The sequence below is a fragment of the Ruegeria sp. K3 genome, from assembly GCF_056531845.1.
In genome coordinates this window covers 1-55,420 of record NZ_JBQFMM010000003.1, presented here as the reverse complement: position 1 = coordinate 55,420, position 55,420 = coordinate 1, and the positions used below count along the sequence as shown (strand labels likewise).

The 55,420-nt window shown below is 57.2% G+C and carries 61 protein-coding genes (1 of these 61 cut by a window edge); 26 read left to right on the top strand and 35 right to left on the bottom strand.

Annotation, left to right across the window (positions count from 1 at the left end; translation table 11 throughout):
* Positions 1 to 135 carry the start of a ribonuclease D gene (locus ACR0MP_RS06765; RefSeq protein ID WP_170408673.1) on the bottom strand. It extends 480 nt beyond the left edge of the window, so the window shows 135 of its 615 coding nt (coding positions 1-135); its start codon is at positions 133 to 135; its stop codon lies beyond the left edge, outside the window.
* Between the two features lie 144 nt (positions 136 to 279).
* On the opposite strand from ACR0MP_RS06765, the gene ACR0MP_RS06760 reads away from it, so the two are divergent.
* From ACR0MP_RS06760 to ACR0MP_RS06730, 7 genes are all read left to right on the top strand, one after another.
* Entirely contained in the window at positions 280 to 1,599 is a 1,320-nt protein-coding gene (locus tag ACR0MP_RS06760) for an MFS transporter (RefSeq protein WP_170408674.1), read from the top strand.
* A 56-nt stretch (positions 1,600 to 1,655) separates the two neighbouring features.
* Positions 1,656 to 2,084, top strand: coding sequence for an Lrp/AsnC family transcriptional regulator (locus ACR0MP_RS06755; RefSeq protein WP_480763276.1), 429 nt, complete (start codon positions 1,656 to 1,658; stop codon positions 2,082 to 2,084).
* A 72-nt stretch (positions 2,085 to 2,156) separates the two neighbouring features.
* On the top strand, positions 2,157 to 2,834 hold the full coding sequence (locus ACR0MP_RS06750; protein ID WP_170408676.1) for a transglycosylase SLT domain-containing protein: 678 nt from the start codon (positions 2,157 to 2,159) through the stop codon (positions 2,832 to 2,834).
* Positions 2,835 to 2,843: 9 nt separating this feature from the next.
* Positions 2,844 to 4,931: a flagellar biosynthesis protein FlhA gene (gene flhA / locus ACR0MP_RS06745; RefSeq protein ID WP_480886198.1), complete on the top strand. Its 2,088-nt coding sequence runs from the start codon at positions 2,844 to 2,846 to the stop codon at positions 4,929 to 4,931.
* Positions 4,928 to 5,701: a flagellar biosynthetic protein FliR gene (locus ACR0MP_RS06740; RefSeq protein ID WP_480886196.1), complete on the top strand. Its 774-nt coding sequence runs from the start codon at positions 4,928 to 4,930 to the stop codon at positions 5,699 to 5,701. The genes flhA and ACR0MP_RS06740 overlap by 4 nt, the downstream gene beginning before the upstream one ends.
* On the top strand, positions 5,698 to 6,786 hold the full coding sequence (flhB, locus tag ACR0MP_RS06735) for a flagellar type III secretion system protein FlhB (RefSeq protein ID WP_170408679.1): 1,089 nt from the start codon (positions 5,698 to 5,700) through the stop codon (positions 6,784 to 6,786). The genes ACR0MP_RS06740 and flhB overlap by 4 nt, the downstream gene beginning before the upstream one ends.
* A gap of 23 nt (positions 6,787 to 6,809) precedes the next feature.
* Complete coding sequence (locus tag ACR0MP_RS06730) at positions 6,810 to 7,169, top strand: hypothetical protein (RefSeq protein ID WP_480437394.1); 360 nt, start codon at positions 6,810 to 6,812, stop codon at positions 7,167 to 7,169.
* A gap of 11 nt (positions 7,170 to 7,180) precedes the next feature.
* Here ACR0MP_RS06730 and ACR0MP_RS06725 read toward each other — a convergent pair whose 3' ends face one another.
* From ACR0MP_RS06725 to ACR0MP_RS06685, 9 genes are read right to left on the bottom strand one after another with little or no spacing between them, the layout of a single operon-like run.
* Positions 7,181 to 7,675, bottom strand: coding sequence for a flagellar basal body-associated FliL family protein (locus tag ACR0MP_RS06725; protein ID WP_480886194.1), 495 nt, complete (start codon positions 7,673 to 7,675; stop codon positions 7,181 to 7,183).
* Positions 7,676 to 7,686: 11 nt separating this feature from the next.
* Positions 7,687 to 8,418 carry a flagellar basal body L-ring protein FlgH gene (gene flgH / locus ACR0MP_RS06720; protein ID WP_170395282.1) on the bottom strand — a complete coding sequence of 244 codons (732 nt, stop codon included), beginning with the start codon at positions 8,416 to 8,418 and terminating at the stop codon, positions 7,687 to 7,689.
* Positions 8,418 to 8,831: a flagellar basal body P-ring formation chaperone FlgA gene (gene flgA / locus ACR0MP_RS06715; RefSeq protein WP_480886192.1), complete on the bottom strand. Its 414-nt coding sequence runs from the start codon at positions 8,829 to 8,831 to the stop codon at positions 8,418 to 8,420. Before flgA ends, flgH begins: the two co-directional genes overlap by 1 nt.
* On the bottom strand, positions 8,831 to 9,616 hold the full coding sequence (gene flgG, locus ACR0MP_RS06710; RefSeq protein ID WP_480886190.1) for a flagellar basal-body rod protein FlgG: 786 nt from the start codon (positions 9,614 to 9,616) through the stop codon (positions 8,831 to 8,833). Before flgG ends, flgA begins: the two co-directional genes overlap by 1 nt.
* A 21-nt stretch (positions 9,617 to 9,637) precedes the next feature.
* A complete protein-coding gene (locus ACR0MP_RS06705) occupies positions 9,638 to 10,348 on the bottom strand; it encodes a flagellar hook-basal body complex protein (protein WP_170408684.1) in 711 nt (236 codons plus the stop codon).
* On the bottom strand, positions 10,348 to 10,620 hold the full coding sequence (locus ACR0MP_RS06700) for a flagellar biosynthetic protein FliQ (RefSeq protein ID WP_170395271.1): 273 nt from the start codon (positions 10,618 to 10,620) through the stop codon (positions 10,348 to 10,350). The genes ACR0MP_RS06705 and ACR0MP_RS06700 overlap by 1 nt, the downstream gene beginning before the upstream one ends.
* Before the next feature lie 3 nt (positions 10,621 to 10,623).
* Complete coding sequence (gene fliE / locus ACR0MP_RS06695; RefSeq protein ID WP_170408685.1) at positions 10,624 to 10,914, bottom strand: flagellar hook-basal body complex protein FliE; 291 nt, start codon at positions 10,912 to 10,914, stop codon at positions 10,624 to 10,626.
* A 12-nt stretch (positions 10,915 to 10,926) separates the two neighbouring features.
* Positions 10,927 to 11,313, bottom strand: a complete 387-nt coding sequence (flgC, locus tag ACR0MP_RS06690) for a flagellar basal body rod protein FlgC (RefSeq protein ID WP_170408686.1) — start codon at positions 11,311 to 11,313, stop codon at positions 10,927 to 10,929.
* An 11-nt stretch (positions 11,314 to 11,324) separates the two neighbouring features.
* Positions 11,325 to 11,711: a FlgB family protein gene (locus tag ACR0MP_RS06685; RefSeq protein ID WP_170408687.1), complete on the bottom strand. Its 387-nt coding sequence runs from the start codon at positions 11,709 to 11,711 to the stop codon at positions 11,325 to 11,327.
* 89 nt (positions 11,712 to 11,800) lie between these two features.
* Here ACR0MP_RS06685 and ACR0MP_RS06680 point away from each other — a divergent pair, with 89 nt between their 5' ends.
* From ACR0MP_RS06680 to ACR0MP_RS06655, 6 genes are all read left to right on the top strand, one after another.
* Entirely contained in the window at positions 11,801 to 13,144 is a 1,344-nt protein-coding gene (locus ACR0MP_RS06680) for a FliI/YscN family ATPase (protein ID WP_480886188.1), read from the top strand.
* A gap of 83 nt (positions 13,145 to 13,227) precedes the next feature.
* The gene (locus tag ACR0MP_RS06675; protein WP_170408689.1) at positions 13,228 to 14,067 is read left to right on the top strand and encodes a flagellar motor protein MotB; all 840 of its coding nucleotides are present in this window, start codon (positions 13,228 to 13,230) and stop codon (positions 14,065 to 14,067) included.
* Between the two features lie 98 nt (positions 14,068 to 14,165).
* Positions 14,166 to 15,461, top strand: coding sequence for a flagellar hook protein FlgE (locus ACR0MP_RS06670; protein WP_480886186.1), 1,296 nt, complete (start codon positions 14,166 to 14,168; stop codon positions 15,459 to 15,461).
* 33 nt (positions 15,462 to 15,494) lie between these two features.
* Positions 15,495 to 16,946 (top strand): flagellar hook-associated protein FlgK, encoded by a 1,452-nt coding sequence (flgK, locus tag ACR0MP_RS06665; protein ID WP_170408691.1) that lies wholly within the window; start codon positions 15,495 to 15,497, stop codon positions 16,944 to 16,946.
* Positions 16,947 to 16,948: 2 nt separating this feature from the next.
* On the top strand, positions 16,949 to 17,956 hold the full coding sequence (locus ACR0MP_RS06660; RefSeq protein WP_480886184.1) for a flagellin: 1,008 nt from the start codon (positions 16,949 to 16,951) through the stop codon (positions 17,954 to 17,956).
* Positions 17,953 to 19,047 carry a flagellar basal body P-ring protein FlgI gene (locus ACR0MP_RS06655; protein WP_170408693.1) on the top strand — a complete coding sequence of 365 codons (1,095 nt, stop codon included), beginning with the start codon at positions 17,953 to 17,955 and terminating at the stop codon, positions 19,045 to 19,047. Before ACR0MP_RS06660 ends, ACR0MP_RS06655 begins: the two co-directional genes overlap by 4 nt.
* A 38-nt stretch (positions 19,048 to 19,085) precedes the next feature.
* Here ACR0MP_RS06655 and ACR0MP_RS06650 read toward each other — a convergent pair whose 3' ends face one another.
* The 14 genes from ACR0MP_RS06650 to ACR0MP_RS06585 form a co-directional block, all read right to left on the bottom strand.
* Entirely contained in the window at positions 19,086 to 19,730 is a 645-nt protein-coding gene (locus ACR0MP_RS06650) for a DUF1523 family protein (RefSeq protein ID WP_170395244.1), read from the bottom strand.
* Positions 19,731 to 19,740: 10 nt separating this feature from the next.
* Complete coding sequence (locus ACR0MP_RS06645; RefSeq protein WP_170736832.1) at positions 19,741 to 20,007, bottom strand: hypothetical protein; 267 nt, start codon at positions 20,005 to 20,007, stop codon at positions 19,741 to 19,743.
* 1 nt (position 20,008) lies between these two features.
* Positions 20,009 to 21,346, bottom strand: a complete 1,338-nt coding sequence (locus tag ACR0MP_RS06640) for a DUF6638 family protein (protein WP_170395239.1) — start codon at positions 21,344 to 21,346, stop codon at positions 20,009 to 20,011.
* Positions 21,347 to 21,494: 148 nt separating this feature from the next.
* Entirely contained in the window at positions 21,495 to 21,827 is a 333-nt protein-coding gene (locus ACR0MP_RS06635) for a hypothetical protein (RefSeq protein WP_170408696.1), read from the bottom strand.
* On the bottom strand, positions 21,824 to 23,755 hold the full coding sequence (locus ACR0MP_RS06630) for an AAA family ATPase (protein ID WP_480886182.1): 1,932 nt from the start codon (positions 23,753 to 23,755) through the stop codon (positions 21,824 to 21,826). The genes ACR0MP_RS06635 and ACR0MP_RS06630 overlap by 4 nt, the downstream gene beginning before the upstream one ends.
* 55 nt (positions 23,756 to 23,810) lie before the next feature.
* Positions 23,811 to 24,935 (bottom strand): hypothetical protein, encoded by a 1,125-nt coding sequence (locus ACR0MP_RS06625; protein ID WP_480886180.1) that lies wholly within the window; start codon positions 24,933 to 24,935, stop codon positions 23,811 to 23,813.
* A 317-nt stretch (positions 24,936 to 25,252) separates the two neighbouring features.
* The gene (locus tag ACR0MP_RS06620) at positions 25,253 to 26,332 is read right to left on the bottom strand and encodes a coiled-coil domain-containing protein (RefSeq protein ID WP_170736835.1); all 1,080 of its coding nucleotides are present in this window, start codon (positions 26,330 to 26,332) and stop codon (positions 25,253 to 25,255) included.
* A 210-nt stretch (positions 26,333 to 26,542) separates the two neighbouring features.
* On the bottom strand, positions 26,543 to 26,974 hold the full coding sequence (locus tag ACR0MP_RS06615) for a hypothetical protein (RefSeq protein ID WP_170395209.1): 432 nt from the start codon (positions 26,972 to 26,974) through the stop codon (positions 26,543 to 26,545).
* A gap of 223 nt (positions 26,975 to 27,197) precedes the next feature.
* On the bottom strand, positions 27,198 to 27,665 hold the full coding sequence (locus ACR0MP_RS06610) for an Hsp20 family protein (protein WP_480886178.1): 468 nt from the start codon (positions 27,663 to 27,665) through the stop codon (positions 27,198 to 27,200).
* Between the two features lie 122 nt (positions 27,666 to 27,787).
* Positions 27,788 to 28,606 carry a trypsin-like serine peptidase gene (locus ACR0MP_RS06605; protein ID WP_480886176.1) on the bottom strand — a complete coding sequence of 273 codons (819 nt, stop codon included), beginning with the start codon at positions 28,604 to 28,606 and terminating at the stop codon, positions 27,788 to 27,790.
* Positions 28,603 to 29,388 (bottom strand): trypsin-like serine protease, encoded by a 786-nt coding sequence (locus ACR0MP_RS06600; RefSeq protein WP_170395202.1) that lies wholly within the window; start codon positions 29,386 to 29,388, stop codon positions 28,603 to 28,605. Before ACR0MP_RS06600 ends, ACR0MP_RS06605 begins: the two co-directional genes overlap by 4 nt.
* A gap of 117 nt (positions 29,389 to 29,505) precedes the next feature.
* Entirely contained in the window at positions 29,506 to 30,819 is a 1,314-nt protein-coding gene (gene glcF / locus ACR0MP_RS06595) for a glycolate oxidase subunit GlcF (protein ID WP_480886175.1), read from the bottom strand.
* Between the two features lie 3 nt (positions 30,820 to 30,822).
* Entirely contained in the window at positions 30,823 to 31,917 is a 1,095-nt protein-coding gene (locus ACR0MP_RS06590) for an FAD-binding protein (protein ID WP_170736840.1), read from the bottom strand.
* Between the two features lie 50 nt (positions 31,918 to 31,967).
* Positions 31,968 to 33,407 (bottom strand): FAD-linked oxidase C-terminal domain-containing protein, encoded by a 1,440-nt coding sequence (locus ACR0MP_RS06585; RefSeq protein WP_170408703.1) that lies wholly within the window; start codon positions 33,405 to 33,407, stop codon positions 31,968 to 31,970.
* Between the two features lie 80 nt (positions 33,408 to 33,487).
* On the opposite strand from ACR0MP_RS06585, the gene ACR0MP_RS06580 reads away from it, so the two are divergent.
* Both ACR0MP_RS06580 and ACR0MP_RS06575 read left to right on the top strand, forming a co-directional pair.
* On the top strand, positions 33,488 to 34,198 hold the full coding sequence (locus tag ACR0MP_RS06580; RefSeq protein ID WP_170395190.1) for a DUF599 domain-containing protein: 711 nt from the start codon (positions 33,488 to 33,490) through the stop codon (positions 34,196 to 34,198).
* A gap of 35 nt (positions 34,199 to 34,233) precedes the next feature.
* Positions 34,234 to 34,581 (top strand): hypothetical protein, encoded by a 348-nt coding sequence (locus ACR0MP_RS06575; RefSeq protein WP_170408704.1) that lies wholly within the window; start codon positions 34,234 to 34,236, stop codon positions 34,579 to 34,581.
* A gap of 3 nt (positions 34,582 to 34,584) precedes the next feature.
* Here ACR0MP_RS06575 and ACR0MP_RS06570 read toward each other — a convergent pair whose 3' ends face one another.
* The 4 genes from ACR0MP_RS06570 to ACR0MP_RS06555 form a co-directional block, all read right to left on the bottom strand.
* Complete coding sequence (locus tag ACR0MP_RS06570; protein ID WP_170408705.1) at positions 34,585 to 35,070, bottom strand: NAD(P)H-dependent oxidoreductase; 486 nt, start codon at positions 35,068 to 35,070, stop codon at positions 34,585 to 34,587.
* Between the two features lies 1 nt (position 35,071).
* Complete coding sequence (rlmH, locus tag ACR0MP_RS06565; RefSeq protein ID WP_170408706.1) at positions 35,072 to 35,542, bottom strand: 23S rRNA (pseudouridine(1915)-N(3))-methyltransferase RlmH; 471 nt, start codon at positions 35,540 to 35,542, stop codon at positions 35,072 to 35,074.
* 44 nt (positions 35,543 to 35,586) lie between these two features.
* Entirely contained in the window at positions 35,587 to 35,946 is a 360-nt protein-coding gene (gene rsfS / locus ACR0MP_RS06560; protein ID WP_039541351.1) for a ribosome silencing factor, read from the bottom strand.
* A 164-nt stretch (positions 35,947 to 36,110) separates the two neighbouring features.
* Positions 36,111 to 37,472 carry a mechanosensitive ion channel domain-containing protein gene (locus ACR0MP_RS06555; protein ID WP_170408707.1) on the bottom strand — a complete coding sequence of 454 codons (1,362 nt, stop codon included), beginning with the start codon at positions 37,470 to 37,472 and terminating at the stop codon, positions 36,111 to 36,113.
* Between the two features lie 123 nt (positions 37,473 to 37,595).
* Between ACR0MP_RS06555 and ACR0MP_RS06550 the strand changes: the two genes are divergently transcribed.
* The 6 genes from ACR0MP_RS06550 (at position 37,596) to ACR0MP_RS06525 (ending at position 42,550) form a co-directional block, all read left to right on the top strand.
* Positions 37,596 to 37,691 carry an isopropylmalate isomerase gene (locus ACR0MP_RS06550; RefSeq protein WP_260023663.1) on the top strand — a complete coding sequence of 32 codons (96 nt, stop codon included), beginning with the start codon at positions 37,596 to 37,598 and terminating at the stop codon, positions 37,689 to 37,691.
* Positions 37,692 to 37,734: 43 nt separating this feature from the next.
* Positions 37,735 to 39,138 carry a 3-isopropylmalate dehydratase large subunit gene (gene leuC, locus ACR0MP_RS06545; RefSeq protein ID WP_480886172.1) on the top strand — a complete coding sequence of 468 codons (1,404 nt, stop codon included), beginning with the start codon at positions 37,735 to 37,737 and terminating at the stop codon, positions 39,136 to 39,138.
* A 38-nt stretch (positions 39,139 to 39,176) separates the two neighbouring features.
* Positions 39,177 to 39,722 carry a DUF308 domain-containing protein gene (locus ACR0MP_RS06540; protein WP_170691696.1) on the top strand — a complete coding sequence of 182 codons (546 nt, stop codon included), beginning with the start codon at positions 39,177 to 39,179 and terminating at the stop codon, positions 39,720 to 39,722.
* A gap of 41 nt (positions 39,723 to 39,763) precedes the next feature.
* A complete protein-coding gene (gene leuD, locus ACR0MP_RS06535; protein WP_170691699.1) occupies positions 39,764 to 40,369 on the top strand; it encodes a 3-isopropylmalate dehydratase small subunit in 606 nt (201 codons plus the stop codon).
* Between the two features lie 331 nt (positions 40,370 to 40,700).
* Positions 40,701 to 41,531, top strand: coding sequence for a hypothetical protein (locus ACR0MP_RS06530; RefSeq protein ID WP_170395166.1), 831 nt, complete (start codon positions 40,701 to 40,703; stop codon positions 41,529 to 41,531).
* The gene (locus ACR0MP_RS06525; RefSeq protein WP_480886170.1) at positions 41,528 to 42,550 is read left to right on the top strand and encodes an endonuclease/exonuclease/phosphatase family protein; all 1,023 of its coding nucleotides are present in this window, start codon (positions 41,528 to 41,530) and stop codon (positions 42,548 to 42,550) included. Before ACR0MP_RS06530 ends, ACR0MP_RS06525 begins: the two co-directional genes overlap by 4 nt.
* Before the next feature lie 7 nt (positions 42,551 to 42,557).
* Here ACR0MP_RS06525 and ACR0MP_RS06520 read toward each other — a convergent pair whose 3' ends face one another.
* Positions 42,558 to 43,463: a sugar nucleotide-binding protein gene (locus ACR0MP_RS06520; protein ID WP_170408709.1), complete on the bottom strand. Its 906-nt coding sequence runs from the start codon at positions 43,461 to 43,463 to the stop codon at positions 42,558 to 42,560.
* A gap of 83 nt (positions 43,464 to 43,546) precedes the next feature.
* Between ACR0MP_RS06520 and ACR0MP_RS06515 the strand changes: the two genes are divergently transcribed.
* Positions 43,547 to 44,440 (top strand): LysR family transcriptional regulator, encoded by an 894-nt coding sequence (locus ACR0MP_RS06515; protein ID WP_170408710.1) that lies wholly within the window; start codon positions 43,547 to 43,549, stop codon positions 44,438 to 44,440.
* Positions 44,441 to 44,446: 6 nt separating this feature from the next.
* Here the strand turns inward: ACR0MP_RS06515 and ACR0MP_RS06510 are convergent, their stop codons facing one another.
* Positions 44,447 to 44,974 (bottom strand): redoxin domain-containing protein, encoded by a 528-nt coding sequence (locus ACR0MP_RS06510; RefSeq protein WP_170408711.1) that lies wholly within the window; start codon positions 44,972 to 44,974, stop codon positions 44,447 to 44,449.
* Between the two features lie 91 nt (positions 44,975 to 45,065).
* Between ACR0MP_RS06510 and leuB the strand changes: the two genes are divergently transcribed.
* Positions 45,066 to 46,169, top strand: coding sequence for a 3-isopropylmalate dehydrogenase (gene leuB, locus ACR0MP_RS06505; RefSeq protein ID WP_170408712.1), 1,104 nt, complete (start codon positions 45,066 to 45,068; stop codon positions 46,167 to 46,169).
* Positions 46,170 to 46,226: 57 nt separating this feature from the next.
* On the opposite strand, the gene ACR0MP_RS06500 is transcribed toward leuB, so the two are convergent.
* Positions 46,227 to 48,413 (bottom strand): transglycosylase domain-containing protein, encoded by a 2,187-nt coding sequence (locus tag ACR0MP_RS06500; protein WP_480886167.1) that lies wholly within the window; start codon positions 48,411 to 48,413, stop codon positions 46,227 to 46,229.
* A gap of 257 nt (positions 48,414 to 48,670) precedes the next feature.
* On the opposite strand from ACR0MP_RS06500, the gene ACR0MP_RS06495 reads away from it, so the two are divergent.
* The gene (locus ACR0MP_RS06495; protein ID WP_039541190.1) at positions 48,671 to 49,009 is read left to right on the top strand and encodes a P-II family nitrogen regulator; all 339 of its coding nucleotides are present in this window, start codon (positions 48,671 to 48,673) and stop codon (positions 49,007 to 49,009) included.
* 33 nt (positions 49,010 to 49,042) lie between these two features.
* Positions 49,043 to 50,365 (top strand): ammonium transporter, encoded by a 1,323-nt coding sequence (locus ACR0MP_RS06490; protein WP_170395150.1) that lies wholly within the window; start codon positions 49,043 to 49,045, stop codon positions 50,363 to 50,365.
* Between the two features lie 70 nt (positions 50,366 to 50,435).
* Here the strand turns inward: ACR0MP_RS06490 and ACR0MP_RS06485 are convergent, their stop codons facing one another.
* The 4 genes from ACR0MP_RS06485 to ACR0MP_RS06470 form a co-directional block, all read right to left on the bottom strand.
* Entirely contained in the window at positions 50,436 to 51,620 is a 1,185-nt protein-coding gene (locus ACR0MP_RS06485) for an amino acid aminotransferase (protein WP_170408714.1), read from the bottom strand.
* Entirely contained in the window at positions 51,620 to 52,474 is an 855-nt protein-coding gene (gene sseA, locus ACR0MP_RS06480; RefSeq protein ID WP_170736852.1) for a 3-mercaptopyruvate sulfurtransferase, read from the bottom strand. Before sseA ends, ACR0MP_RS06485 begins: the two co-directional genes overlap by 1 nt.
* 93 nt (positions 52,475 to 52,567) lie before the next feature.
* Positions 52,568 to 52,837 carry a CBU_0592 family membrane protein gene (locus ACR0MP_RS06475; RefSeq protein ID WP_170395139.1) on the bottom strand — a complete coding sequence of 90 codons (270 nt, stop codon included), beginning with the start codon at positions 52,835 to 52,837 and terminating at the stop codon, positions 52,568 to 52,570.
* Between the two features lie 14 nt (positions 52,838 to 52,851).
* The gene (locus tag ACR0MP_RS06470) at positions 52,852 to 53,409 is read right to left on the bottom strand and encodes an XRE family transcriptional regulator (RefSeq protein ID WP_170395136.1); all 558 of its coding nucleotides are present in this window, start codon (positions 53,407 to 53,409) and stop codon (positions 52,852 to 52,854) included.
* A gap of 104 nt (positions 53,410 to 53,513) precedes the next feature.
* On the opposite strand from ACR0MP_RS06470, the gene ilvD reads away from it, so the two are divergent.
* Positions 53,514 to 55,346 (top strand): dihydroxy-acid dehydratase, encoded by a 1,833-nt coding sequence (gene ilvD / locus ACR0MP_RS06465; RefSeq protein ID WP_170408716.1) that lies wholly within the window; start codon positions 53,514 to 53,516, stop codon positions 55,344 to 55,346.
* The last annotated feature ends 74 nt before the right edge of the window (positions 55,347 to 55,420 follow it).

Genomic DNA, 55,420 nt, shown 5'->3' with positions numbered 1-55,420 from the left:
GTCCCCTCCTGACATCTGGATCACGCACAGGCGATCTCGATGCGGGTTCAACCCCATGGTTTCACAGTCAATGGCCACGATGGGGCCCAAATCCAACCCGTCCGGCAGGTCATTTTTATACAGATGGTTCGCCACGGAATTGTCCTTTGTGCGCTTTCGGCCCCGAGATAGGCGGTTTGGCCCGCAAACTCAACGCCGTCCTTGGAAAAGCGTCCCCTTGACCTTGTGGCCAACACTTGAACTATGGATCGGCGACACCGCGATTGAGAAATTCCGACAATGCTCAGCATCCTGAGAAACCGCACCTACAGACATCTGCTGGCCGCGCAGATCGTGGCGCTGACCGGAACCGGGCTGGCGACGGTTGCCTTGGGGCTGTTAGCCTTTGATCTGGCCGGAGAGGCCGCCGGGATGGTCCTTGGCACCGCCCTGACGATCAAAATGATCGCCTATGTCACCGTTGCCCCGCTTGCTGCTGCCTTTGCCGAGCGGCTGGATCGTCGCCGGATGCTGGTTGCACTGGATCTGGTGCGCGCTGTGGTTGCGCTCTGCCTGCCTTTCGTGTCCGAAATCTGGCAGGTCTACGTGCTGATCTTTGTGCTGCAATCCGCCTCAGCCGGATTTACTCCCGCGTTTCAGGCCACCATCCCGGATGTGCTGACCAACGAACAGGACTATACCAAAGCCTTGTCCCTGTCGCGGCTGGCTTACGATCTGGAAAGCCTGCTGAGCCCGATGCTGGCCGCCACCTTGCTGCTGTTCGTCAGTTTCGACAGCCTGTTTCTGGGCACCTGTGTCGGTTTTGTCGCCTCGGCCCTGCTTGTGGTGTCTGCAACTTTGCCCTCACCCAAACCATCCCAGCCGCGTGGCATCTATGACCGCACAACGCGCGGCATTCGAATTTACCTTAAAACCCCGCGCCTGCGGGGCCTGCTGGCGCTGAGTTGGAGCGCGGCCGCGCTCAGTTCGATGGTCATCGTCAACACGGTCGTGATCGTGCGCGGCGATCTTGGTCTTTCTGAAAGCGCCGTTGCCATCGCGCTGGCCGGGTTCGGTGGCGGTTCGATGCTCGCGGCATTTGCACTGCCACGCCTTCTGGATCACATTCCAGAGCGTCGCGTCATGCTGGGTGGTGCATCATTGGCGACGGGCACCATGGCAGCAGCGGCGCTGCTATCTGCCACCCTACCGATGACGCTGGGCTTACTGACAACGACCTGGCTATTGGTCGGCTTTGGATACTCCAGCACGTTGACGCCCTCGGGCCGCCTGCTGACCCGATCCGCCCACCCCGAAGATCGACCCGCTGTGTTTGCCGCACAGTTCACTCTGTCTCATGCTTGCTGGCTGGTGCTTTATCCCCTGGCCGGGTGGCTGATGACCCGCTTTGGCGTAACTGTGGCCATGGCCGGAATGGCGACCGCAGCGATTCTGGGTCTGGTTCTTGTGCTCATTGCCTGGCCACGGCGCGAAGACAATGCGGTGGTTCACGGCCATCCTGACCTCCCACAGGATCACCCCCACCTGTCTGGGCCGAAACCTCATGCGCATCCGATCATCATTGATGAACTGCATCCCCGTTATCCGCACCAGCCTTGAGCCCGAACACCAAACTACCCTAAACCGAGGCGAAGTTGCCTGAACCCGGAGCCGCAATGGACCAGCTTGACCGACGCATCATCGCCGCCTTACAGCACAATGCGCGCGACTCGACGACCCGCATTGCAACAACACTTGGCGTCGCGCGGACAACGGTGCATGAACGCATCAATCGAATGGAAGAGCGGGGCGTCATCGCTGGTTACTCGGTCGTCCTGCGCGAAACCGTAGATACGCCACGCGTTCAGATCATCGTTCTGCTTGAAGTGCAGCAGAAAGAAACCACACGGATCATCAAGCGGCTTGAAGCTTATCCCGAGGTCAAACTGTGTTTATCAATCAATGGCGAATTTGACCTGCTGCTTTCCGCCGAAGCGCCACGGATCGAAGACCTCGACATTCTGGTCGACGAACTTGCGCGCATCCCCGGCGTATTGCGTACCAACACCAGTGTGGTTTTTGGCCGAAAGATTGATCGAAACTAAGGCGCGCTAACTCTCTGTAAACAGATGATTGGATAGCTTGGCCCGGACTGATTAGAATTCCGGACCGGCAGAATGCCAACTCAAAACCTACTAGTTTCCGCGCTCTTGGCACAGGCCCTTCTGGCGCAGGCCGGATACGCATCGCCAACATCGGCGCTGTGTGATCAAGCGGCCCGGCGGGCTGCGCAGGCCGAAGGCGTCCCGCTCGATGTTCTCAAGGCAATTGCCCGCGTAGAAACAGGCCGCACGCAGAACGGATTACTGGAACCCTGGCCATGGACCGTCAATCGTGAAGGACAGGGATATTGGTTTGCCTCCGAGGTTGAGGCAAAGTCTTACGTGTTCGACATCTTCAAATCCGGTGTACGCAGCTTTGACGTCGGTTGCTTTCAGATCAACTATCGCTGGCACGGGAAGGCTTTTCGCTCGATCGACGCGATGTTCGATCCGGATGAAAACGCAGTTTATGCGGCGCGGTTTCTGGCCCAGCTTTATGCGGAACTTGGATCATGGCCTGCCGCTGCCGGGGCCTACCACTCGCGCACGCAGCACCTTGCGGCCTCATATTCTGATCGTTTTCAGGCCGTCCTGGCGCAGCTGGATGGCTCGGGCACAGCCCACGAACGCGATCCATTCACAGCATCTGCCAGTCCGCTCATCCCGCTGAACGCTCATCCGGTCGGCCAGAACGCGCTGGGGTCACTGGTTCCCGAAACCTCTACAGCCACCGCCTTTATCGCTTTCAATTAGGAGCAGATAGTGCCCCGTATCGATCCCCGCACCTTGTTCTCTCCGACCATATTGCTGGCGCTGGCGCTGATGGCGGTCATCGTGATGATGATCCTGCCCATGCCAGCCTGGGTACTGGACGTGGGGCTGGCGGCATCCTTTGCGCTGGCGATACTGATCTTCACATTGACGCTGTTCATCGAACGGCCACTGGATTTCTCATCCTTCCCGACGATCCTGCTGGCCTCACTGATGTTGCGCCTGTCGCTGAACGTCTCCTCGACCAAGCTGATCATCGGTCAGGGGCACACCGGCACCAACGCCGCTGGTGACGTGATCGAAGGTTTCGCCCAGTTTGTCATGGGCGGCAGTATCTTTCTGGGCCTTGTCGTGTTCGGCGTTTTGCTGATCGTGAACTTCATGGTCATTACCAAGGGTGCGGCCCGTATGGCCGAAGTAGGTGCCCGGTTCGCGCTGGACGGGATGCCCGGCAAACAGCTGGCCATCGACAGTGACATGTCTGCTGGAGCCATCGATCATCAGCAAGCCAAAGAACGACGCGAGCGCGAGCAGCAGGAGACCACCTTTTTCGGTTCGCTCGACGGCGCGTCGAAATTCGTCAAAGGCGATGCGATTGCCGGGTTGCTGATCACACTTCTCAACCTTGTGATGGGATTGGTCATGGGGGTCATCGTGCATGGGATGCCGGTATCGTCCGCCTTCGAAACCTATGCAATCCTGACCGTTGGGGACGGGTTGGTATCGCAGATACCAGCAGTGATCATCTCGATTGCGTCCGCCTTGCTGTTGGCGCGTGGCGGTACGCAGGGTGCAACCGACAATGCGATCTTCTCGCAGCTTGGACGCCACCCGGCGGCGTTGGGCACCGTAGCGGTTCTAATGGTGCTGTTCGCCCTGGTGCCCGGTTTGCCGTTCTTACCTTTCATTCTTGGGGCCGGGGTGCTGGGCTATGCGGCTTATTCAGGCCTCAGAAAACGCAACGCCAGCGAGGCAGAGGCTCAGACCCCCAAGGCCGAGTCTGACACTCCGGTTTCACAGGCCATCGGTGATATCCTGGACCTCGACGACGTGCATCTGGAATTCGCCCCCGATCTGGTCAGCATGGTGCTGAACCCCGGTACCGGCCTTGACGCGCGGATCGCCAACATGCGGACCTATGTCGCCTCAAGCTTTGGGCTTATCCTGCCCGAAATTCGATTGACTGACCGCGCCGATCTTCCGACCGGAACTTATGTGATCAAAGTACAAGGGGTCGAACAGGCGCGTGGTGTTCTGAATTCTGAACTTGTGCTCGCGCTGGTACAGGACGGGCACGACTTTTTACCTGATGGCACCGATGTGACCGAACCCGTCTACGGTGCCCCGGCGCGCTGGATATTGCCCAAGGACCAGGAGGTCGCCGCACTGAATGGGGCCACCATCGTCACCCCTCCTGAAATTCTGGCGACCCATCTGCTTGAGATCATCAAACAGAATTTCTCGCGCCTTATGACCCTGAAATCCCTTCGCCGCCTGCTGTCCGAGATGACGCGGCTCAGCGATCCGACCCGAGCTGAAGCCAACCGCAAAATGCTGGACGAATTGATCCCAGACAAGGTCCCGATCGACACACTGCATGCTGTTCTGCGGCTGTTGCTAGACGAACGGGTCTCGATCCGAAACATGGCGCTGATCCTTGAAAGCGTGGCCGAAGCACGATTGACCACCACCCAGCCCGAAGGGATCTGCGAACTGGTCCGCCAGCGGCTGGGCTTTCAACTGGTTGCCGACATGAAACGCGAGGATGGCTCGATCCCTCTGATCCAGCTCGCACCGGAATGGGAGGACACATTTGCTACCTACCAGATCGACGCCGCGAACACAGGTATCGACGTGGCACTGCCACCCAACCTGTTCAATAAACTGGCCGATGGGGTTGTCGATAGCGTCGCAAAATCAGCAGATCACGGCTTGTTCCCAGCAGTCGTCACCTCGACCCGTCGACGCAGATTGCTCAGGACCATTATGCGCGCGCGCGGCGTCGCCAACCCCGTCCTGTCTTTTGAAGAGATAGGGCTTGAGGCGCGCCCCGCCTTGGTCGGAACGGTGCACGCGTGATCTCAGTCCCGTCAGAGCTTTTGCCACATCTGGGGCAAAACCTGTGGCATCTGTTTGCCGTATTTCTTCGTGTGTCCGCATTGGTTTCGCTACTACCGGCCTTTGGTGAACGCAGCGTCCCTATGCGGGTCAAACTGGGCGTGGCAGTTGCTTTCACAATGATTGTCATTCCCGCCATACCCGCATCGGGTGTTATGCCGGGCTTTCACAAAATGATTGGATTAATCACCATCGAAGTCTTGATCGGTCTTATGCTCGGCATCGGGTTGCGCCTATTTGTCCTTGCACTACAAACTGCAGGTTCAATCGCGGCGCAAGCGACATCCTTGTCTCAGATCCTGGGCGGAGCGGCCGCAGAACCTGTCCCGGCGATGGGGTATCTGCTGACGCTGGCCGGCTTGGCGCTGGCGGTATTGCTTGGCCTTCATATCCGTGCAGCGCAGTTCATGATCCACAGCTATATGCTGTTTCCGATGGGCGCGCTTCCAACTGCGCCTGGTCTGTTGCAATGGGGCGTTGCGCAAGTCGCCCACAGCTTCGGACTGGCCTTTGCGCTGGCGATGCCCTTTGTCATCGCATCGCTGATCTACAACCTCGCACTGGGCGTAATTAACCGCGCCATGCCGCAGCTCATGGTCGCTTTTGTCGGTGCCCCAGCAATCACTTTCGCAGGCCTTTTCCTGCTTTTCGCCGGGGCACCATTGATCCTGGCAACCTGGTCTGACGCTTTGTTCACCTTTTTCCAAAACCCGCTTGGAGGGCTGCGATGAGCGCATCAGACGACGACAGTGATAAGTCATTTGAGGCGACCCCGCAAAAGCTGGAAAAAGCCCGCAAAAAAGGCGAGGTGGCGAAGTCCAATGATCTGTCGGTGGTGGCTGCATACATGGGACTGCTCGTCGCACTTTTGCTCACGGGGCAATTCACGGCAGAGCATCTGGGGACTGTGTTCGTGGTCTTGATCGACCAATCAGATCAATTCGCAAGCTTGCTGACCGTCGGACCCGCGACATCCACCGTCGCTGGGATTCTGAGATCAACTATGGCACCAATCGCCGCGTTGTTTATCGTTCCGGCAGTCGCGGTGTTGCTCAGCCTGATCGCCCAGCGCGCACTGATCTTCGCGCCGGAAAAGCTGAAACTACGCGGTTCACGCATCTCGATCGTCTCAAACGCAAAGAACAAGTTTGGCCGGGGCGGGTTGTTCGAATTCGCCAAGAGCTTTGTTAAATTGTTGATCTATGGAACATGCCTGACCCTATTTTTACACGCCCACCTGCCCGAGATTCTGACAGCCAGTGCAGCCGCCCCGAGATCCTCAATTCTGTTGATGATGAACTTACTCAGCCAATTTCTGTTTATCGTCATAATGATCGCGCTGGCGATCGGCGTGATAGACTATCTGTGGCAACATGCCGAACACCTTCGCAAAAACAGAATGTCACGCAAAGAAATTCAGGATGAAACCAAGGATTCCGAGGGTGATCCGCACGTCAAACAGCAGCGTCGCCAACGCGCGCAGGACATAGCAACCAAGCAGATGATGGCGGATGTGCCCAAGGCCGATGTGGTGATCGTCAACCCGACGCATTATGCGGTGGCGCTGAAATGGTCGCGAGCAAGTGGCAGCGCTCCGGTTTGCGTCGCCAAAGGGGTAGATGAAATCGCGGCAACAATCAGGGCCACGGCCGGAGACGCAGGCATTCCTATTCATTCCGATCCACCAACAGCACGCGCATTGCACGCGACCGTCGGGATCGGACAGGAAATTACCGAAGAATACTACCGACCCGTTGCAGCAGCTATTCGGTTTGCCGAAGCCATGCGCAAACGAGCGAAGGGCCAGGTCGGATGACGCAAGATCGCATGGACAACCTTTTGACCGTCGCCGAAGCTGTTTATCAACGGGAACACCAAAAATTGCACCCTTTGTTGCAGCGCGAAGCCCAGTTGCTTCAGCAATTGACGCGTCTGGATTCTCAATTAGCCGAAGTAAAATCGACGAGTTCACAGTCGGATGGCTATCAGGTCACCGGCGCAGACCTGTTGTGGCACGGCTGGGAATCTTTGACACGGCGCAACCTGAACACCGAGTTGGCGCGCCTGCGATCACAAAAGCTTGCGGCAATGGAAGAATTGCGTGGGGCATTTGGGCGCAAACTGGCCGTTGCCGATCTGTCGCGCCGCCTGCAAGAACACAAGCGACGCGTGCGACAATCTAAGGCTCAGGAATCGTAACCGGAACCCGTTCAGGTATCCTGTCGGCTGACACTCATGATCAGAACTTGCGAGACATCTTCGCCCAGATCCTTTCTCGCAACCTCCAGCAACGCATTGCGCAATGCCGTCAGGTTGTCTGACCGCGTGAATGCGCCGTCGAACCCGCCGATATTGGCGTGGTCAAACAGAACTTGCAGAAACCGGTCCCTTAATTTTGGCTCGATCTCATAAAACGCTTCGGCAATCCCCGGCCTCACCTCAAGGCTGAGGGACATGGTGACGAGCGCCGAAATCTCGTCCTCGGAAACCACGGGGACCACGAACTGTTTGGTGAGTTTCAGATACTCATGTGTTTCTGATTGATCCTCTTTGCCGGGCTTAGTTTTGTTTTTCTTGTCTTCATTGGGTTTTTGCCCAGCCTCCGCAAGATCTTCAGCTTCCCCGGAAGGGGACAATAGGATCCGGGCGCCCGCACCGGCAGCCAGGCCGAAAACCAGAAAAACGATCGGTAGTAGTTTTCCCATCAGCGCGGCCCTCAGAAAGGTAGCAAGGTATCAAGTATCTGTTGTCCATAGCGTGGTTGCTGCACATCCGTGATCTGCCCGCGGCCACCATAAGACACCCGCGCTGACGCGATCTTGTCATAAGTGATTTCATTCTGGCGCGAGATATCTTCGGGGCGGACATAGCCCGAGACCAGCAGTTCCCGAAGTTCGAAATTCACCCGCAGTTCTTGCGATCCAGAAATCGAAAGCACACCGTTTGGCAACACGTCGACGACCGTTGCCGCCACGCGCAAGGTCAATTTTTCTTTGCGTTTGACCGATCCCTTGCCTTTGCTGACCGAAGCCGAGTCAATTGAAACGGCATCATCAAGTGAGGCCCCTTCAGGTAGTCGTTCACCTGCGCGCTGAGGAAGGCCGAAGAGTTCCGGCACCGCAAGACTTTCTGACCCAGCCCGCGACCGGTTGGTGTCGTTGGATATTTCGGCCTTTTCATCCAGCTCGATCACGACTGTCAGAATATCCCCTTTTTTCATCGCCCGTTGATCACCAAGCAAGGAATGCTGACCGCCACTCCACAAAGATGACTGATCAACGGTTCGCTGAGGCTGGCTGTGCAAAGGTAGTCCGGGCCACAGCATCGCAACATGCTCAGGCGATTCCGTGTTTGGTGTCAGGCTGGGCGGCTTGCCAAGGTGGTCCAATCGTCCACACGCCGCAACACTCAGAACGACAAATAGCAGGGGTTTCGAAAGGCTCGGCATCATTTAACCTCAACTTGTCCATCGGGACGGATTACGCCCGTTACTGTTGTGCGAGACGCCAGATTCATGACACGGATACGCTCGCCTGCTGCGCCCCGCCCCAACGCGCGGCCTTCGGCAGTGATCGATAGCGCGACGTGATCGAACATCAGCGTCACCAGATCGTTTCGGTCCACGATCGCAGGCGGACCGACATCGGCAGGGCGGATTGGCTGACCTGGATAAAGCGCAACACGTGCCTCCTGACCGATAAGATCCTCTGGCCTACGAACCGCCCCATTGACCTCAGAGGTTTTGACTTCGAGGTCGGATGAGACAATGACCTCTTTGGCGCGGATCGTGCGGGTCGGCACAACGATCTCGGCCAAGCTTGGCATCGGCGTCAGGCATAGTATGAGGGTTAACAGACGCATCACCGCACCTGCGTGGTCGCGCCCATCATCTGGTCGACGGCGGAAATAACTTTGGCGTTCATTTCATAGCCACGCTGCGCTTCGATCAGTTCCGTGACCTCGCGCACCGCATCGACTGAGCTGTCCTCAAGATAGCCCTGCCGCAATGTGCCCAGCCCATCTTCGCCCGGGGTGCTGACAACCGGAGCGCCCGAGGCTTCGGTTTCCTTGAAGAGGTTGCTACCAATCGCCTCAAGACCCTTGGCGTTCGAGAAGCTGGCCAGCGTAAACTCGCCCAGCAACTGCCCCTCGGCCGTATCATCGAAATAGGCATAGACCTCACCCGCCGCATTGATTGAGATCGATCTGGCATCGTCTGTAATGGTAATTTCAGGGGCAACGGCAAAGCCATCAGAAGTTACGATCAGACCTTCGGCCGAACGTTTCAGGCTTCCGTCTCGGGTAAAGGCGGATTGGCCATTCGGCATGGTGACTTCAAGGTAACCTCGCCCTTCGATGGCGATATCCAGATCACTGCCCGTTGCCGAGAGCCCACCCTGTTGCAGCTGTACGGTGACGGCGGCAGGGCGCACGCCCAACCCCAACTGAATACCTGTCGGAAGGACCGTTCCATCCGAGGCATTGACCGCCCCGGCGCGCGCCATCTGTTGATAGTGCAGATCGGCAAACTCGGCCCGGCGGGTGTTGTAGCCGGTTGTATTCATATTCGCGAGGTTGTTTGAAATTGTCTCAACCCGCATCTGCTGTGCGGTCATGCCCGTAGCCGCGATCTTCAATGCACGCATGTCGTATTCTCCTTCCGGTAATCAGCGCATCAATGCCTTAAGCGCCCCGCGAACCCGTTCGTCTTCGGCCTCAAGAAAACTCTGCCCGAGCTCGTAGGCCCGCTGAATTTCAATCATCCGGGTCACCTGACCAATGGCATTGACATTCGATCCTTCGAGAAACCGATGCAGCACGACCGGCTCGTCCACCGGGTCCACCTGCCCGCCTGCACGGAAATGTGTGCTTCCTTCGCGCACCAGGTTTTCGGGATCGGCGACGTTGTAGACACCGATCTGGCTCAGAAGCTGTCCATCGACGCTCATCGTGCCGTCGCTGCCAACATCGATCGTTGCGGCGTCGGGCGGGACAAAGACCGACGCGCCATTGCTGTCCAGAACCCGGTGCCCGTCCATCGTCACCAGATCGCCCTCAGCATTGGGTGAGAAACTGCCGGAACGCGTCAGGCGGTTCCCAGCGGGCGTTTCGATCATAAAGAAACCGTCCCCTTCGATGGCAAAGTCGAAGGACCCGCCTGTCTCGGTCAGCACACCTTGTTGCAGAGAAGTGTTTCGAACCTGCGCACGGCTGAGCGATAGTGAAGGATTGCCCGGCATATCCCGGACGAATTCGGAGAACACCAGCCCCTGCTGACGATATCCGGTCGTGTTGGCATTGGCGATATTGTTGGCCACCATTCGCATCTCATCCATGAGACCGGATTGACGGGACAAGGTGACATAAGCGGTGTCCATTAGCGACCTCCGGCAATAAGCGGGACCAATGTCCCGGTAAAAAACGTAACAAGGGTCTGGGTCATGAAACCCATCGACATCCAGAACACGACCACGATTGCAATCAGCTTAGGCACGAAGGTCAGGGTCATCTCCTGAACCGAGGTCAAGGCCTGAAACAAACCAACTGTAAGGCCCGAGATCAGCGCCACCGCCAGGATCGGAACCGACGTGATGACTGCAACCCAAAGCGCCTGGCGCACGATGTCGTAGAACAGACCTTCGCTCAGCATCGTTCAGACCGGCATCCGCAAGATTTCCTGATAGGCTTCAACGACTTTGTTCCGAACAATCACAGCCGTTTCCACTGCCAACTCTGTCTGCGCCAGCGCCTGAACCAAAGCGTGCGGGTCGGCCTGCCCAACCATCGAAGATTGCGTGACTTGCTCGCTTTGTTTCAGCGTCGCCACGAAATCCTGAAACGAGGATCGCAGCCCTTGCGCTGTCCCCTGATGTTCGGGGGCGGCCTGCGTTGCTGGGCGCGCACCCGTATAATTCTGCGCGGCGGTAAGTGAGCGAACATCCATTCTGGTATTCCTTTATTTTCGGAGTAGATCCATCAGACTCGATGACATCTGCCGGGTCTGGTCGAACATCTTGAGGTTGGCTTCATAGCTGCGCTGCGCCTCTCGGGCGTCTGCGATTTCGATCATCAGATCGACGTTTGATCCTCTGTAATGGCCAGTCTCATCAGCCATAGGGTGGCCAGGATCATAAATTCGGCTCAGGTCGCGACGATCGAGTTTGACGCGCCCCACCTGAACCATTTCTTTTCCGTCCCGTTCGACTGTCTCAAACGGGACTGTCTTACGCCGGTATCCGGGCGTATCGGCGTTCGAGATGTTCTCGGACACATGACGCAACCGCGCAGCTTGCGCACGCAGTGCGCTGGCCGACGCGTCCAGCGAGTAGGAAAAATCGCTCATCGTGAATTCCCCTATGCCCGGCCCAGGCTCGTGCGCAGCACACCGATTGAAGACTTGTAGATCGCTAATGCCCGGTCATGTTGTCGCTTGACCTCGACAGCTTTCAGCATCTCTTCTTCCAATGAAACACCATTGCCATTCGGATCGCTCGAAGCCGCGACCGTGAATTCAGCCCAAGGCTGAGCGCGCACATCACCATTCAGATGACCCCTCCGAGTCGCGGTCATCGCGACCCCTTGGCTCGTGTTTTCAAACACTGTCTGGAAAGCTTCAATATCACGGGGCTTGTATCCCGGCGTATCCGCGTTGGCCATGTTGCGCGAGACAACCGCTTGCCGTTGTCCGGCATGGGTTGCCATTGCGTACGCAGTCTTAAAGACGTTCAGGTCATAGAACATCGGGGCTTCTCCCTCGATCAATTTCAATCAAGGCTTAACCCCGATTCCTTTAGAAACCGTTTTCAACAAATCTATGTGGAGGACCTGCGATGGCCGATCTCGATCCGTTGCGTCTGAAATGCGAATTCGATAGGATGTCGGCGGTACACCATATCGGGCATGTGACCGGTGTTGCGCGCGGCGTGGTTGAAATCGATGGTCTGACCGCCCAAGCCCGGATCGGGGATCATCTGACGCTGCGCCGACAAAAAGGCCCGGACCTGCCTGGCGAGGTCCTGCATGTCGAATCAGGCGCGATCCATATGCTGCCAGCCTCCGCACCCGATGGCGTAAGCCTGGGGGATCAGGTCTCTCTCGACCAGATGCCTGCCTTTGCGCCCGGAATGCATTGGCTTGGGCGGGTGATCGATCCGTTTGGCAAACCTCTGGACGGCAAGCCCCTGCTGCCTGGCACGTTTGAACGTGACCTTATGCAGGCCCCGCCAACCGCGGTATCGCGCAAGCCGCTGGGCGGTCGTATGGAAACCGGGTTGGCGATCCTCAACACGATGCTGCCCATTGTCCAAGGTCAGCGAATCGGCCTGTTCGCTGGTTCAGGCGTTGGCAAATCAACACTTCTGGCGACGCTTGCCCGCTCAGTCCAGGCGGATGCTGTGGTCGTTGCATTGGTGGGCGAACGCGGGCGCGAAGTGAATGAGTTTGTCGAGAACGCCCTGGGTGCCGAAGGTCTGAAACGATCCGTCGTCGTGGCCGCAACCTCGGATCAATCGGCCCTGAGACGCAGACGGTGCGCATGGTCGGCCATGTCGGTGGCGGAATTCCTGCGGGATCAAGGGTTAAACGTTCTGTTTCTGGCCGATTCAGTTACCCGCTTTGCCGAAGCGCAACGCGAGATTGCCGCCGCAATGGGTGAAGCCCCATCGCTACGTGGCTACCCGCCATCGGTCACGCCGCTGATTACAAATCTGTGCGAACGGGCGGGTCCCGGAACTCCCGATCAAGGTGACATCACCGCAGTCTTCAGTGTTCTTGTCGCGGGTTCTGACATGGACGAGCCCATTGCGGACATTCTGCGCGGCGTCTTGGACGGACATGTCGTGCTGAGCCGGGACATCGCCGAACGCGGGCGCTTCCCGGCCATTGACCTCAGCCGATCCGTGTCACGCAGCCTACCAGGTGCGGCGACCGCGGATGAGAACCAGTTGATTACAGAAACCCGCAAGCTGGTCGGCAGTTATGAGCAATCTGAGGTGATGATCAAAGCCGGCCTCTATGCCGAAGGAACAGATCCTTTGTTGGATCGCGCCGTCCGGGTCCACGAAGAGCTAGATAGCTTTTTTGCGAAGGCCGATCCCGATGGTATCGAAAACAGCTTTAATCGATTATCTCTGATTTTAAGGCGCGCTGGTGTAAACCCGGTGTCGCAGTCTTAGAATTCAGAACAGTTTTAAGTGTTAAGCCCACCTTAACACCTGCCCTGCTAGGCCAGTAAGCGGGTGAATAGAAGGTGGTGGAGATGGGTGCGCAATCCAATGCGGCGCCAATCATCATCAAGAAGAAACGTGTATCGGGTGGCGATGCTCACCACGGTGGTGCGTGGAAGGTCGCGTATGCGGACTTTGTCACTGCCATGATGGCGTTCTTCATGTTGATGTGGCTGCTGAATGCAACGACCGAGACGCAACGCAAGGGTCTGGCGGATTATTTTTCGCCCACGATTCCGGTCAATCCGGTCTCGGGCGGTGGTGATGGTGCCTTCGGCGGTGACAACATGTTTTCGGAAAAAACCATGGTTATGGATGGATCAGGTGCCAGCAATCGGAACCCCACTGAGGCGAAACAGGCGCGCGGATCAACCGGCGTGGATGCGAAAGGCGGCGGTAAGGGTGCGTTCGAAGATTTCTCGTCGCTCGAGGCGCAGTTGCTGGGGCGCGCTGGGGAAAGCCTGGTGTCCGATAAGATGCGCAAGCACATCGTGACCCGCGTCACCGACGAAGGGCTGGTGGTCGAGCTGTTCGCCACTGAGGATCAACCGTTGTTCGAATCGGGGACAGACACGCCAACCCAAATGATGCGCGCGCTGACACTTTTGGTAGCGCGGTCTTCTGATCTGGTGACAAACGCAATCGCGGTTGAAGGGCATGTGCGGTCTGCACCCGTCGTGTTGGCGAATAACCCGGTCTGGGATCTGTCGACCGCGCGGGCGCAAAGCACCCGCCAACTGCTGCAGAACAAAGGCATCCAGCCACAGCGGTTGGACCGCGTGACTGGGCACGCGGACCGAGAGCTTTCGGATAAAAACCCCATGGCGATACGCAATAATCGGATTGAGATCATCTTTTTACGCAACCCTTAAGGGGTAAAGGATAGACAGCATTTTAGCTGTTAGCCGGCTGTTAAGGGCCAGTGCGGTACGTGTTGCATCAACGAATGACGCAACAAAAGGGCGTACCGATGACCATATCCTCTTCGCTGAATGCCGGTGTGGCAGCGTTGAAGGCCAACGCCAACAGGCTGGCCACGATCTCTGACAACATCGCCAATTCATCGACATTTGGCTATAAAAGGGTCGAGACCGACTTTCACTCCATGGTCACATCTGGTCAGGGCGGCAGCTATTCGGCAGGCGGGGTCAGAACCACCAGCCAACGCCAGATAGATCAGCGCGGATCGCTGGTAACCACCAACAATTCAACCGATCTGGCCGTGCGCGGTAGAGGCATGCTGCCTGTCCGTCCCAGTTCGCAGATCGCGTCAGGTTCAAATGAGATGCTGCTGACCACGACAGGCTCATTCCGCACCAATGAGGAGGGGTATCTGGTCACACAATCCGGCCTTGTACTTCTTGGCTGGCGTGCCAATCCAGATGGCTCGATCCCCAGCGTCCCGAGGGATACGCCCGCCGCTCTGGAACCCATTCAGCTAAGCGTTAATCAACTTTCGGGCGCCCCCACAACATCCATGAACCTGCGGATGAACCTGCCTGCAACAGCGACCAACGCCGGTGCTCCGGGTGACACGCAGCCCTTGTCGGTCGAGTATTTTGACAATTTGGGCAAGTCTGAAAGCGTCGATATCGAATTGGTCCCCACCGTTCCTGCAACCGGCAGCAGCAATGAATGGACCATGACATTGCGCGATTCAGCCTCGGGCGGCGCTGTCATTGGAGAATATACCCTGACCTTCACCGATAGCCGTACAGCCGGTGGTACACTAGCCAGCGTCACCGCCGTGACCGGCGGTGCCTATGACCCGGCAAACGGCAGCGTTGTCGTCAACGTCGCCGGCGGACCGATGGAGATCAACATCGGCCAGATCGGCGATGCGGACGGCATTACACAGCTTTCCGATACCTTTGCTCCGGTTTCGATCACACGCGATGGTTCGGCCGTTGGCACGATGACAAGCGTACAGGTTGATGAGAACGGCTATGTCTATGCTTTCTATGATACTGGGGTCAGCCGCCGGATGTTCCAGATTCCACTGGCCGATGTACCGAATCCAAACGGTCTGACGGCGTTGGACAGTCAGACCTATGCCCCCTCGCGTGACAGCGGCACCTTTTTCTTATGGAACGCGGGTGAAGGTCCAACAGGAGATCTTGTTTCTTTTGCACGCGAGGAATCGACCACCGATGTCGCCACCGAGTTGACCTCAATGATCCAGACCCAGCGGGCCTATTCCTCAAGCGCCAAGGTCATTCAGACTGTGGATGAGATGCTGCAGGAAACCACTAATATCAAACGCTGATCTGATGATTGATCAACGAAAGGGATGCGTCCGATGAATATGTCGACAGCACTGAACAACGCTCTGGGCGGGCTGAGCGCAGCCAGCCGTGGTGCGGCGGTGGTTTCAGGAAACATCGCCAACGCGTTGACCCCGGGATATGCCCGCAGATCGCTTGAACTGGCGACCAGCACAGTTTCCGGTAATGGCGTTCGTGTCGTTGGTATCACTCGGCACCAGGATCCGGTACTGATCGCAAACCGCCGTGCGACCGATGCAGACCTGATGGCAGCCAAAACCGTGGCGCAATTTCATTCAGGTTACGAGAAACTGTTGGGGGCAGCCGACGATGCCACTTCGATCTCGGCCAGACTGGCCCAATTCGAAAGCAGCCTGATTACAGCTGCAAGCCTGCCCGGCTCAGCCCAACGGTTGGATCAGGCCGCCCGTGCAGGCGGTACATTGAGCACAGCGCTCAATACAGCGTCCGAAGGGGTGCGGCAAATGCGATCCGATGCGGATCGCACGATAGGCAAACAGGTCGATACGCTGAATCAGACTCTGAAAGACATCGAGAAACTGAATGCTCGTATCCCCGCTGTCCGCAATTCGGGCGGTGATATTGGCGCGCTGTTGGATCATCGTCAGATTCTGGTCGATCAAGTCAACGAGTTGGTGCCTGTCAACGCGATCGCGCGCGATAATGATCAGATTTCCCTCTATTCCGATGGCGGGTTGATCCTGCTGGAAGGAACCGCGGCCGAGTTTTCGTTCTCGACCACAGGCGATACCATGCCGCATATGACCGTTGGCAACGGGTTGCTGTCCGGGCTTGAGATCAACGGCCGACCCGTTCGCGTGAGCGGAGAGTTCGCCCAAATCCGAGGCGGCGCATTGATGGCCCAGTTCTCGGTCCGCGACGAACTGACCGTCGAAGCGCAAGCCGATCTGGACGCCGTCGCCCGCGACCTAATCGAGCGGTTTGAAACCACCGGGTTGGACCCGACCGCTGCCGCGACCGATCCGGGCGTCTTCACGGATGACGGCAGCCGCTTTGATCCGGTTTCTGAAACCGGTCTTGCGTCGCGCATCTCACTAAATGTTGTGGTCGACCCGGATGCAGGGGGTGACAGCTGGAAACTGCGCGCGGGTCTGGGGGCTTTGACCCCCGGTGCGCCGGGTGATGCCAGCCAGTTGCAAGCATTTGGGGCCGTTCTGACCGACTCACGCCCGGCCCCCAGCGTGGGATTTGGGACAGGCACGATGCGCGCGGCCGAGATCGCCGAGGCGTTGCTTTCCAAAGCCGGGGCAAACGCACACACAGCTGACCAGCGCAGCAGTTTTGCAGCAAACGCGCAGCTGGAAATGCAAAAAGTCGTCGCGGAGCAAGGTGTTGACAGTGACGCGGAACTGCAGCGCTTGATGCAGATCGAGCAGGCCTATGCCGCAAACGCACGCATCGTCGCTGTCGTGGATGAACTGATGGATACCCTGTTGAGGTTATGAACATGACACTGAATTCGATCGGGGATCTGGCCCGCGGCCTTACCCTCAGAACTCGCAGCGCCGAGATCAAATCACAAATCGAAACACTGTCGTATGAGATGTCCACCGGCAAGGTGCAGGATATCTCGGTTCGTCTTGGTGGTGATTACTCGCACCTACTGGATCTAGATCGCAGCCTGGAACGGTTGGACGCGCTTTCCATCGCCACCGCCGAGGCGCAGCTATTCACGGACGCAATGCAATTGAGCTTGACAACGCTAAGCGGCTCGGTCGCCGAGATGTCAGCGTCGCTGCTATCATTCGGCACGGCGAACCAGACCGTGACACATGAACAAGCATCGGTTCAGGCACGAAATGAGCTCGACACAATGATCTCAGCCCTGAATACGCGGGCGGGAGGGCGCAGCCTGTATTCTGGAACATCGACTGACGTCTCACCTCTGACCTCCGCTGAAACATTATTGACAGCGCTGCAGGCCGAATTGATAGGGCTGACCTCCCTAACAGATATCCAACAGGCCGCTGAGGATTGGTTCAACGACCCCGCCGGATTTGATGCGGTGATATATCAAGGTGGTACGGGCACCTTGGCTTCGATGCAGATTTCCGAGAACGAGCGGATCACGCTTCCGATCACTGCGACAGACCCCACGCTCAAGGACGCTTTGCGCGATGTTGCGGTTGCGGCTCTGGCCACAGATGATGCGCTTGGATGGACGCCTGATCTACGAACCGCATTGTTCACGCAGCTTGGTGTTGAGTTGGCCAATACACAGGATGCGACGGTCAATTTGCGCGCCCAGGTCGGCGCGGCTGAGGCGCGTGTAGAGCAAGCCGCAACGCGCAACGCCGCCGCAAAGACCAGCGCTGAGCATGCGCGCAATGCGTTGATCGCTGCAGATCCCTATGAGACTGCGGCACAGTTGCAAACCGTGCAGTTCCAACTGGAGAGTCTGTATTCCGTGACCGTTCGCAATGCCAACCTGTTACTGGTGAATTTCTTAAGATGAAGATACTCGTATTCCTTTTGATAGTCTTACCCTGCATTGCCAATGCAGGGGCTATACGCCTGAAAGATCTGGTGGATTTCGACGGTGTCCGCGGCAATGATCTGGTTGGCTACGGCCTTGTGGTTGGCCTGAATGGCACCGGCGACGGCTTGCGCAATTCTCCGTTCACCGAAGAGATTATGTCCAACATTCTCGAACGGCTGGGTGTAAACGTGAATGGCGAAGATTTTCGCCCCAAAAACGTCGCCGCCGTATTGGTCACCGCCACCCTACCACCCTTCGCGCGCGTCGGCGGTCAGATTGACGTCACCGTCTCTGCCATTGGAGATTCCAAAGGGCTTCTTGGGGGGACATTGATCATGACACCCCTGAATGCAGCAGATGGTCAGATTTATGCCGTGGCACAAGGGACAGTGCTAGCCGGCGGCGCTGCAGTTGAAGGCGAAGCAGCGTCGGTTGTAAGCGGGGTGCCGACATCGGGCGTCATACCCTCGGGCGCGCGTGTGGAGCGCGAGATCGATTTTCAGCTTGCTGATTTGACTCAATTCAGACTGGCGTTGAGAGAACCGGATTTCACGACTGCAAGCCGCATAGAGGCCGCCATCAATAAGGAATTCAACCGAGCGGTCGCACTCATGCGCGATTCCGGCACTGTGGAGTTGAGCATTGAGGCGACGCGGGCCGTATCAACCGCGCATGCCATTGGACGTATTGAAAACATTCTGGTCGAACCCGAAAGCAAAGCCCGCGTCGTGGTGGATCAAAGATCGGGCACAATTGTCATGGGTCGGGACGTCAGGATTTCACGCGTCGCGGTATCGCAGGGCAACTTGACCCTCACAGTCGAGGAAGCCCCGATTGCTGTTCAGCCAAATCCGTTTGCGCGAGGCGAAACAGTTGTTGTTCCGCGCACCTACGCTGGGATCGAAGAGGAAGAAGGAACGGGGCTTGCAGAAATTCCCGAGGCAACCACCTTGTCCGAAGTGGTCGCCGGGTTGAACGCCTTGGGCGTGTCGCCACGCGATATGATCGACATCCTGAAAACCATCAAGGCTGCCGGGGCGCTTCATGCTGAGTTCATCGTGAGATGAGCAGTCAGACCACAGCGCACGCCTTTTGGCGTACCACTTTACTTGGATTTCCAACTGTCCAGCCAGCGGCGAAAGCCCTTGCGCTTTTCATCTATTGCATCACCAGCGGCGTAAAGACCATCTTCCATGTTCTCCAAAACAGGATCGATCTTCTTTTGCCGAAACCGCCGCCATCGAACCCAGATGGCCCAAACCAGCGCAGCAAACACAGTCAGGAAGACGATATTGAACCACGGGATGATGCGGACATCCGGCCCCTCGACATGCCGGATGAAAATTGCGTTGGGAAAAATCGACATGAACTCATTGCGCCAGCCGTAATGCGTTACGACCACCCAATCGGGGTTATCTTTGGTCGACTTGGCATCGTTGGCCTCGGTGTAAAGGTTCGCAGTGTCGAACTTGAAATAAGGCGGCCAGCCCCAACCGGTGTCTTCGTTGCGATAGACAATCGGCTTCCCGTTGGCGCGTACGGCCTGAATGAACTGTACATCGCGGTTTGACAGGCTGGTGGATTGATCTTCAGGCTCGGACCAGAAGATCCGCGTCCAGTCCGTCAGGTCCTGACGTTCCTCATAGGTGTTGACGATCCGCACCACATCGTGCTGCGGTAGGGAATACTGCAAGATCACGGCGATCGTGCCCCAGAAGATGATAATGAACGCCCATTTCACATAGGCCATGCCTTAACCCTCACATGTAATTCACGATGTAGATCAGCGCGCCAATCGCCACCCAAGGTACAATATAGACACCCAAAATCAGTTTGCGCCGGAATGAGTTGTCGTAGACGTGCAAACCACGCGCAACAAACGCTTCTTTGTAACCGGTTTTGCCCTTTTCGTCCCACCACGTCTCCAACTTTCGCCGCCTAACTCCTCGCGAATAAAAGGACAGCGCGAAATAGGCAATCGTCTGGATCACCAGCAGGATCAGAAACAGGCGCATCGCTCCGAACATCTTAATCTCTCCTGACCGCGCCCCAAGGGCCGACCCGTGCGATCACTGTTTCGCTGACCCGGTCATTGCCGGTCATGTCCGGTTCATGACCAAATAGAGCCGCCCGCGCGCCTGCCTTGTCCACCTGATACTCGCGGGCAAGGAAGTCGGCAACATAGGCTTTCTTGGTCTCGGGCCAGGTCCTGTAAGTACTATAAAACAATTCCTTGTGGCAGATGAACATCTGCCGCGGATCCAGCGGAGCCAATTCGGTCAACAGCATATTCACCAGATCGCGGTTCGGCGTATCGGCTGCGCGCAATGTGTAGAAATAAGCGGGATGATCCGAGGTGATGCGTGGCCAGCGCCCGCCATCCGTCGCCCAGCGCAACAGTTGCGCGAGGCCGTGATAGGCTTCGGGCAGCCGGTCCGAGTGGTTGCGGGCGAGGCGGCGCATATCGCTGCGATCCAACCCGGTCAGATCGACATCGGCATCTGCTGCGGCAGCAATGGTCAGAAAGTCCATTTTCTGCTGCAGTATCGCAGCAGCATCCACGCCGCGCGCTTTGACAATCGGTTCAACCAGATCGTTGTAGTCCAGAAACTTTGCGATCTGGTTCCGCTGCGACGGGCCAAAGACATATTTGATCGGCATATCGTCAGGCTTTTCGCCCATGCAAATCGCCGCCGGGTGATCCATATCCGGGAACAGGTAGAGCCCGCCAAAGTGTGCCGTCCAGAAATTACGCTGCTCGAATGCGGTATGGCGCAGGCGAACGGGATTGCGAGTGACGTCGCCGGTTTCCTTGGCCGTTTCGATCATCTTGGCGATCAGCACATCGTCGAACCATGCATCCTCTTCGGTTTTGAAACGTTCGACCATGCCCGCTAGCTGCTGGGCCTTGCGTAGGGTGCCGCCTGCGGTGTCGGCCTCGATCTCGATCTTGCTCAGGTTCAACAGGTCGCGCGGCGTGCTGAGTTTGATGACCGAGTTCACCAGCTCTCCGGCCACCGCATCGGCGGCGGTCAAGGCAAACAGTTGCGCCTCGTTCATATCGATGAATTCGCGCAGGATATCGCGCGAGGTCGAGAATTTGACGTTCAGCAAAGGCGCGCGTTTCTGCTCGGTCGTCAGCAGGATGAACTGCCGGTTAACCCCGTTGGGGTTGAGGTAGAGCTCATCCTCCAGCTCAATCCCCACCTCTGGCGAATAGCCCGAGATATCGACATGGAAATCCGTTAACGCCGTAGTCTTGCCCGTCAGATGCTGCAGCGCGCGGTTATACCGCTTGACCAGAGCCGGGCTGGAGATGTGGATGAGATTGCCGAACATCAGGCCTTTTTCGATGAGGCGGATCATAACAATTGCCTTCCCGCGCAACGGTAGCGATGCGCCCGGCCTGAGGGTGGGTGCGGAACGCGCCCGCCCTGGGGGCCGGGTCGGGCGCGTCGCGGCTGCGCCGCGATATCACTCTCAAACAGAAACCTGTACTCCAAGAATTCGAAACTCATGCTCGCAGTCCTTTTGCAAATGCAAAAATGATCGCGAAACCAAGGGGTACTGCAATCAACCAGAACTGTAGCTGAAAATAGACCATTACATCTGCGGGATTTGCGTTGCCAACGTCCACGGCAAATCGGTCGACAAAAAAATCCATCAAAGTGTAGCTGGTAAGAATTGCCAGAACAGCGCAAACCGCGCCATATACGAAGAAAGGAAGAAAACATTTCTTTCCGCTTTCTTTAGCCGCACGAGATGTTCGATAGGCTCGGAACCCTATTGGAATAGCAACCACAGTGCTCAGTAGAAGAGGCAGACCTATAGCGATCAAATAATTCACCCCTTCCCCTCCAGATACCGCCGCTTGGCCTCTTCCATCCGACCCATCTCACGCACTGCGTTTTCGATGGCGACCTCGTCACTCTTGTCGGCATAGCGGAATTCGCTGTCGGCGTAGCGGTTGATCTCCTGGATTACCATTTCCACCGTGATCGGCTGGCGCAGGTCGTCGATCATCGCCTTCTTGGTGTCGTAGTCGCGGAACAGGAACAGGTCGGGGTTTTCCATCCACTCGTCGGGCAGTTCGAAATCCATCGCGCGGACCTTGACCGCGTCGGTGATGTTCTTGATCGCACGGCCGGTGAACCGCTCATCCGCCTGCTGGATCGCCTTGAGGTAGGTGCCCAGCTTGGCAATCGTGTCCATCTGGCCGATCTCGCCAGACACCCGGTCATAGACCTGCAGCAGGGCATCCTCATGTGGACGGGAGTGGCTTTCAAAACTGGCGGCGACGGCCTTTTTGATCTCCTGCGCGGCATAGGCTTCGTGTTCACCCAGCGGGATGTCGTGGTTACGGCCCATCAGCAGGTGTAGGATGTCAATGTAATCCTCGCGCGTTTGCGGCCCATCCACCAGGAACCGCGCGCCCGCCCGCTGGCGCAGGGCGTCGTCCACATTCTCGGGGTAGTTCGAGAACATGCCAAAGGTGCAGTTGCCCCGCACAACGGTGTTGGCGCCCGCAAAGCTTTCCATCAACACAGCGGTGATTTCCAGTTGCCCGGCCGAAGACTGCCGGTCGCCCCGTTTGCCCGCCAGTTGGTCGATATCGTCGATGGTGCCGAAGCCGATGACCGAGGGGTCGATGATAATGTTGATAAAGGCCTTGGCATTCTGGCCTGATTTGCCCTGATAGCTGTCGATATTGTCGGTGCTCAGATTCTGATAGCGGAACGGATAGCCCGCATTCTGGCAATAATCGTTGATCAGCCCGGCCATCATCTGGATCAGAGTGGTCTTGCCGGTGCCCGGTTTGCCGTCGCCCATGAAGGTGAAGATGAACCCGCCAAGCTCGGCAAACGGGTTCAGGCGTCGGTCGAAGTCGTAGGCCATCACCATCTTGGCCAGTTTCATCGCCTGATACTTGGCGATATGGTTGCCCACCACCTCGTTCGGTTTCTTGAACGTCATGGTTAGCGTGGTGGATTTGGCTTTGGACGCAGGTTCGAACCCCCGGATTGTCAGGTCATCCGCTTCGATATACCAGGCGGCATTCTGGAACGGTGCCAGATGGCCTGCGGACTGGGCGCGTAGAGCGACCTTTTCCATCAATTGCTCGGCATAGGCGCTGGTGGCTGCGATCAGGTGGGCATCATCGGGGGCGTGTTTGGCAAGGGTCTGGTCCAACTCCCACAGCGCGCCGTGCAAGGCGAGTTGGCCGTTGTCGGTCAGGACCTCTTCGATCTCACCGATATCGACAGTGGTCTCTCCCAGATGCGAGGACATCAAGTACGCCAGCGCATTGCCGAAGGTGTGCGAGGTGATCAGAGCCTCGGCAGTCAGCAGTTCCGAGAATTCGGTCTTTCGCGCGGCGGGCAAATCGCCCGCAAGGTTCGCGCGTTTCAAGTCTGCCAACGGTGTCTGTTCGGCGTAGGCCTCGCTCACCGCCAGAGCGATGGCAACCGCACGGCGGATTGCCTGCTGCGTTGTGGCCTGCGGTGGCGAGACCAGCGCATCGCCATCATCCGAGGCCTCGATCCGTTCGACCAAATGCACCCCGTCTGCGCGCACTGTGCGCCGTGTCACCAAACCCGGCGTGGTGGATCGAAACCTCCGTCCGGTCGACACCCCCGGCGACCGTTCCGTCGACGTCTCCAGCGCTTTGGCAATCCGCGGCGCGTGTTCGAACCCATTCAGCAAGGCGGTCGCTGCCGGGTAATGCTTGCGAATATCCGCCTCGCGCAATTCCATCTGATCTGACGTCAAACTCATCTCAAAAACCGCCCTTGATTCATCTTTTTCAAAAATACTCTCGCCGAAGGCGAAACTAATACCTCAACACCTGCCCTGACTTGCTGACCACGAACTTGCGCACATCGGCAAACCCTGGGGGGTTACGCTCGGCCAGCACCTGAAACGGACGCTGGGGCAAGATGATCGACCGTTGGGTGCGTGTGGCCCCGGTTTCGGCCCCTTGCGCGCCGAATGGGTCGAGCGCAAAAACCTCGCGTTCGACGGTCGAGAACCATCCGGCCCGCTCTTCGATCACCTCTTCGCTTTCCAACTCTTCTGTGGTCCAGGCCAGCGCCCAGTCTTGACCTTGCGGAGATTGCGCATCCTCCAGCACCTGCCGCAGGGGGCCGGATTGTTCGGTATAGGCCGAGGAATACATTGGCCCCACATGAATGCGGCGCAGGTGTTTGGGGTGCAGGTCGTCGAAATCCTGATCGAACCCTTTGGCTATGGTCACCAGTTTCAACCCGCCCAGAGACTGCGCCATCAGATGCGCCTGCACTTCGGGCCAGCGGCGTTGGTCTTTGGGAAGGGCGGTTTTGCCGCTGTCCTCCAGTTGCATCAGGTAGATCACTGGCAGGTTGATCTGGCTGTCATAGACCGCCCAGTGGATCATGAACTTCCGCCGTTCGCCCTCATTCCCGATCCAGTGGCACTCGGGATCGTTGCGGGCCCAAAACAGCTGACCTTTCAGCAATTCCTCATAGTAGAGCCTTTGTGACAGCGCGAATTGCAGCTTGGTGGGGATTTCCTGATCGCCAATGATCGTCCGCGCCATGTCAGTTTTTAGGTCATCCTCGGACGGCATATTCGCCAGATGCACCTGCGCCTGCTGCGCGTCATTGGCCATGGTCAGCAGCTCAGCCGCCACCGGAAAACCGCTGTCACGCTTGTCCATCGCAAGGCTGCCAAAAAACCGTCCCGTATCGCGACCGACCAGCAGATACTTCATGGAAAGCGCGCGGAAGGTGTAGAGCAGCCCCGAGAGGTAGCGCGACACGATCCGCACCTCTTGCTTGCTGATTGCGCCCTCCGCCTCCATCGTCGCGGCCACGCGCAGGAGGTGGACGGTGATGACTTCGAATTTGCGGAAATAGCGGCGTGAGGCGAAGGTGTCGGTCAGGCCGACATGGTCTTGGGTGGGGTTGGTATCGGTCATCTTGGGGCGTCCAAGTCCTTCCCGTTTTTGTCGATATGAAACCACCATCTAAAGAGAGGCGAACCGACACTATGCAGTACTACTTGAGGGTTGATCCCAACCGAGTGCTGAAAACGCCGCCCCCTTTCGCTGCCCCAACTCAACCAACACAGAAGTCGCATTAAGCAAGCCGCAATTACTGCCATAAGCAATACCTGTAGCACTTCAGGATAAGTCGGCTTCTGATCTATGAAACCAAATTTTTCCAAGAATCTCGGCACCTCCAAGGGACCAAGACTAACTGCTAGTAATAGAAATTGTTGGTGAGCGAAACGCACTTAACCACCATACAAATTCTTATCATGCTTCTCGACAATCGACGCGAACCGGCGGGCAAAGCGTTCATCTGCCTTGGCCTTTTTCTCCAGCACGTCGCGGGCAAAGACCATGTGGTCCTCATGCGCCTCAAGCATGTCGGCCATTTTCTGATTGGTCGCGGTGCCGATGGCGGCCATGGCGGTTTGCGCCTCTTGGTCGGTCTGCACGCCGATCTCGTTGATGCGGTGGGCCACGTCCTGCTGCTGGGCGGTTTTCAGCGATTTGGTCAGGGCGTCATACAGCACCACGCGCTGCTGCGTGTCTGTCTGCAGCTTGTTGATCAGCACCATCTGCGTCGCCGCCTGGTTCTGCAGGGAATCGACCCAGGTCTTGCCCTTTTCGATATAGCGCTCCAGCGTCTGGGACTTGGCCAGCTTGACCTGCTCTTCCTGAACCTTGGCGTTGTATTGCTTGTTCAGCTCGGCCAATTCAGTCTCTAACTGGGTCCGCGCCGCAGCATCCTGTTCCACGCTGATCTTGTTCTCCAACGTAATAATAGCCGGGTCCATGCCCTGAATCTCGGCGCGCAGAGCCTCCAGTTCGGCCACGGTCGCCTCTCGGTCGTCCAGCGTCACGGTCAGGTTGTCCTCGACCTTCACACGCTGTTCTTCCAACACGGACAGTTGTCCCTCCAGCAGCTTCACGATCACATCGGATTTAGCGATCAAGTCCTGCAGCTTGTCGTCGATATTGGCCGTGCGCATACGCTCCTGCCGCATGGACTCGGATTTGGCCTTGGCGAAGATGCCAACGAACGACTCCCACCCGGTTTTCGAACGCATCTCGTCAAAATCCTTGGAAAACGCGTTGGTCACGTCGTCGAGCCCCATGATCAGCTCAGCGATGTTGGCGTTCATCACCTCGGTATGGGCGTGCACATCTTCCAAAGTCGCATTTTCAATGTCGATATCTGCCTCTGCGGTTCCGATCTTGGCACGCGCCGCTTCGATCCGTGAGGTCAAGCCTTCAATCTGCGACTGGCTTTCGCGGACTTTCTGTTGCGTCTCTTGAATCAATGCTTCGAATTGCTGGTTCGACATCTGCTATCCCTATTCTTCTTATCATCCAATGACATAGGGAATGTTATGGCAATTTACATCCCCTTGGGTCTCCAAATCACCAAGACTGTGACAAACTCGACGCTAAAAAGATAGACGAAGAGACAAGGCCGAGACACATTGCCTACTGGTTTTCAGAAGGGAAAATAGAAGCTCTTGGATTTCTTAAGTTGAAGTTGCCGAAGGGCAAGCTCAGTAGTTTGAGTAGCGGAAATTAACCACAGCATCATCTTGAATAGCGCAATGGGCTTTTATGTGGCTCCGCGCATCATTGCTGTCCTTTGAGCGCGCGACCTCCAGATCAATCAGATCGATGCCATCAGAATTTGTCGTATAGGAAAGCGTCCGCTCAAAATCGACGGCATAGTAGCCTTGATTGCTCATGGCGGTGTGGGTCCGATGCATACAAAGCCCGATCGCATTCTCCTCGGGCGAAACGTGCGGGTGCTTCTGGTATTTTGATCCGTGCTTGTGATGGTGTTTGGCGATCGACGCTCCCAGCACACCCAACGCGACCCCAGCGATAAGCGCTCCGGTATCGTTGGCACGGGTTGATGTCGCGGTCAGTGTGGTCGATGCAACAACGGCACAGACTATAGCGGCAAAAACGGATTTCATTCGCATCTATTTCGTCTCCCTCTGTAGGCAGTGAACAAAATTCAGTTCATTGAAGTGTTCCAGAAGAGACTAGCCTGACGACCTAAACTATTGCCAGATTTTCGTGAAAACGTGTTGCCCACCATGTCCGTGTTGCGATGGATACAACTTCGCCCCGCGCCTGGAGGAACGCGGGGCGTGTGGTGCGACAATCCAGAGAGGCGGGACTGTCGCTAAGTGATCAACAGCCTCAGTTCACGGCTTTGGCGTCAACCACGTCCTTTTCAATGGCCTTGCTAGACGAAATTTCGATCCGGCGCGGCTTCAGGGCTTCTGGCACTTCGCGCTTCAGATCGATGTTCAGCATGCCGTTCTCATGACTCGCGCCGGTAACGCGAACGTGGTCGGCCAGAGCAAAGCGGCGCTCGAACGCGCGGGTGGCGATGCCACGGTGCAGGTAGCTGCGCTCTTTTTCGTCCGAAGCTTTCTTGCCGGAAACCACCAGAGAATTTTCCTTTACCTCAACCGACAGATCGGCCTCGGAAAACCCGGCAACAGCGACCGAAATGCGGTAGGTATCAGCATCGGTCTTTTCGATGTTGTAAGGGGGATAGCTGGGCTGAGCCACGTCATTGGTCAAAACCCGGTCCATCATGTCTGCAATCTGGTCGAAACCGATGGTTGCGCGGTGAAGTGGTGCGAAGTCAAATGTACGCATGTCGTATCCTCATCTTTGAGCGATTCACGAAATTGCCCTCCGAAATGGACGGGCGGTGATTTATGCCGGACCCCAGCTTTGGCGATCCGGTAAAACTCAGATGGGAAGTAAAAGGACTGGGTTCAAGACCCGCCCGCGCTGAGGAATTTAGCACCCGAACTGGACTTGGCTGAACCCGGCTGCAATCTGCGGATTGTTGCCGTGGGTCGGGGCGCGTCACGACGCAATATCGCCTTGAGTTCCGAGACAATCCCCGACAGCTCCATCCCGTAGCCGATCTTGCGTTGACCATCCGATGCGCCCGCCGAAACAACCGACAGGATCTGCCAACGCGAGCCTTTTTTTGCTAAAATAGCGGAGCCCGACGAACCGAATGTAATATCGCAATCAAAGCTGATCAGCCCCTGCCCGCGTTGCAGGATGCGGCAAGAGCGTTGGCGCGTGATCGCCTCGGCCCGACCGCGACCATACGAGGCGACGCTGATTTCGCTGTCGCTGACGCGGCCGCTGTGCAGGGCGAACGGATCAGCAATCGAATAGGGAATCGGCTCTTCCAGCCGCATTAGAGCCACATCAATTCGAACACGTGACGCCGATACCGGCGCATTGGCAACAAAATCGGGATGGGTCGCAATCTGGATGACCTTGCGATCCGCAAGCGCCTGACCGTCGCTCAAACCGGCGCGAAAGGTCAATTCACCGGGGGCATAGGGTTTTCCGGTGGCCTTGCTCACTGCGCAATGCGCCGCTGTCAGCACGATGTCCTTTGCGATCAAAGTACCGGTGCAAAAGCCCTGTTCGCCGATATCCAGACGTCCGACCGCCTCCCACCCATACAGATCATCGCGATCCGTCAGTCGGCGCTTGCCGCTGGTCTGGGCCTGTGCGGCAGTTACGAGAATAGAAACAAGCAAGGTGATACTTAGAAAAACACGCATCATGGCTTAATGAACTTTGCTCCGAGGTTTTTGGTGTTGTTGTCCAATGTGGCGTTCATACCCCGCCCCTGCGAAAGCTCGGCCCGCAACAATTCCAGCGATTCATCCAAGGCGGTGCCCAGCGCAACGCGTTGACCCTGCAATTCGGCCTTCGCTGCAACGACCGACACAATGCGTGGCCGCTCTCCGTCAAACGAAAAGATCGGCGCGCCGGATGCCCCGAAATCCACGTTGCAGGACATAACCAGAATTCCAGCCTGTCTCCCAATGACGGAACAGACTTCCTGCAGTGCTGGCGCTTCGGCGCGGTCATGCGCGTACGAGACAACCCCCACCTCTTGACCGCGGGCAGGACGGCGTCCGGTTTCGAAAGGAATGACCGAGGTGTTGCGGATCGGCTGCCACAGCTCGATCAGCGCAATATCATGACGCACCCGCGTTGCTGAAACATTGCCTTCATAAACATAGTCGGGGTGAACCACTGTTCGACGCGCCGGACGATAAGCCGAGGCGGAACCGAGTCGCCAACCGGCCAGAAACTCTATCCGGGCCGGATTAATTCGCTGTTTCGTGGTCTTGTCGTACAGACAATGCGCAGCCGTCAGTACCAGAGTCGGAGATATCAGCGATCCGGTACAAAACCCGGTGCCGTCGATATCCAGCCGACCAACTGCCATCCACTCGCGCCCAGCATCGGTGGTTTCCAGGCTCCTAAGCCCAGTATCCTGCGCCTGTCCTGCCAAGGGCAGCAAGCTGAAGACAATAGCCGTGATCCAGTTGCGCACGCGGGTCTCCGGTCATGGGGTCCGACCAAGATTCGTATGCCGTTGGTGCGGCGAAAATAGGGCAATTGCCCCTTGGATGAAATTCAACCGGACCTGATGCGCGGGTGCAGCAATCGATCAACGCAGTTGGGGTACCCCAGCCATGCCGCCGCGCAATGCGCGCGGTTCCGGCCCTCCGGTGGCCCAGTCCAGCAGCTCGACTGTGTGGACAACGGGCGTGTTAGTCCCAGAGCCGATCTGCATCATGCATCCGATGTTACCTGCCGCGATAACATCAGGGTTCCTAGCCTCAAGCGTGCGCACTTTTCGTTGTTTCAACTTACCCGAAATCTCAGGCTGCATCAGGTTGTAGGTTCCTGCACTGCCACAGCACAAATGACTATCTTTAGGCTCTAACACTGTGAATCCAGCAGATTTCAGCAGGTTCTTGGGATAAGAGGTAACCTTTTGCCCATGTTGCAATGAACACGCCGCGTGGTAGGCAACAACCAGTTCTTTCTTGTCGCTGTCCGGCATCTCCAGCTGCACCAAAAGCTCACTGATATCCATCGCCATGGCGGATACACGCCCCGCATCCACCGCCAGCGGATCACTGCGGAACATGTGCCCATAATCTTTAACCGTGGTCCCACACCCTGAGGTGTTGATCACGATCGCATCCAGACCATCACCATCCATTTCGCGTGTCCAGGCCCGGATATTGGCTGCAGCAGACGCATGGCTTTCACCGGTTTTACCCATGTGATGGGTTAATGCGCCACAACAGCTGGCACCTTCGGCGACAACGACCTCGCAGCCCAATCGGGTCAGCAGGCGAATCGTGGCGTGGTTGATGTCGGTGTTCAGCGCTTTTTGCGCACAGCCCGTCATTAGGGCGACGCGTTTCTTCTTAGCGCCTTTTGCTGCAAAGCTCTGAGGGTCATCATTGCGACTGACTGGTGGAATATATCTCGGCGCCATGTCCAGCATCGCCTTTAGCCGGGCATCCGGCATCAGAAACCGGAACGGACGACCCAGCTTTGCCCCGATTAGAGCCCAGCGAAAGCGTGTCGGATAAGGCAGGATTCTGGCCAATATCCAGCGCAGAGCCCGATCCGAGAACGGGCGCTTGTAGTTGTCTTCGATATATTCCCGTGCGTGGTCCACGAGGTGCATGTAATGCACGCCCGAGGGGCACGTGGTCATGCAGGCGAGGCAGGATAGGCAGCGATCGATATGCTTGACAGTCTTTTCGTCCGGAACACGCTCATTCTCCAACATGTCCTTGATCAGATAGATGCGCCCGCGAGGGCTGTCCAACTCATCGCCTAGCACCTGATAAGTCGGGCAGGTTGCTGTACAGAAACCACAGTGAACACAATTTCGGAGTATCTCGTTGGATCGCTGAATCGCTGGGTCTTGCAACTGCTTTTCGGTAAATTTCGTCTGCATCGCCTACCCCATCAGACCCGGATTGAACACGTTCCGAGGGTCAAATCTCTTCCGAATTGCCTTTGTTAGAGCCTGAATCTGCGTGCTCTCCGGTTGGAACCGCCCAAATTCAACAATGGTGTCAGCCTCTGCACGTACCAGCGTTGCATGTCCTTCAAAGTGACCCAGTCGTGCACGCAGATCGGTGCCCTTTGGCACCAATACCCAGATCAAGCCCCCGCCCCAGTCAAATAGGGTTCGATCCGCGTCTATCCGTTCTGCAAGGCTGGCTGCATCGCCGGGTTTCACCGATAAGCGCCAGACATCACCTTGCAGATCCTTAAACGCACGCAGATCACGCAGATCGACCCAGCGGTTCCTCGAATTCTCTAACTCGGTGCATTCGCCCCCAAGGATTTCGCGCAATCGACCTACCCGATAGGCAACCGAGTCGGCAAATCCTTCGATCCGCAACAGCGCCTGCCCACCCAGTGGATCATAGGCTGCGCTGCTCACCTCGAAGGGGGATTTCAGGGCAGTGGACATGAGATCAACTGCGGTTCCTACATCAGCGGCCCCGACTGCCAGAGTGGTCTCGATCTCAGGTCTAGGCAGCACTTTCAGTGAGACCTCGGACAGCACCCCTAGCGTGCCCCAGGAACCCGCCATGAGCTTGACCAGATCGTAACCGGTGACATTCTTCATCACCCGCCCGCCATTCTTGATCACCTGCCCCAACCCGTCGACATAACGTACGCCCAACAGGAAATCCCGGCACGCGCCAGCCTGAATTCGACGCGGCCCCGAGATGTTGGCCGCGACAACACCGCCGATTGTCGGTTCCCCCGTGGTGCCCAGCAAACCGCGATGATCCATCGGCTCGAACGCCAGTTGCTGGCCCTCGGCCTCCAAAGCCGCTTCGATCTCAGTCACTGGAGTCCCGGCATGCGCGACCAGAGTCAATGCGCCCGGCTCATACTGTGTAATTCCGTGCAGTCCTGACAGGTTCAGCACAGGCTCGGGCCCATCAAGGCCGCGCGTGCCGCCTCCGGCAATATGCACTGGGCCATCCAGGCCGGCAACGATGTCCGCAAGTTCAGCCTCGGTTTCAGGTGTCATGGCACTTCATCTTTTCGCAAATACTCTGGGTATTGATGGGGAAGGCTCATCTATTCCGCGGCCATCCTGCGCGTGGCAGACGCCTTTAGCGGAAACACCTTGGCTGGGTTCAACAGCCAATTCGGGTCAAACACATCTTTCACCGCCATCTGCGCCTCAAGATCCTGTGGTTCATATTGGTGTGTCATCAGATCACGCTTTTCGATGCCGACCCCATGCTCACCAGTCAGGCAGCCCCCCGCATCAACGCAAAGCTTCAGGATGTCCGCCCCGAACGCCTCACATTTCTCAAGATCGCCGGGTTTGTTGGCGTCAAACAGGATCAAGGGGTGCATGTTGCCGTCACCAGCATGGAACACATTGCCGACTGGCAGGCCATAGTCTTTGCTCAGCTCCCCGATCCGGCGCAGGACGAAGGGTAGCGATGAGACCGGGATCGTCCCATCCAGACACATATAATCGTTGATTTGCCCCATCGCGCCGAAGGCCGATTTCCGCCCCAGCCAGATACGGGCGCTTTCATCAGCCGATTGGCTTTCTCGCAGCTCAACCGGATTATGCCGCTTGGCGATCTCGATAATCTTCGACAACTGGCTATCGATCTCTGCCTCTGATCCTTCAACTTCGACAATCAGCAACGCCTCGCAATCAGGATAACCCGCTTGGGCGAAATTCTCGCAGGCTCGAATACAAAGGCGGTCCATGAACTCGATCGCGACAGGCAATATGCCCGATTTGATTATGTCAGAGACGCATTGACCGGCTACTTCATTATCGTCAAAGCCCATCAGAACGGGACGCGCGCCCTCAGGTTTGCGCAGGATGCGCAACGTTGCTTCAGTTACGACACCCAATTGCCCTTCGGATCCGCAGATAACACCCAACAGGTCCAACCCGCCAACATCCAGATAGGCACCTCCAATTTCGACCACGCTGCCATCCATCATGACCATAGTCACACCCATCAGATTGTTGGTCGTCACCCCGTATTTCAGGCAATGCGCGCCGCCGGAATTCATCGCGATATTCCCGGCAATGGCGCAGGCAAGCTGGGATGAGGGATCGGGAGCGTAAAAGAAATCCTCTTCTTCAACGGCACCGGTTACACTCAGGTTGGTTCGGCCGGATTGCACCTTGATAAACCTGTTGTCGTAATCGATTTCCAGAACTTCGTTCATCCGTGCAACGCCTAGAATCACACAATCTGCCGTCGGCAGGGCGCCACCGGCCAGTGACGTGCCCGCGCCGCGCGGTACAACCGGCACACCCAGTTCATGGCAAATGCGCAAGACATCGGAAACCTGCTGCGTGGTCGAAGGCAGTACAGCCAGCATTGGCGGGCATTTATAGGCGGTCAGCGCATCACATTCATAAGCCCTGGTCTCGGCCTCTTCATGGATAACAGCATCCTTCGGCAGCACTTGCTGTAGTCGCGCAACCAATGCCTCCTTGCGTGCTAAGACATCCGGATTTGGCTTGGGCATTTCCATCGCTGATCCTCCATTTGGTAAAATTATATTACCAATTTTATCGACTGGCAAGTTACCGAATCCAACAATAGTGTCGCGGCATGACCTGGATCGACCGCACATTACTGTTTTCCTCGCTGGACTATGCAGCCGTTTTGCTATTGTTCGCGACATGGCTGGGGATTGGGTGGAGGATCGAAAATCCGTCCTCTCAGAAACCATCGGTTTCATTGATGATGGATGATTTCCGCAAGGTCTGGATGCGTGAAATGGTGACGCGCCAGCCGCGTGTGTTCGATGCACAAGTGATCTCGGCCATGCGCCAGGGCAGCACGTTCTTCGCTTCGACAATCATGATTGCAATAGGCGGCGGCTTGGCATTGCTTGGCAATACCGAACGCCTTGCTGGGGTTGCTGAAGATCTTGCCATCGGCCGTGCGCCTGCCATGGTTTGGGAAATCAAGATACTGATTATTCTGCTTTTTCTGTCGAACGCTTTTCTGAAATTTGTCTGGTCGCATCGCCTGTTTGGGTATTGCGCAATTCTGATGGCCGCTGTTCCAAATGATCCCGATGATCCACAGGCCTATCCACGCGCCACACAATCTGCTGATATCTGCATCACGGCGGCTCGTAGTTTCAATCGCGCGTTGCGGGCGACATATTTTGCGTTGGCTTCAATCGCATGGATACTTGGACCGGTAGCCCTGATCCTAAGCTCAATCGTCACATTCGGTGTGCTCTATCGTCGCGAATTCGCCTCGCATTCACGGACCGTAATCATGACTGCGCCACCAAACACAGAGTCGTGATCGCAATGCCATGCGCGAGAGCATAGTTTGACCCTATGCGATATCTGATTCTCAGCGCCTTACTGGCCAGCCCCGCATTCGCCGACCCTCCGACGGTCGAACAGGTTTCAGCCCAATCAAATGGGGATACCTGGCGGTTCGACGTCACGATCCGCCACTCCGACACCGGATGGGATGACTATGCCGACGGCTGGCGTGTTCTGGATATGCAGGGGAACGAGCTGGGGATGCGTGTGCTGCATCACCCTCATGTCGATGAGCAGCCCTTTACCCGGTCTTTAAGCGGGGTGGTTATCCCGGACGGGACCACGCAGGTGCAAATTCAGGCGCGCGACAATGTCGGTGGTTGGAGCGAAGACACGACCGTGGTCGATCTGAACTGACCCTCAGAACACCCCGAGGCAGAGACCTGCGGCCAAGGCCGCTCCAACCTCACGACAGCTTTCAAGTTGTTCTTCGGGAATGATCTTTTCGGCCAAGATCGCTTTGGGTGTTTGCGCATGAGTGCAGATGATCAGGGGCGGTTGCACTTCTTTCAGCCGCCATCCCGTTGCGATCCGAGCCATCTGGCGCGCGGCATTTTCGCCATCTGATCCGGCGCAGACCATCTGCGCATAGGGTCGACCTTCGATCTGACCCAGCACCGGATAATAGCAGCGGTCAAAGAACTCTTTCATCAGCCCAGAGATCGCGGCCAGGTTCTCGGGTGCGCAGAAGATATAGCCATCGGCGGCCAGCAGGTCGTTTGGCCCGGCCTGATCGGCGGTTTTCAGGATGGTGTTCGCTTCATCCCGCGCTGCTTCGGCTGCGGCTTCAGCCATTTGCCGGGTGCCGCCGGTGCGCGAGTGGTAGACGATCAATAGCTGCGCCATGTCAGACCCGGTGATAAGGGCCGCCTGATAGGATGGTCGCGGCCCGGTAAAGTTGCTCGGCCAGCATCACACGGACCAACATATGGGGCCAGACCATTGACCCAAAGGATAGGGAAAAATCAGCCTCCGCCCGCAGATTAGGGTCTATTCCGTCCGCTCCGCCGATGATCAGCGCCAGATCCTGTCGGCCCGCGTCGCGCCATCCACCCAGCTTTTTTGCAAAATCAGGCGAGGACAACACCCGTCCGCGCTCATCTAGCGTACAGATCACCACACCCTTGGGCAGCGCCTTGCGCAGCAGGGTGGCCTCGGCCCCCATGCCAGCGTTTTTCTTGTCTTCAACCTCGATCACGCGCGCAGGCCCAAGCCCCAGCGCGCGGCCGGTCCGGTCAAATCGGGTCAGATAGTCGTCAAGCAGGGATTTCTCCGGTCCGGCGCGCAATCGCCCGACCGCAACGATGCTGATACGCATGTCTCTCTCGCCTCCGGCCCCTCAATACAGGCCGGGATGGCGCCTCAATTCGCCGAGGCGCTGCCGCCCTGAGGCAGCCACATCTTTTCCAGCTGATAGAATTCACGCACTTCGGGGCGGAAGATATGGACGACCACGTCGCCCGTATCGATCAGCACCCAGTCGCCGGCATCCTTGCCTTCGACCTTCGAGGTGAAACCGAATTCCTGCTTGATGCGATCCGTCAGCTTTTCCGCCATGGCCGAGACCTGACGGGTCGAGCGACCCGAGGCAATCACCATGTGATCCGCAACAGAAGACTTACCTTGCAGGTTGATCTGCACGACGTCTTCGGCCTTGTCATCGGAAAGTGAGGAAAGGATACGTTCAAGCAGCTTGTCGCTGATTGACTGAGAGTGGGCCATTACACCGGCCCCATCATCGGCGGGCAAACCCGCCTGTGTATGTAGAGACAGGACATAGTCCTCCTTTGCTGCGCGCCGTGAAACCCCGGCGCCGGGGTACTAATAAGGTAACAAGGGGATTGCAACATTTCAATGAACGGGCCGACGCTGCGCCCCACATCCAGTCACTCTTTGGCGAGATGTTGCACCTCGGCGTCGGCCTCCGGGCCGCCCAATACGCGGATTTCACGCTGCGGGAACGGAAGCGAGATGTCTTCTACCTTGAACGCATCCCACAGCGCCAGGAAGACATTGCCCCGAATGTTTGTCAGACCCTTGTTTGGATCACTGATCCAGAAGCGCAACACATAGTCCACGCTGCTGTCACCGAAACCAGTGATATGGCAGACAGGTTCATGTTTGCCTCCACTCAGCACTCGACCGACCGTCTTGACGGCACGGATCGCTGTCGCGCGGACTTTGTGCGGGTCGTCGTCGTAGCTGGTGCCGAAATCAAGATCCAACCGCACGAAACGGTCGGAATGCGACCAGTTTACAACCTGATTGGTAATCAGATCTTCGTTTGGAATCAGATATTCCCGACCATCCCGCGTAACCACCGAGACATAGCGCGCGCCCAGCGCGTTAATCCAACCGAACGTGTCCCCGAGTGAAATCACGTCGCCCGGTTTGATCGACCGGTCCATCAGGATGATGATGCCTGAGATCAGGTTCGAAACCACTTTTTGCAGGCCAAACCCGATCCCGACGCCAATGGCCCCGGACAGCAACGCTATGCCAGTCAGATCAAACCCGAGGGTGCGGATCGCCGCCATGAACACTGCCCCGTAGAGCAGCACCTGAATACCCTTGGCCAGAAGAACCTGCATCGATGGTGTTATGTCTTGATTGTTCGTAAGGCCGCGCTCAGCCGCGCGTGTGCCGACACGCGCCAAAGTCAGCAGGACGCCGATCAGCAGTACAGCCTTGATGATGCCCAGCGCCGAGATATGAAGATCACCGATAGAAATGGCGACGCCGTCTAGGAAACCGGCTACATCATCCGTCAGGTTCAACGCAATCAGCGTGGCATAGACCCACATAGACCATTTAAATATTTGTCGCAGCGTTCGGTTTCTCACCAATCGCGAAACCAACGCGATGGCCAGCCATGCAACAGCCAGCGTTGCGAAGACACCAAGTATATAGCTCCGCGACGGCCATGTGACCTGTTGCATCACCAGATAAAGCCCACCAGACAGCAACACAAAATAGACCAATGTCAGACGGCGCATCAGTTGTATCAATATCCGCAGACGCCATTTCGGCCATCCCACCCGGGCCCTCGCCCAGGTTTCCCATCGGCCCTGCGTCAGCAGTTTCAGCAAGAATGAGATTGCCCAGAGAAACAGGATGATGATGAGTTGATACTGCCGCCATCCTGGGGTGACGATCAACTCGACCAGACCTTCAATTTGCGAGGAAAACGCCGCCGTCATGTTGGCGTAAAGCTCCGAGAGCGTCTCCGGTAGTAAATCCTGGTTCATTCACCTCTCCTGCAGGTCAGCTTGGACAGCGATGCTGGATGATGCAAGCCCGCAGTGAGACGGTTGGGATTGAACCTTGATTGACACGAATGCCCGTTATATCTGGTGCGTATGAGACTCAATGTGGCCCAAGAACAGAATCTGGAAGATCGCGCGCGTCTGCGTGAACGGTTCTTTGGGGCTGCCCGTACGGTCTTGGCCCGCCTATCGGCGGCCTAAGCCAACTCGCCAGCTATTTCTCATTTCATACGGGAGAGGACCGATGTCCCCCAAAACACTCTATGACAAGATCTGGGATGCCCATGTCGCCCACGAGGCCGATGATGGCACCTGCCTGCTGTATATCGACCGCCATCTGGTTCACGAAGTGACCAGCCCACAGGCGTTCGAAGGCCTGCGCATGGCGGGCCGCAAGGTGCGCGCGCCAGAAAAAACCATCGCCGTGCCGGATCACAACGTTCCGACCACGCCGGACCGTGTGAATGGTATCGAAAACCCGGAATCACGCATTCAGGTCGAGGCACTGGACAAGAACGCCAAGGATTTCGGCATTCACTATTACCCTGTGCACGACGTCCGTCAGGGCATTGTGCATATCGTCGGCCCCGAACAGGGCTGGACCCTGCCCGGCATGACCGTTGTTTGCGGCGACAGCCACACGGCGACTCATGGTGCATTCGGCGCTCTGGCCCACGGCATCGGCACGTCCGAGGTTGAACACGTTCTGGCCACCCAGACTCTGATCCAGAAGAAGTCCAAGAATATGAAGGTCGAAATCACCGGCAAACTGCAGCCGGGTGTGACCGCCAAAGATATCACTCTGGCTGTGATCGGCGAGACCGGTACTGCTGGCGGCACAGGTTATGTCATCGAGTATTGCGGCGAAGCGATCTGCGATCTTTCGATGGAAGGGCGCATGACCGTCTGTAACATGGCCATCGAAGGCGGTGCCCGCGCTGGCCTGATCGCGCCGGATGAGACCACCTTTGAATATGTCAAAGGCCGCCCGCATGCCCCCAAAGGCGCGCAGTGGGAAGCCGCGATGGACTGGTGGAAGACGCTTTACACCGACGAAGATGCGCATTTCGATAAAGTCATCACGCTGCGTGGTGAAGATATCGCGCCAGTCGTCACTTGGGGCACCAGTCCCGAGGATGTGCTGCCGATCACCGCATCCGTACCGCATCCCGAAGATTTCGAAGGCGGCAAGGTCGACGCGGCCCGCCGTTCGATCGAGTATATGGGCTTGGAAGCCGGTCAGAAGCTGAGCGAGGTTGAAATCGACACCGTTTTCATCGGCTCGTGCACCAACGGCCGGATCGAAGACCTGCGCGCCGCAGCCGAGATTCTGAAAGGCAAGAAGATCAAGGACGGGATGCGCGCCATGGTCGTACCAGGCTCGGGTTTGGTGCGTGCACAGGCCGAAGAAGAAGGTTTGGCCGAGATCTTCAAGGACGCCGGGTTCGAATGGCGTCTGGCAGGATGCTCGATGTGTCTGGCGATGAACCCCGACCAGCTGCAACCGGGCGAGCGCTGCGCGGCGACCTCGAACCGCAACTTTGAAGGCCGTCAGGGCCGCGGTGGGCGCACCCATCTGCTGAGCCCGGCCATGGCTGCCGCAGCGGCAATCACAGGACGGCTGACAGACGTCCGTGAATTGATGTAAGAGTCTCTCATATCTAGATATTTGATGGAGAGACTAACATGAGTGATTGGGTCAAATGGCTGCTGCTGGGACTTTTGTCCATAGCATTCGGTGTGTTCGTATTGGGCGCGCCGGTCGTGGCATCCGTTGCCGTTACAGTAGTGACCGGCGTGTTGCTGTTGATTGCGGGCGGATTGCAGATCGTTGGTGGCTTCACGGTTGAAGGCACCGGCAACAAGATCCTGTCACTCATCATGGGTGCGGTCATGCTGTTCCTGGGCTGGTCCTTTCTGGATCATCCACTGCAGGGCACGCTGACACTCGCGACTGTGGTGCTGATCCTGTTCATGGCAGGCGGCATCGCGCGGATCATTCTGTCGTTCCAGATGAAAGGAACGCAGTTTTTCTGGCCCACGATGATCTCGGGCATCTTGTCGATCATCCTTGCAGGTATCATCTGGAGCTATGTCGGGCAGGAACCGCAGGCATTGCTGAGCATCCTGGGGATCTTCCTGGGCATTGAGATGCTGTTCAACGGGTTCGGATTGGTCTTCATGGCGTTCTTCGTCAAGAACGCACCCAAAGACGAAACAAAAGAAGCTTAAACGCGGGGCACGGGCGCGGCCTCTCCCGCAGGAGTGTGAACATGGAAAAGTTTGAAAAAGTCCACGGGGTGGCCGCCCCGATGCCATTGATCAATATCGACACCGATATGATCATCCCCAAGGTACACCTGAAAACCATCAAACGGTCGGGCCTGGGTGTCGTGCTGTTTGACGAGATGCGCTATCACGATGACGGGCAGGAGAATGAAGAGTTCGTCCTCAACAAGCCCGCCTATCGTCAGACGGAGATTCTGGTCGCAGGCGACAACTTTGGCTGCGGCTCATCCCGTGAACATGCCCCTTGGGCGATCAAGGATTTTGGCATCAAGGTTGTGATCTCGACCAGCTTTGCCGACATCTTCTTCAACAACTGCTTCAAAAACGGCATCCTTCCCATCGTGGTCGAGGAAGAGCATCACGCGATCCTGATGGATGACGCGCATAAGGGCGAAAACGCCCGCATGACCGTGCATCTGGAAGATCAGCAGATCACCACATCGGATGGCGTGGTTATCGAATTCGACATCGACCCGCACCGCAAACATTGCCTGCTGAACGGTCTGGACGATATTGGTCTGACGATGGAAAAAGACCATCACATCGACAAGTTCGAGGATCACGCAAGCCAAGCCCGTCCCTGGGTATGATTCTGGGGACGAATCTGTTGATACTCAACCTAACGGGGTCGCAAGCGCGGCCCCGTTCGCATTCTTGGGGTTAAATTGCCCCAATCTACTACATCTAGGTATCACTTTGAGATACACGTCGGATTTGCGTCCAAATTGATGCAATCCCGCACCAGTTGCGCCATCATTTTGCCCGAAATTGCATGTTATTTGCTCATTGGCTTGAGCGAAATACCGCTTATCGGCAATGTTGGCACCCATGAGGTAACCGCCAACGAACGAGCGGTGAGCACAAGTTGGACGATAAGTCGGCACAGAATCGACTACGCCGGTTTGGAAAAGGGTTCGGATTGTGATTGCACGCACAACGGGGGCGGCGATACGTGGATTATTGGTAGCACTGATGGTGCTGACCCCTGCGTTGTACCTGCCTACATCGACGTCTAACGGGACTGAGATTGTCGTCTTTCTGGCGATCCTTGCGTTTATCCTGACCTTCTCAGAATACAATTCGGCCTTTCCCAGCTTTATCGAATTTCGTGACGCACCGCCCGTGAACAGGCTGCGCTTTGTCGGCCTGATGTCGATGGTCACCTTCCTGACGCTGATCTGCAAAAACGCCTATGCCCCCTCGGAACTTACTGGCCTGTTTTATTCAGTTGGCCTGATGGTTGCGAATGTGGTGGATTTCCCCTACTCCCCCGTTCGTCTTGTGGTTCTGATGCTGCCCGCCGATGCCAGCCAGCCCCTCGTAGATTTGGTGCGTATCTCCGCCAGCGTCGCTTATGTCGCGGCCTTGGTTACCATCGCCAGCTTTGCCTATGCAGTGAAGCTTCGGGGATGGCCAACAGGCAACGGCGCGTTCAACGTCTGGACCAATCTACCGCTGTTTGACCCAACCAAGGGTGGTGATGTGGTCACCCGTCTGCAGCGTGACGGGCGGCTCAACATCGCAATTGGGGCTTTGCTGCCTTTCCTGATTCCCGCCCTGATCAAACTGATGGCTGCTTTCATCACGCCGATCGCGCTCAGCAATCCGCAGACATTGATCTGGACCCTTTGCGCATGGGCATTCCTGCCTGCCAGCATGATCATGCGAGGCATGGCGACACTGCGCATTGCCGGCCTGATCGTTGAGAAGCGCCGCGCATACTCAACTTCCGAGTCAACTCAGATCGCATGATCCGACTGCTGGCTCTGTTGCTGTTGCCGTTTACGGCACAGGCAGAGACATTGCGCATCGCAAGTTTCAATACAGAACTCAGTCGCGAAGGTCCCGGCCTGTTGCTGCGTGATATTCGGCGGAACGACCCTCAGGTCGCTGCGGTGATCGAGGTGCTGATGACAACCCGTTCCGATATCGTCGCGCTGCAAGGCATCGATTGGGATTTAGACGGGCTTGCCCTTGCTGCGCTGGTCGAGGCGCTGAAAAGCAACGGCTTGGATTATCGATACAGTTACGCCGAGCAACCCAATTCCGGGATCGAAACCGCATTGGATCTGGATGGGGACGGCGATACGGGCGGCCCGGGCGATGCACAAGGCTGGGGGCGGTTCACCGGCCAGAATGGGCTGGCAGTGCTGTCCCGCTATCCTATCGCTACCGATCAAGTGCGGTCATTCACCCAGATGCGGTGGCGCGACTTGCCGGATGCCCAGCTGCCAGCCGAGGATGGAGAGCCCTTCCCATCACCACAAGCGCAGGCTGTTCAGCGGCTGTCTTCTACATCGCATTGGGTCGTTCCGGTCGACACCCCAGGTGGTCGCCTAAACCTGATGACGTTTCACGCCAGCCCGCCTGTCTTTGATGGACCTGAAGATCGGAACGGACTGCGCAACCGGGATGAAATTCGGCTCTGGTCGCTTTTGCTGAACGGTGATCTGGGTGAGAAACCTACAGGCCGTTTTGTCATCGCAGGTGATGCGAACCAGGATCCTTACAAAGGCGAGGGTCGCAAATCAGCAATCCGTAATCTTCTGGCCAATCCGCAACTGCAGGATCCGATGCCTGTTGACCCTGCGGGGTCAACTTCAACAGTTTTGTGGAAGGGCGTTGGCGAGATGAGAGTGGATTATGTCCTACCTTCGGCGGGTTGGCGTGTGCACGATGCGGGCATTTACTGGCCGGAGCCCACATCCCGTGACGCGGCCGTCGCCGCAAGCCGTCACCGGCTTGTCTGGGTCGATCTGTTCGACGAATAGGCTTCGATCATGACCGTATGACTGTGCCGAATCGCTGGCGGGATTCATATTGCACAGGTTCAGACACGGCGTTCCTCAACGCGTCATTTAGGTCGGTCTGCGCAAATTCCGGGAGCAGAGCATCAAAGAGGCGTCTGTCCAGCCGGTGAGAAGTATTCCATAGATACCTCATCTCAAGCAAATGAGGCGCCATACGCCAGAACGGGCGGGCCAGATGCAAAGGCAACCATGCCATCTGTTTAAGGGTGAGTTCACGCCCCGCAACCTGCGAAAGCGCCAATACCATTTCATTGCCGGTCAAGGTGTATCCAGCATAGGGGACATCGCAGAAACGCGGTAGCAGGCTGCGCATTTCTGCCAATTCCACAGCAGCGCGAGTTAAATCGGGCAGATAGGCCCAAGCATGCGCGATATCCGGATTGCCGGGATACACAAAGCGCCCGCGCCGCAAGTGTTTGATGAGAATCTGATCGAACCAATTGCCAGAGGCCGTGGTATCTATGAAATCACCTGCCCGCAACATGATGGTCCGAACCGACGAGGCACGATAAGCCTCTTCCATCTCGATCCGAATGCGTCCCAACGGATTTCGCGCAAGATGCGGTGTCCTAGTCGACCAGGGGCCGGGCGTATCCGCACCGAAAACATAAACGTTCCCCGGTACAATGACCGTCAAGTCACGCTCTGATGCAGCGGCGATTACCTGACGATGCAACTCTGGCACCTGCTCCGCCCAGTCGGGGTAAAGCGGGTTCCAGGCGTTCACGATGACGTCTACTCCATGTACCGCCGTGCGCAATTCCTCCCTGCGTCGATCAAACTTTTGCACAATCCATCCCGCATCCGAATAGGCTCTTGCAGCGTTGCGTCCAAATCGACCGGTGGCCCCGAGAATAAGTACCGTTTGTGGCATTGATCCCTCCGTTCCGGATCAATCTATTCATTCACGATGTTTTGGAAATTGCGAAAAATCGCAGATTATGTATTCGTTTTTGAATGGCTAAAACACTCCAACTATCCGACTGGTCCTTAGTTCAAAGCTTTCTGGCGGTTGCCGAAACCGGCTCACTATCCGCAGCCGCAAAGCAACTGGGTCGCAGCCAGCCGACGCTTGGACGTCAGGTGCATGCGCTGGAAGAAGAATTGGGGGTCTCGCTGTTTGATCGTCACGCGCGTGGACTGACGCTCAGCGAGGTGGGGCAGCAAGTGCTGCCAATGGCGCAGCAGATGTACAGCGCAGTCAATGCCCTGGGGCTGACGGCAGCGGGTCAGGCGCAACAGCTGGAAGGGTCGGTCAGGATCACCGCTTCGGTATTTGTATCGCATCACCTGTTGCCGCCGATACTTGCCGCAATCCGTGAGGCAGAACCGGCCATTCAGCTTGATCTGGTCGCCTCGGATGCCAGCGAAAACTTGCTGTTCCGCGAGGCCGATATTGCCGTGCGCATGTATCGGCCCGAACAGGTCGACATCGTGGCAAAGCATATCGGCGAGGTGCCGTTATGTTTCTGCGCCGCCCAAAGCTATCTGGATCGTGCAGGGCGACCAATGACCCCGACAGAGTTGATGCAGCACGATCTTGTGGGATTTGACACCAATGAAGACATCATCACCGCTATGCGGAACAAGGGCTGGCCTGCCAGCCGGGACAGCTTTGCCACGCGATGCGACAACCAGACTGCCTATTGGGAATTGATCCGCGCAGGGTGTGGGGTGGGCTTCAGCCAACTCAGCATCGCACAGTCCGATCCTCTGGTCGAAGTGCTAGATATTGATGTCGAGATACCGGTGCTACCGGTCTGGCTGGCTGCCCCTCAGGCGATGCGACAGACCCCGCGCATTCGCAGAGTCTGGGATCTGCTGGCCGACGGGTTGAAGGCCCGGCTTTAAAACCGCCTACAGCGCGCCGGTATAGGTGCCGCGCGCAGGATAGTTATTGGCCAAGGTGAATTTCAAACCGCCGACGATGTCCGACATCGGCGGTCGCGCAAAAGGCGTTGTCTGCTGCCAGACGTAATAGAGGGTCTGATCAGGTTTGATATAGAAATGTCCCGGCTCAGCGAACAACGCTGGCTCGGCACTACCTTCACGAGCCACCGAGATGTTCAGGCCCCAGACATCCCGCGCGTCGGCCATGGACAGGCTGTATCCTACGCGCAGCTTCGACACTCCGGCCTTCTCAACCGTCTCGGCCGCACGTTCGTCGGTATCCGTGGTGATCATGATCACCTCAACCCCCAGCTCGGCGAATTCATCCAGCGCAGCCTCGACCTCACTCATTTGGCGAACGCAGATCGGGCAATGCAGACCGCGATACTGAATCACCAGCGTTCCGTTTTCGCCAGTGTCGCGCTCAAGATCAAAGGTGCCATGGCTTACTGTTTCGATTTTTAGCGATGGGGCCGGATTTCCGGGTGTCAGCATGTGGTTTCCTCGTGATTTGATGGGTTCGTCTCATTGACCCGATGCGCCGCAAACGCTAGGGCCTGTGCGACAAAACGCAAGGAGACTGTCGATGACCAACCCCTCGCTCCTCATCCTGCCCGGAGACGGAATTGGCCCGGAAGTTATGGCCGAAGTGCGCAAAATCATCGATTGGTTCGGCGCCAATCGCGGTCTTCAATTTGACGTGAGCGAGGATCTGGTCGGCGGCGCTGCCTATGATGCGCACGGGAAGCCCCTGTCGGATGAGACCATGGCCAAGGCACAAGAGGTCGACGCTGTTCTGCTGGGAGCTGTTGGCGGCCCTAAGTATGACGATCTGGATTTCAGCCTGAAACCCGAACGCGGACTGCTGCGTTTGCGCAAGGAAATGGACCTGTATTCCAACCTGCGCCCAGCTCAGTGCTTCGACGCGCTGGCGGATTTCTCTTCGCTAAAGAAGGATGTGGTCGCTGGCCTCGACATCATGATTGTGCGCGAGCTGACATCGGGTGTCTACTTCGGTGAGCCGCGCGGCATCTTTGAAGAAGGCAATGAGCGCGTTGGCATCAACACCCAGCGCTACACCGAATCCGAGATCGAACGCGCAGCACGTTCCGCGTTTGAGCTGGCGATGCGCCGGAACAAGAAACTGTGCTCGATGGAAAAAGCCAATGTGATGGAATCGGGCATCCTGTGGCGCGAGGTCGTGACACGTGTCGGTCAGGAATACCCCGAGGTCGAGCTGTCACACATGTATGCAGACAACGGCGCGATGCAGCTTGTGCGCGCGCCCAAACAGTTTGACGTGATCGTCACCGACAACCTGTTTGGAGATGTACTATCCGATTGCGCAGCGATGCTGACCGGGTCTTTGGGCATGCTGCCGTCTGCCTCGCTGGGCGCACCGATGGCGAATGGCCGCCCTAAGGCCATGTATGAACCCGTTCATGGCTCGGCCCCGGACATTACAGGTCAAGGCAAGGCCAACCCAATTGCGTGTATCCTCAGCTTCGCCATGGCACTGCGCTACAGCTTTGACCAGGGCGACGAAGCGGATCGTCTGGAAACCGCGATCGAGAAGGTTCTGGCCGACGGCGTTCGCACAGCTGACCTGCTGGCCGAAGAAGGGGTTGAGCCGGTTTCGACCAGCGAAATGGGTGATGCAATTCTGGCAGCGCTAGACGAAAGCGTCTGATCTTACGATCATTCAGACATCAAAGGCGGTGCCCAGCGCACCGCCTTTTTTTGTTGGTCAGTTTCCGAAGATGTTGTTCAGCAGGTTGTTGATCGCACGGTCCAAACCGGTTTGATTCTTACGGCGCTGTTGCTGCGGCTGCGCGGTTCTAACCGGTGGGTCCGGCACCAACATGGGCAACGGCGTGGGCGTCATCCCTTCTGTCACGCGCAGCATGGTCTCTTTCCATATCTCCGCCGGCAAGCCTCCACCCGTGACACCTGACAACGGCGTATTGTCATCATACCCCATCCAAACGCCCGTAACGTAGTCCGCGGTAAATCCGATAAACCAGGCATCCCGCGCGGCCTGGGTCGTGCCGGTCTTGCCCGCCACCTGCCAGCCCGGCAGCTTTGCCCGTCCGCCTGTACCTTCAGAGACCACACGCTCCATCATCCAGGTCAGTTGTTTGGCGGCCTTGTCGTTGATGACGCGTTCACCAATACCGGTTGTCGTGATCATAACTGGATCGGTCTCACCAAGCAGCTTCAACTCGGTCAGACCATAGGGTTCCACCGCTGAACCGCCGTTCAGGATACCAGCGTAAGCGCCCGTCATCTCTATCAGCGTGCTTTCCGATGCGCCGAGCGCCAGCGCGAGGCCCTCGGCCAGATCACTTGAAAGGCCAAAACCACTGGCAACCGTGCGCACGTTATCCAGCCCCGAGATATCCGCCACCTTGACCGCGGGAATATTCAACGAATTCTTCAACGCATCTGCTAATGTCACCCGGCCATAGAACTTATTGGTGTAGTTCTTCGGACACCACTGACCTGAACCTGCGATGTTCCAGCACGTTGGTTCATCCATCACCGTGTCCAACGGTGAATATCCCAACTCCAAGGCCGTCGCATAGACAAACGGTTTGAACGACGAACCCGTTTGACGCAGAGCCTGCGTAGCCCGGTTGAACGCCCCCGAAACACGGGTCTTGCGCCCACCGACCATACCTCGAACCGCGCCATCCGCTGACATCACCACAATAGCGGCCTGTGCTTTGGAGCCTTCGCGCACCTTCTCCTGGAAGATGAATTTCAGCGCCTCTTCTGCCGACGTTTGAATGCGCTGATCCAGCGTGGTTCGGATCACCACGTCCTCGGTTGTGTTACGTGTGAAAAACTCAGGCCCGCTGGCCATGACCCAATCGGCAAAGTAACCACCAGCACGCGCGGCAGCGGCCTCGGACAACTGCGCCGGACGGCTGCGGGCCTCGCTGGCCTGCGCGCTGCTCAGATAGCCCTGAGTCTCCATTAGCCCAACCACCAAACGTGCCCGATCTTGTGAACGTTGCAGGTTGTTCGTTGGCGCATAGCGTGTCGGGGCCACCAATAGACCTGCCAGCATTGCCGCCTCGGCCGGAGACACTTCGGCTGCTGAAATACCGAAATACCGCTGGCTGGCGGCCTCGAAGCCGCGGGCTCCCGCACCGAGGAAGGCGCGGTTCAGATAGATCGTCAGAATTTCATCCTTGGAGTATTTGACCTCCATCGCAATGGCATAAACTGCCTCTTTCGCCTTGCGCCATAGCGAACCCTGACGGCAATCGGCTTCATATGCAGCCTCAGACTCCCATTCGCTGGGCTCATAAGGCACACCCAGGCATAGAAGTTTCGCGGTTTGCTGGGTGATCGTTGAACCACCGTGACCAGACAGCGGTCCACGTCCTTCACTCAGGTTGATGCGTACCGCGCTGGCGACACCGCGCGGGCTGACGCCGAAATGGCGGTAGAACCGTTTATCCTCGGTTGCGATCACGGCGTTCTTGAGATGCGGCGAAACTGTATCCGCCGTAATCACGCCGCCAAACTGATCGCCGCGCCAGGCAAAGACCTTGCCGTCGCGATCCAGCAAGGTCACCGAACCACGTGCCCGCCCATCAAGCAGGGCATCGACATCCGGCAATGAGGTGTAAACAACACCCACCGCCAGCGCCAACAGCAACCCCGCCACTGCGCCGACCCTCCAAGTGATCCCCCAAATTATGCGCCAGAGCCAGCGGAACAGCCGGCGGAAAATGCCACCGCCCTTCCCACCAGAACTGCGCCGCGTTTTCTTCCGCGCCGTTTTGCGCGGAGCGGCTTTTCGGGCCGTCGACTTCTTACCAGCGGGTTTTGCAGCCCGCTTGGTCGCCGCAGGCTTTCGGCCTTTGGTCGGGTACCTTTTATCCGCGACAAGGCGCGATTTGCGACGGTTGGACTCAGTCATGCTCAAACTCTGCCCGGTTATGCTTTTGGGGCACCATACCCCGCCGGAACGGCCATGTAGAGGTGTGAAATACCCGTATTTCCCCTCACAAGTTTGCCTATATTTTCACCAAATAGCGTGTTTTGTGCAAAAATTGTGCATAATTGCTGATTTTTTACCCTCATTTACCCTCCGAAAACGTTCCATCTGAACCTCTGTCGCGCATTTTTCTGCAGGTGCAAAATGCCGGGCCGCCCGGAGTAGTAGAGGGGAAAGACGTGAAACTGATCATTGCGACAATCAAACCGTTCAAGCTTGAGGAGGTGCGCGAAGCACTGACCAATGCAGGCGTGCGCGGCATGATGGTGACTGAGATCAAAGGGTTTGGCTCGCAATCGGGTCACACCGAGATTTATCGCGGTGCCGAATACGCCGTGAATTTCGTTCCCAAGATCAAGCTTGAGATCGTGGTGCCCGCCACCATGGCCGACCAGATCGTCGAAACCATCACCACAACCGCCAAGACCGGCAAGATCGGTGACGGCAAGATTTTCGTCCTCGATGTCGAGCAAGCCCTGCGCGTGCGGACCGGGGAAACCAACGAAGAGGCGCTTTAAGCGCGCTTACTCACAATCACTCGAGGACTAACAATGAACCTGATGAAATCTCTCATCCCTGCCGCTGCGATCGTCGCACTGCCGCAGATGGGTCTTGCGCAAGAGGCCGCTACCGGAGAGCCCGCGCAACACACCCAATATATCTTCACCACGCTGCTGTTCCTGATGGGCGGTTTCCTGGTGTTCTTCATGGCTGCAGGCTTTGCCATGCTCGAAGGCGGGCTGGTGCGCTCAAAGAACGTCGCGATGCAGATGACCAAAAACATCGCGCTGTTTTCAATCGCCGCGATCATGTACTGGCTGATCGGCTTCAACCTGATGTACCCCGGTGATGGTTGGACCATTTCTGGCTGGCTGGGCCCGTTCTTCTCGACCACCGTGCTTGACCCAGTGGGTGTCGGTGCAGATGCTGCGGCGCTTGACTACGCCTCAATCGGTTCGGATTTTTTCTTCCAACTGGTCTTTGTCGCAGCGACCGCCTCGATCGTGTCCGGTGCGGTGGCTGAACGGATCAAATTGTGGCCCTTCCTTGCCTTCGTTGTTGTCCTAACCGGCATCATGTACCCGATCTCGGGCTCGTGGCAGTGGGGTGGTGGTTGGCTGTCCGAAGCAGGCTTCTCGGACTTCGCTGGTTCAACCATCGTGCACTCGGTCGGTGGCTGGGCGGCTCTGGCAGGTGCTCTCATCCTTGGGCCGCGCATCGGTAAGTACAAGGACGGTAAAGTGCACCCGATGCCTGGTTCGAACCTGGCTCTGGCCACTCTGGGTACCTTTATCCTGTGGCTGGGTTGGTTCGGCTTCAACGGTGGTTCGCAGCTGGCGATGGGCACTGTAGGAGATGTCTCGGACGTATCGCGCATCTTTGCCAACACTAACATGGCCGCTGCATCCGGTGCCGTTGCCGCCCTTATCATGACACAGCTGCTGTACAAAAAGCCCGACCTGACCATGGTGCTGAACGGCGCGCTGGCGGGACTGGTGTCGATCACTGCTGAGCCGCTGGCCCCAACCCTGTTCGGCGCTCTGTGGATCGGTGCTGTGGGCGGCATCATTGTGGTCTTCGCGGTTCCGATGCTGGACAAGTTCAAGATCGACGACGTAGTCGGCGCCATCCCGGTCCACCTGTTCGCTGGCATCTGGGGCACCATCGCCGTGATCTTCTATGGCGAAGCCAGCCTGATCACTCAGCTGACCGGGATCATTGCTTATGGTGTCTTCACCTTTGGTGCTGCTCTTATCCTTTGGTCGATCCTGAAGGCCACCGTAGGTATCCGTGTTAGCGAAGAGGACGAGATCAACGGCCTCGACATGGCTGAACTGGGTATGGAAGCGTATCCGGAATTCTCCAAGGGCTAATAGCCAACCAAGTAAAAACAAAAAAACCCGGGCGTTCGCGCCCGGGTTTTCCTTCATTCAAAGATATCGCTCAGACGCCGACATCTACAATCGCCTGCGCCAAAATGGGCACAGTATTGGCGTTCAAACCAGCGATGTTCAGACGGCTGTCACCGACCATGTAAATGCCGTGATCGGCACGCAGCTTTTCAACCAGTTCTGGCGCGGCGCCCAGTCGCGAGAACATGCCGCGATGCTGGGCGATAAATCCAAATCGATCCGATCCACTAAGGCTCTGCAGCTCATCAGCCAGTTGCTGACGCAGGCCCAGCATGGAAAGGCGGACATCTTCCAATTCGGTCGCCCAATCTGCCCGCAGAGCATCGTCATTCAGGATCGTCGTCACCACCCGCGCGCCGTGATCAGGCGGGAATGAGTAGTTCTGGCGGTTCAAAAATGCCAGCGTAGACTGGTTCAGTGCAGTCTGTGCCGGATCGTCACTGATCGCCATCAGCAGGCCGGTGCGTTCGCGGTAGACGCCGAAGTTCTTCGAACAAGACGCCGCGATCAGGCAGCGCTTCACTGACGATGCGACCAGACGGGTTGCCTGCGCATCTTCTTCCAGACCGTCGCCAAAGCCCTGATAGGCAATGTCGATCATTGCGACGAGGCCACGTGCGTTGATCAGGTTCACGACCTCTTGCCATTGCACCATATTTAAGTTGGCACCCGTTGGGTTGTGGCAACAGCCGTGCAGAAGAACCACGTCGCCTGCATTGGCAGTTTTCAGGTCCTCGATCATACCGTCGAAATCGACGCCACGCGATTCTCCGTCGAAATAACGGTATTGGACTATCTCGATCCCTAGATAGTTCAGGATCGACAAATGGTTTGGCCATGTGGGGTTCGACACGAAAACACGCGCGGTGGGGTTGGCCATACGGATCATCTCAAACGCCTGACGACAGGCTCCGGTACCACCGGGGGTGGCTACGGCTGCAATGTTGCCACGCGGGACAGAATTTCCGAGGATCAAGTCGATCATCGCGTCCGCAAAGGCTGGATCACCAGCCAGACCGGTATAAGCCTTGCTCTCCTGCTCTTCGAGAATACGCTTTTCAGCTGCTTTCACCGCGCGCATCACCGGAGTGACCCCTTCGGCGTTCTTGTAGACGCCAACGCCCAGATCGATCTTCTGATCACGTGGGTCGTCGCGGTACATCTGCATCAACGCCAGAATCTTGTCTGCCGGCTGCGGTTTAAGGTTCTCGAACATCAGTTCTCTCCGGTTGCGACGGGCAGGGTTGGGAAGGCACCCCATTCAGCCCAGGAGCCGTCATATAGCGCGTGGTCTTTCTTGCCCATGCGTTCCAAGGCAAGGCTGAGAATTGCGGCAGTCACACCAGAGCCACAGGATGTGATCGCGGGTTTCGATAAGTCGACGCCGGCATCTTCGAAAACCGCGCGGCAGTCATCGGGCGACTTCATCGTGCCATTCTTGTTCAACAGCATTCCAAAAGGCACGTTGCGCGAGCCTGGGATATGACCCGAGCGCAACCCCTCGCGCGGTTCAGCTTCGGTCCCGACGAAACGGGCCGCCGAGCGGGCATCGATGATCTCGTGATCCGCAAGCTTCGCGGCTGATGAAACTTGCGTCACATCGCGGACAAGGTGGTTTTGAACCCGCACCGTCATATGACGGTCGCGAATAATGGGGGGCAGGTCTTCGATCTCGCGCCCTTCAGACTGCCATTTGGGCAGTCCACCATCCAGAACGGCAATATTGTCCTGTCCCATCAGACGGAACAACCACCAGACCCGCGCCGCCGACATCAGCCCCGCGCCGTCATAGACCACGACCTGATGGCCATCGCCAACGCCCATCGCGCGCAGGCGCGACATGAACTTCTCGACCGGAGGTGCCATATGCGGCAGGTCAGAACGATGGTCGGATATCTCATCAATATCAAAGAACCGCGCACCAGGGATGTGGGCAGAGTCATACTCTGCCTTGGCGTCTCGCGCTTGCTGCGGCAGGTACCACGACCCATCCAGAATCCTTAGATCCGGATCCTTGAGATGTGCGGCAAGCCATTCGGTAGAAACGAGGGTTTTTGGATCGTCCTGCATCTATGCCTCCCCTAAGCGAGCTTGGGTTTTCCCTATACTTGGCGGGATGCAGGTTCAAGGCTGGATAGCGCTAGCGTCCCGACCACACTGGATTTATCGCAATCGACGCAGGCGATAATACTGGATGATCCCAATAACGCTGATGATGATCCAGAAGCCTTCGATCAGCATCGACGCCAGATTGAAGTTCTGCAGCAGTGAGAACACGATCAGCACCGAACCGATAAGATTCACCAGCGGAAAGGCCAGATCCTCCGAGTTCATCACTCGCATCTGGGTCGCAAAATATGCAGCAACAACGATCAAAGCCCCGAATGAGCCGATGGCATCGACGACGGTCAAACTGTCCAGTAGTGCGGTCATTGTATGGGGCTTTCCTATTCTGAAACTTCCGCTGGTTGCGAATAGTGGTGCATATTTAGAAAAGCAGCTCCCTGATCACCAGCGCGGTATCCATGCGGCACATCCGCAGAAAATCGCAACCCTTGACCGGATTGCAGCGGAACCCAATTTCCATTTCGCAGCACGTCCAAAGCTCCGCTCAGAACAAAAACCTCTTCGGTTACACCTGCTGCATGGGCCGGAGATTCGTGGCTTTGATTGGGTGACAACTCGACATGAAATGTTTCGGCCCCCAATGCGGGATCAAAAGGAAAGACAATCTTGACTTCGATACTTCCCGGAAATCTCACGGTACTGAACACATCAGCATCTGTCGTGTCACGCATTGCAGCAGTACCAATCAATGCACTCAGCGGGAGCTGGAAACCCTTCGCGATCTTCCACAGGGTCGCGATGGTCGGGCTTGATTCGCCACGCTCGATCTGGCCCAGCATAGCTTTGCTGACCCCGGTGAGTTCCGCGACTTTTGACAGGCTCAGCCCGGATGCCGCCCGCACATCCCTTAGTTTCAGCGTTAGTTCGTCCGATTCCATAGCCGCGCCCTGCGATTTGTCTTGTGCGTTATAACGTACATATGATACGTGCGCTATAACGTACACACCCAATATCGCAGTTTGGGCAATAGGGATACAGCATCATGCCAATGTACCGATCCAGAACCTCCACCCATGGCCGTAACATGGCCGGTGCCCGCGGCCTGTGGCGCGCCACCGGTATGGGAGACGACGATTTCGGCAAACCGATCATCGCCATCGTCAACTCGTTCACCCAGTTTGTACCCGGTCACGTCCACCTAAAGGACCTGGGACAGATGGTTGCGCGTGAGGTTGAGGCCGCTGGCGGTGTCGCCAAAGAGTTCAACACCATCGCGGTCGATGATGGCATCGCCATGGGCCATGACGGGATGCTGTATTCGCTGCCCTCGCGTGAGGTGATTGCGGATTCTGTTGAATACATGGTTAACGCCCACTGCGCGGACGCTATGGTCTGTATCTCGAACTGCGACAAGATCACGCCCGGCATGTTGATGGCGGCCATGCGTCTGAACATCCCTGCGATCTTTGTCTCGGGTGGACCTATGGAGGCGGGCAAGATCGACATCGCCGATCTGGACGCCAAGAAGATCGACCTTGTCGACGCGATGGTTGCCGCAGCGGATGATCGATTTACCGATGAGCAGGTGCAACACATTGAAGAAAACGCCTGTCCAACCTGTGGTTCATGCTCGGGCATGTTCACCGCGAACTCGATGAATTGTCTGGCCGAGGCACTGGGTCTGGCGCTGCCGGGCAATGGCTCGACCCTGGCCACACATGCCGACCGTAAAGAGTTGTTCTTGGAAGCTGGTCGCCGCATCGTCGAGATCACCAAGCGCCACTATGATCTGGACGAGAAAGGCTTCCTGCCGCGTGAAATCGCCACGTTCGACGCGTTCGAAAATGCCATGAGCTTGGATATCGCAATGGGTGGATCGACCAATACGGTGCTTCATTTGCTGGCCATCGCGCACGAAGGTGAAGTGCATTTCACCATGTCCGACATGGACCGCCTGAGCCGCCAAGTGCCCTGTTTGTGCAAAGTCGCGCCCAACATCGAAAACGTGCACATGGAAGACGTCCACCGCGCGGGTGGCATCTTCTCGATCCTCGGTGAACTCAGCCGCGCAGGCTTGCTGCATGAGGATTGCCATACAGTGCATTCGGGCACCATGGGCGAAGCAATTGCCAACTGGGACATCAAAGTCGCCAACAACCCGAAGGCTCAGGACCTATTCAAAGCGGCGCCCGGCGGCGTGCGTACTACACAAGCCTTCAGCCAGTCGAACCGCTACAAGGAGCTGGATACTGACCGCGAAGGCGGCGTGATCCGTTCGAAAGAGCATGCATTCAGCCAGGATGGCGGTCTGGCGGTATTGTTCGGCAACATTGCGCGCGACGGCTGTATCGTGAAAACTGCGGGTGTGGATGAGAACATCCTGAAATTCACAGGCTCAGCTTATGTCTGCGAAAGCCAGGATCAGGCAGTGAATGATATTCTGACCGGCAAGGTCAAGGAAGGCGACGTGGTGGTCATCCGCTACGAAGGCCCGCGCGGTGGGCCGGGCATGCAGGAAATGCTCTACCCGACCTCATATCTGAAATCCAAAGGGCTGGGCAAAGCCTGCGCGCTGCTGACTGACGGTCGTTTCTCGGGCGGCACGTCCGGCCTGTCGATTGGACACGTCTCACCCGAAGCCGCCGAAGGAGGCGAGATCGGGCTGGTGAAAACCGGCGACAAAATCGAGATCGACATCCCCAACCGCAGCATCCATCTGGCGGTCTCCGACGAAGACCTGGCCGCGCGGCGCGAAGAGCAGGACGAGAAGGGCTGGCAGCCCGTTGCACCACGTAAGCGTAAAGTGTCCACCGCGCTAAAAGCCTATGCCAAATTGACGACCAGTGCCGCAAAAGGTGCCGTCCGTCAGGTCTAAGCACTGCGGGTGAGCGACCACTCCCGCACCCGATACATGCAATCGGCTGCGCCGATTCCACTTTCGGAATTTGG

Bases quoted from the DNA above. Each gene is read 5' to 3' on its own strand.
- ACR0MP_RS06760 (WP_170408674.1), top strand. From the start codon at position 280: ATGCTCAGCATCCTGAGAAACCGCACCTACAGACATCTGCTGGCCGCG.
- ACR0MP_RS06755 (WP_480763276.1), top strand. From the start codon at position 1,656: ATGGACCAGCTTGACCGACGCATCATCGCCGCCTTACAGCACAATGCG.
- ACR0MP_RS06750 (WP_170408676.1), top strand. From the start codon at position 2,157: ATGCCAACTCAAAACCTACTAGTTTCCGCGCTCTTGGCACAGGCCCTT.
- flhB (WP_170408679.1), top strand. From the start codon at position 5,698: ATGAGCGCATCAGACGACGACAGTGATAAGTCATTTGAGGCGACCCCG.
- ACR0MP_RS06725 (WP_480886194.1), bottom strand. From the start codon at position 7,675: ATGGGAAAACTACTACCGATCGTTTTTCTGGTTTTCGGCCTGGCTGCC.
- flgH (WP_170395282.1), bottom strand. From the start codon at position 8,418: ATGCCGAGCCTTTCGAAACCCCTGCTATTTGTCGTTCTGAGTGTTGCG.
- flgA (WP_480886192.1), bottom strand. From the start codon at position 8,831: ATGCGTCTGTTAACCCTCATACTATGCCTGACGCCGATGCCAAGCTTG.
- flgG (WP_480886190.1), bottom strand. From the start codon at position 9,616: ATGCGTGCATTGAAGATCGCGGCTACGGGCATGACCGCACAGCAGATG.
- ACR0MP_RS06705 (WP_170408684.1), bottom strand. From the start codon at position 10,348: ATGGACACCGCTTATGTCACCTTGTCCCGTCAATCCGGTCTCATGGAT.
- ACR0MP_RS06700 (WP_170395271.1), bottom strand. From the start codon at position 10,620: ATGCTGAGCGAAGGTCTGTTCTACGACATCGTGCGCCAGGCGCTTTGG.
- fliE (WP_170408685.1), bottom strand. From the start codon at position 10,914: ATGGATGTTCGCTCACTTACCGCCGCGCAGAATTATACGGGTGCGCGC.
- flgC (WP_170408686.1), bottom strand. From the start codon at position 11,313: ATGAGCGATTTTTCCTACTCGCTGGACGCGTCGGCCAGCGCACTGCGT.
- ACR0MP_RS06685 (WP_170408687.1), bottom strand. From the start codon at position 11,711: ATGTTCTATGACCTGAACGTCTTTAAGACTGCGTACGCAATGGCAACC.
- ACR0MP_RS06680 (WP_480886188.1), top strand. From the start codon at position 11,801: ATGGCCGATCTCGATCCGTTGCGTCTGAAATGCGAATTCGATAGGATG.
- ACR0MP_RS06675 (WP_170408689.1), top strand. From the start codon at position 13,228: ATGGGTGCGCAATCCAATGCGGCGCCAATCATCATCAAGAAGAAACGT.
- ACR0MP_RS06670 (WP_480886186.1), top strand. From the start codon at position 14,166: ATGACCATATCCTCTTCGCTGAATGCCGGTGTGGCAGCGTTGAAGGCC.
- flgK (WP_170408691.1), top strand. From the start codon at position 15,495: ATGAATATGTCGACAGCACTGAACAACGCTCTGGGCGGGCTGAGCGCA.
- ACR0MP_RS06660 (WP_480886184.1), top strand. From the start codon at position 16,949: ATGACACTGAATTCGATCGGGGATCTGGCCCGCGGCCTTACCCTCAGA.
- ACR0MP_RS06655 (WP_170408693.1), top strand. From the start codon at position 17,953: ATGAAGATACTCGTATTCCTTTTGATAGTCTTACCCTGCATTGCCAAT.
- ACR0MP_RS06650 (WP_170395244.1), bottom strand. From the start codon at position 19,730: ATGGCCTATGTGAAATGGGCGTTCATTATCATCTTCTGGGGCACGATC.
- ACR0MP_RS06645 (WP_170736832.1), bottom strand. From the start codon at position 20,007: ATGTTCGGAGCGATGCGCCTGTTTCTGATCCTGCTGGTGATCCAGACG.
- ACR0MP_RS06640 (WP_170395239.1), bottom strand. From the start codon at position 21,346: ATGATCCGCCTCATCGAAAAAGGCCTGATGTTCGGCAATCTCATCCAC.
- ACR0MP_RS06630 (WP_480886182.1), bottom strand. From the start codon at position 23,755: ATGAGTTTGACGTCAGATCAGATGGAATTGCGCGAGGCGGATATTCGC.
- ACR0MP_RS06625 (WP_480886180.1), bottom strand. From the start codon at position 24,935: ATGACCGATACCAACCCCACCCAAGACCATGTCGGCCTGACCGACACC.
- ACR0MP_RS06620 (WP_170736835.1), bottom strand. From the start codon at position 26,332: ATGTCGAACCAGCAATTCGAAGCATTGATTCAAGAGACGCAACAGAAA.
- ACR0MP_RS06615 (WP_170395209.1), bottom strand. From the start codon at position 26,974: ATGCGAATGAAATCCGTTTTTGCCGCTATAGTCTGTGCCGTTGTTGCA.
- ACR0MP_RS06610 (WP_480886178.1), bottom strand. From the start codon at position 27,665: ATGCGTACATTTGACTTCGCACCACTTCACCGCGCAACCATCGGTTTC.
- ACR0MP_RS06605 (WP_480886176.1), bottom strand. From the start codon at position 28,606: ATGATGCGTGTTTTTCTAAGTATCACCTTGCTTGTTTCTATTCTCGTA.
- glcF (WP_480886175.1), bottom strand. From the start codon at position 30,819: ATGCAGACGAAATTTACCGAAAAGCAGTTGCAAGACCCAGCGATTCAG.
- ACR0MP_RS06590 (WP_170736840.1), bottom strand. From the start codon at position 31,917: ATGACACCTGAAACCGAGGCTGAACTTGCGGACATCGTTGCCGGCCTG.
- ACR0MP_RS06585 (WP_170408703.1), bottom strand. From the start codon at position 33,407: ATGGAAATGCCCAAGCCAAATCCGGATGTCTTAGCACGCAAGGAGGCA.
- ACR0MP_RS06580 (WP_170395190.1), top strand. From the start codon at position 33,488: ATGACCTGGATCGACCGCACATTACTGTTTTCCTCGCTGGACTATGCA.
- ACR0MP_RS06575 (WP_170408704.1), top strand. From the start codon at position 34,234: ATGCGATATCTGATTCTCAGCGCCTTACTGGCCAGCCCCGCATTCGCC.
- ACR0MP_RS06570 (WP_170408705.1), bottom strand. From the start codon at position 35,070: ATGGCGCAGCTATTGATCGTCTACCACTCGCGCACCGGCGGCACCCGG.
- rlmH (WP_170408706.1), bottom strand. From the start codon at position 35,542: ATGCGTATCAGCATCGTTGCGGTCGGGCGATTGCGCGCCGGACCGGAG.
- rsfS (WP_039541351.1), bottom strand. From the start codon at position 35,946: ATGGCCCACTCTCAGTCAATCAGCGACAAGCTGCTTGAACGTATCCTT.
- ACR0MP_RS06555 (WP_170408707.1), bottom strand. From the start codon at position 37,472: ATGAACCAGGATTTACTACCGGAGACGCTCTCGGAGCTTTACGCCAAC.
- leuC (WP_480886172.1), top strand. From the start codon at position 37,735: ATGTCCCCCAAAACACTCTATGACAAGATCTGGGATGCCCATGTCGCC.
- ACR0MP_RS06540 (WP_170691696.1), top strand. From the start codon at position 39,177: ATGAGTGATTGGGTCAAATGGCTGCTGCTGGGACTTTTGTCCATAGCA.
- leuD (WP_170691699.1), top strand. From the start codon at position 39,764: ATGGAAAAGTTTGAAAAAGTCCACGGGGTGGCCGCCCCGATGCCATTG.
- ACR0MP_RS06525 (WP_480886170.1), top strand. From the start codon at position 41,528: ATGATCCGACTGCTGGCTCTGTTGCTGTTGCCGTTTACGGCACAGGCA.
- ACR0MP_RS06520 (WP_170408709.1), bottom strand. From the start codon at position 43,463: ATGCCACAAACGGTACTTATTCTCGGGGCCACCGGTCGATTTGGACGC.
- ACR0MP_RS06515 (WP_170408710.1), top strand. From the start codon at position 43,547: ATGGCTAAAACACTCCAACTATCCGACTGGTCCTTAGTTCAAAGCTTT.
- ACR0MP_RS06510 (WP_170408711.1), bottom strand. From the start codon at position 44,974: ATGCTGACACCCGGAAATCCGGCCCCATCGCTAAAAATCGAAACAGTA.
- leuB (WP_170408712.1), top strand. From the start codon at position 45,066: ATGACCAACCCCTCGCTCCTCATCCTGCCCGGAGACGGAATTGGCCCG.
- ACR0MP_RS06500 (WP_480886167.1), bottom strand. From the start codon at position 48,413: ATGACTGAGTCCAACCGTCGCAAATCGCGCCTTGTCGCGGATAAAAGG.
- ACR0MP_RS06490 (WP_170395150.1), top strand. From the start codon at position 49,043: ATGAACCTGATGAAATCTCTCATCCCTGCCGCTGCGATCGTCGCACTG.
- ACR0MP_RS06485 (WP_170408714.1), bottom strand. From the start codon at position 51,620: ATGTTCGAGAACCTTAAACCGCAGCCGGCAGACAAGATTCTGGCGTTG.
- sseA (WP_170736852.1), bottom strand. From the start codon at position 52,474: ATGCAGGACGATCCAAAAACCCTCGTTTCTACCGAATGGCTTGCCGCA.
- ACR0MP_RS06475 (WP_170395139.1), bottom strand. From the start codon at position 52,837: ATGACCGCACTACTGGACAGTTTGACCGTCGTCGATGCCATCGGCTCA.
- ACR0MP_RS06470 (WP_170395136.1), bottom strand. From the start codon at position 53,409: ATGGAATCGGACGAACTAACGCTGAAACTAAGGGATGTGCGGGCGGCA.
- ilvD (WP_170408716.1), top strand. From the start codon at position 53,514: ATGCCAATGTACCGATCCAGAACCTCCACCCATGGCCGTAACATGGCC.